Genomic DNA, 56184 nt, shown 5'->3' with positions numbered 1-56184 from the left:
TGAACGGGTGATCACCGATCCCAGGGGCCTGTCGGTGGGTCACCCCCTGGTGCGCCTGGCTGTTGCGTCGGGGCTGGCGGCTGGAGTGGGACCAGATCGACGCGCTGCTGCCGGTTGCCACCAGCCAGGGTGGCCGCGTGTTCTACCTGCGCAGCCACGATCGCAGCCTGCGCCTGTTGCCCCAGCGCATCGCACGCTTCGAGGTTTTCCTGGCGGGATTTCAGGTGCAGACCGGTCTCGATCTCTCTGCTGTGGGCCGGCTGACGCCCCCATGGACCTACCAGCTCCTGGCGATCCTCAGTGGTTTGTTGCTGGTGGGGGAGCTGGCGGTCGGGGCCGCCCTGGCCAAGGGCGGCTGGCCGGCTCAGCTGGCGCCGGCGGGTTGACCCAGGGTTGCTGAGACGGCTGGGCTGCTGCTGGCCTCCGGCAGGGTTTCGAGGCTGAAGCGGTAGCCCTGCTGGCGCACCGTTTCGATGCCGCCACCTTCCCCCAGACCCGCCTGCTCCAGCTTGCGCCGCAGGGTGAGCACCTGGGTGTCCACCGAGCGGGGGCCGCCGCTGAACGGGGGCCAGGCCATGCGCAACAACTCTTGACGGCTGCGCACCACCCCAGGGGGCATCAGCAGGGCGCAGAGCAGGGCGAATTCCCGCGGGCTGAGTTCCACCGGTTCCTCCCGCAGGGTCACCTGGCGCAGCAGCACATGCACATCCAGGGGGCCCACGCAGACCCGCTCCTGCAGGCCGCTGCCATTGCGGCGCAACAGGTTGCGGCAACGGGCCGCCAGTTCCTCGAGGCCGAAGGGCTTGCGCAGCACGTCGTCGGCGCCGGCATCGAGCAGGGCGACGATCGGCTCGGCCCCGGAGCGGGCCGTGAGCACCATCACCGGGCAACGCAACTGGCCCGCCAGGCGCAGGGCGGAGCTTTCCTCCAGCAACTCGGCACTCACCAGCAGGTCGGGGGTGAGCTCTTCACAGAGTTGCAGCGCCTCAATGGAGCTGGCCACGGCGGCGGTGAGGTGGCCGTCCTGGCGCAGCCGCTGGGCCAGCACCGTGCGCAGGGTGGGGTGGGGATCCACCACCAGCACCCGCTTGAGGGTGGGGTCGTCCACGGCGGCGGCGGTCAGGGCCGTGCCATCGGCAGGGGCCGATTGGATCGGGATGGGTTTCGGTGGCAGTTCCACACGCTCAAGCCGGCCTTTTACCTACGCTATAGAACAGTCGGTGCGTTCTCCGGTCCCAGGCGATGCCTTTCGAGCTGTCCCCCTTCCCCTTGCGCGCCAACTGCTTCCACCATGGTTTCAGAGGCTCCCTGGCCCGTTCATGACAGCCCTGCAGAACACCGACGCCATCCGCCACTTTCAGTCCCTCTGTGATGCCTGCCAGGACCTGGCCAGTCGCTACCACGGCCCCTCGGAACTGAGGCTCTACGCCGATGGTTACCTCCACGCCCTGCGGCGCACCGCCATCCTCGACCCGATTTCCCAGCGGCGGCTCGAGGAGCTGATTGATCGCTGGATCCTCGATCCCTCCAGTTTCATCGGCCCCGACGGCAGCCTCAGCAGCCTCTACGAGAGCGGCCGCAACTGACCAGTGGCGAGCTCGGAGTGGCAGCAGGCGCTGAGTGGGGCCGAGCCGTTCAGGAGGCCAGGGCCACCGCGAGCGTTTCGCGCAGTTCGCCCGAGTTGTACAGCTCGATCAGGATGTCCGAGCCGCCGAGGAACTCTCCGTTCACGTAGACCTGCGGAATCGTGGGCCACTCGGAGAACTCCTTGATCCCCTGGCGGATCTCCCCGTCGGAGAGCACGTCGAAGCTTTCGAACGGCACCGCCAGGGAATTGAGGATCTGCACCACGTTGTTGGAGAAACCGCACTGGGGCATCAGCTTGGTGCCCTTGATGAACACCACCACGGGGCTGCTGGCAATGAGCGCGTCGATGCGTTGCTGAACGGCGGGATCCATGGTTCGAGTTCAGGTGGGAAGGGAGGTTTGCAGGGCAAGGGCGTGGATGGCTTCACTGGCCAGTTCCCGGCGCAGGGCGCCGTAGACGAGCTGGTGTTGGCGCACCCTGGACAGTCCATCGAAGGCGCTGGAGACCACCTTCACCTGCAGGTGATCACCGCCACCGGTGAGGTCTTCCACCTCCACCTGGGCATCGGGCAGGGATTCGATGATCGCCGCCTTCACCTGTTCCGGTTGAACCATCGGGCGCTGGTCCGCTCACGTCGGGGGGAATCTAGAGGCGGCTCGGCTCAGCTGCCGGGAACCGCCACGCCGCCGTTGTAGGGGATGGTGGCGAAACCGATCTCGATCAGGCTCTGGTAGGCCTTGCGGCCTTCCTCACGGGAGGGGGTCATGATCTTGACCACCTCCACCAGCAGGGGAACGGCCACCTCGGGCTGGTTCTGGCGACGGAACACCGCCGCCAGCCGCAGGTTGGCCTGGGCCAGGGTTTCGAGCGACTCGAGGGCGTTCTGGTCCATTTCCCGGGGGATACGGGCATCGAGACCGCGGAACGCACCGCTGATGTCGCGGTAGGAGGTGAGCAGGCGGCGGGAGATGTCCCGGGCGAGGTCGTACTGCTTGCGGGCCTCGGCGAGGTTGCCGCTGGCGGCGGCCGCGTCGCCCTTGGCCAGAATGGCGCGGACAGCCGTGAGGTTCAAACCGCCGCCGGAACCCTCCAGCGCTTTCGGCGCTTCACCCTGGGCACGCACCGCAAGGGATGGGGCCAGTGGCACCAAGGCCGCCATCAGAACAAGGCTGAGGGCCACAACAGGCCTGCGCACGGCAGATCATCCAAGGTGGCCGAACTTTAGGGGTTGCCGAAGGGACGCCCCACCGCGGTCCGGGCCGCTTCTTCAGCTGATTGCATCCCCAGAGCCAGCCGTTCGTTCAGGTTCCGCACCGCCGAACGACCCTCTCCCTGCACCCGCAGCGCCGGCCCGAAGCAGAGGGCCCCCTGACCGCGCCAGCGGGGTGGGCTGGAGCTGTAGCCGAGGCCCACCGGCACCACCGGCACGTCGATTCCCTGGCTTTGTGCCAGCACCGCCACCCGTGCCAGGCCCTGGTGCAGCCGGATCGGTTCGTCGCTGCGGCGGATGTGCCCCTCAGGAAACATCACCACCTGTTGGCCCTGGGCCAGCAGATCCACGGCGTAGCGCAGGGGGCGGTGCCGGGGCGGCTCTGGTCGACGGGGAAGCAACCCAGCCGGGCCAGGAACCAGCCCTGGATCCCCTGCATCTCGGTGAGGGTGACCATGAAGCGGCAGTCCCGGCCGCAGGCCCGGCGGCCGGCGAAGCTGCTCAGCAGCAGGGCATCCCAGCGGGCCCGGTGGGTGGGGGCCAGCAGCACCGGTCCGCCCTGGGGCAAATGCTCCTGGCCGAGCACGGTCAGGGAGCTGAAGAAGAACGACAGCGGGCCGTCCTGGGCGAGCAGCACGGCGATGGGCGCCAGCACAGGGTTGACCCCGTTGCAGAGCCGGCGTTCCCGCTGGATCAGTGCCGTCTGCGCCGTCACCGAAGGGACTCGATCAAACCTCAAGCTAGGGGCCGTGCCCGGTCGCCCTGGGCCGTGGGCGGGCAGTTGCGGCGGCGTCCGCGTCGCCCGAGGGGTGCCAGCGGCCGCGGCTGGGCGCTCCATAGGATCGGTGGCCTTGCGGCGCAGCGACCGTGGCCAGCCTGGGCGTCAACATCGATCACATCGCCGGCGTGCGCCAGGCCCGCCGCGCCGCCGAGCCCGATCCGGTCACCCTGGCGCTGCTGGCCGAGCTCGGCGGCGCCGATGGCATCACCGTGCACCTGCGCGAAGACCGTCGACACATTCAGCTGCGCGATCTGGAGTTGTTGCGCGCCACCGTGGGCAGCCGCCTCAACCTGGAGATGGCCGCCACCGCCGAGATGGAGGCGATCGCCCTGCGGGTGCGCCCCGACATGGTCACCCTGGTGCCGGAGAAGCGCCAGGAGATCACCACCGAAGGCGGTCTGGACGTCGCCGGCCAGGAGGCGACGCTCTGTGCCCTGGTGGAGCGCCTGCAGGCGGCCGGCATCCCCGTGAGCCTGTTCATCGACCCCGAGGCCGATCAGCTGCGGGCGAGCCAGCGCAGCGGTGCCCGCTGGGTGGAGCTGCACACCGGCACCTACGCCGAGGCCGCCTGGGCGGAGCAGCCCAGGGAACTGGCACGACTGATCGAGGCCACGGTCCGCGCCCGAGAACTCGGGCTGCGGGTCAACGCCGGCCATGGGCTCACCTATCAGAACGTGGAGCCGGTGGCGGCGATCGAGGGGATCGAGGAGCTCAACATCGGTCACACGATCGTGGCCCGGGCCCTGGCGGTGGGTCTGGAGGCGGCGGTGCGGCAGATGCGGGCTCTGGTTCAGAATCCCCGCCGGGAACCATTGTTCAACGCCCCCTTTCCATGAGCGAGTCCTCCGCCCCCGTCTTTCACTTCGTGGCGGCCAGCGAAGCCTTCCTGACGGTGGAGGAACCGCTGGAGGAGGTGCTCCGGGAGCGGCAGCGCCACTACGGCGAGCAGGACAAGGCGATTGACTTCTGGCTGGTGAAGCGGCCGGCCTTTCTGGAGAGCCCGGCCCTGGCGGCGAGTGCCGCTGCCGTGCCCCGTCCGGCCGCTGCCGTGGTCTCCACCGATGCCAAGTTCATTGAATTTCTGAAGCTGCGCCTGGAATTCGTGCTCAAGGGACGTTTCACCGCCGCCTCCCTGACCGAGGCTCTGGCCAGCCTGGGCTGAGGGCGCTCGGGGACCCGCGCCCCCGGATCTGGTTCAGGCCTCAGAACAGCCCGAAGAAGCGTTTGCGGGGCCCATCGGTGCTGGCGGGATCGCTGGAGTCGGGCGGCTGGAGCTCCTGCTGGCGCTGCCGTTCCCGCTGCTGGCGGCCATCCTGCTGATAGCGCGGCACGTTGTCGCCGAGGGTCAGCAGGGCCTCTTTGTTCTTCCACCAGATCCAGTCGCGGATCGGCGGCGTCGCCAGGAGGTCCTCGCGGCTGAGTCCCAGCCCCAGCTTGTTGGAGGCATCCACCAGCACAGCGACCATGCCGTCGCCATCGCTGCAGCGGGCCAGGGCCTCGTTGGTGCGCTCGGCGCCGTTCAGCGCCTTGACCAGAAGTTGCACCCGGCGGGCAACCGGCAGCGACCGAGGGTCCATGGGCCGGACGGCATCAGCAGTCCGCAAGGTAACCGGGGACACCATCAACTGGTGTTGACGTTCATCGATGGGGGGCTGACAGATTCACCCCCTTCAGGTCAGACTCAAACCAGCATGTGCTCTGCATGACGCTCCGGCCCCATCCGCTTCGCCATTGGGTGATCGGCGACGTCCACGGATGCGCTGATTCGCTCTGCGATCTGCTGGGGCTTCTGCCCGCCACCGACCGGCTGATCCTCTGTGGTGATGTGATCAACCGCGGCCCCGAGATCGAGCGGTCGATGGAACTGGCCTGGTCGCTGGTGACCTCCGGCCGGGGGTGTGGCTGATGGGAAACCATGAGTTCAAGCTGGTTCGGGCCCTGCGCCTGGGCACCTGGAAAGCCCAGCGGGATCTGGCCGGCTGCGACACCTATCGCCACCTGGGCGAGGGCCTCTGCCGCCAGTGGCTGGAGCGGCTCGAGCAGTTGCCCCTGGCCTACTGGGGCCGCGGCTGGGTCGCCACCCACGCGGGCTTCGATCCCCACACCTGGGAGCCGGATCTGTCCGTGCGCGAGCCCTTCTGGGACCACTACGACGGGCGTTTCGGCGAGGTGATCGTGGGCCACACCCCCAGCACCCGGGTGCACCGCCGCCCCAACAACATCATCACCATCGACACCGGTGCCTGCTACGGCGGCACGCTCACCGCCTACTGCCCGGAAACCGGCGCCCAGCGCCAGGTTCACGGCCGACGCGGACCCGGCTCCCGCTGGCTGGAGCCCCGCGAGGCCCTGCTCGGCAGCCCTTGCTGATCGTCTATCGCAGCAACCGGGTGGAGTTCCTCGCCCGGCTGCTGGCCGCCCGCCTGCAACTCAGTCCCGCCGGCCCGTTTGAGCAGGCCCAGGTGGTGGTGAACACCTGGCCCACCAGCCGCTGGCTCGGGGAGCAACTGGCCCTGCACCTGGGCAGCACGGACCAGAGCGTCTCCGGCGCTGAGGCGGCCTACGCCGATGGCATCGCCGCCCATCTGCGCTTTCCCTTTCCCAGCAGCCGCCTGCGCCAGCTGGTGGAGGAGCTGCTGGGGGAGGGTGCCTGCTCCACCACCAGCCCGCCGGCGGTGGACCCCTGGCGGGCCACGGAGCTGGTCTGGCCCGTGCTGGAGCTGCTCGGTGAGCTTGTGCAGGAGCCAGAGGCCGCCCTGCTGCGCCGCTGGCTGGAACGGCGGCGAGGGGAGAGCCTCGGGTTGCCCCTGTGGCAGCTGGGCCGGGCCATCGCCGATGCCTTCGATGACTACGCCCTCTACCGCCCGGAGTTGCTGGAGCACTGGTGGCGGGGCGGGGATGGCGACGGTCTGGGCGGGGAACTGCCGGCCCAGCAGCGCTGGCAGCCGTTGCTGCTAAGGCGCCTGCGGGACCGCCTTGGCGTCGAGCCCTTCGGCCTGCGGGTGGAAGCGGGCGATTGAGCAGCTGCGCCGGGGCACCCACGCGCCCCTGGCCAGTGACCAACCGTTGCGGCTGTTCGGCCTCAGCAGCCTGGCGCCGCTGCAGGTGGAGCTGCTGCAGGCCCTCTCGGGCACGGTCGATGTGGAGCTGTACCTGCTCACCCCCTGCGGCGACCTCTGGCGCCGCTGCCGCACGCGCCGCCAGCAGCTCCAGGAGGCGGAGGCTTGGCGCACGCCGTTCACGGGCGAATGGGTGCTGGAGGCACCACGGCTGGAGGGGCTGTTCGGCCGCCTGGGGGCCGAGTTCCAGCAGTTACTGGAGGGCACCGGTGAAGCCCAGCTGGGGCAGTGGGAAGGCCGGGATCTGTTCTTCCTGCCCGCCGCCGTCAGCGCCCAGCAGGGGCGGGAGCCCAGCCTGCTGGAGCAGATCCAGCAGGATCTGGTGGGGCCGGCCGAGGGCCCTGGGTCCCCTGAGCCGGAGCGGCAGTCCGATAGGGCTCAACCCCCTGGGTGCTGGCGGCGGGCGACAGCTCCCTGGAGTTCCACCCCTGCCCGGGCCATCTGCGCCAGGTGCAGATCCTGCGCGACCGGCTGCTGCAGCTGATGGCGGCCGATCCCACGCTCGAACCGCGGGACATCCTGGTGATGACCCCCCAGGTGGAGACCTTCGCCCCCTGGTGGCCTCGGTGTTGGGCGACAGCGCCGCCACGGGTGTGGCGTTGCCCTGGCGCCTCACCGACCGCAGCCAGCAAAGCCAGGCCGGTCTGGCCACGGCCCTGCTGGGCCTGCTGCGGCTGGGTGGGGAGCGACTCACGGCCACGGCCCTGGAGGTGCTGCTCGGCAACGGGGCGCTGCTGGAGCGTTTCGGGCTCGCCGCCGTAGACGGCCCGCGGCTCACGACCCTGCTCCAGACGGCGGGCTTCCGCTGGGGGCTCGATGGCCAGGAGCGCGGCGGTGGGCGTCAGCACAGCCTCAGCTGGGCGATCGATCGAATTTTGCTGGGCCTGGTGCTGCCGGATCAGCCGGGCCTGGCCCTGGGGGATGCGGCTCCCCTGGCGGTGGCCGGCAGCCTGGAGTCCCAGGGCAGTGGCCTGCAGCTGTTGCTCAGCCTGCGCCGCTGGCTTCTGCGACTGCGCCAACCTCGCACCTCAGGGAGCTGGGGCACCCTGCTGGTGGAATTGCTCGACGATCTGTTCGGTGAGGGCGGCGAGCGGGGCTGGGAGCGCCAGGCGATCCTGGCCGCCAACGACGACTGGGTGCGCAGCGCCGGAGAGACCAGCCTGGAGCTGGGGGCGCCGGTGGTGGCGGCGGTGCTGGAGGAACGTCTCTCGGTCGACAGCGGCCGCTTCGGCCATCGCAGCGGAGCGCTGACCATCAGCGCCCTCGAGCCGATGCGGGCCATCCCCCACAAGGTGATCGTGCTGATGGGCCTCGACGCCGGCGTCTTTCCCCGCCAGAAGGAGCGCCCGGGGTTTGACCTGCTGGAGCGCCAGCGGCGCCTGGGTGACCCCAGCCCGGCGGACCAGGACCGCTACGTGCTGATCGAGGCCCTGCTCTCGGCGCGCCGCCACCTGCTGATCAGCTGGAGCAACCGCGACGAGCGCAGCGGCGAGGAGCTGATGCCGGCGACGCCGGTGCGTCAGCTGCTGGAGACGCTGGGCCAGCGCCTGGCGGGCGGGGCCTCCGCTCTCACGATCACGCACCCGGCCAACCCGCTCGATCGCGCCAACTTCCTGGCCCAGCCGCCCCGGCCCTCCCCCAGCTGCGACCGCCGCCTGCTGGACGCCCTGCGCTTGCTGGAGCAGGGAGACGCTCAGATGACCCTGCCCCTGGCCCTGCGGGAACCTCCCCCGCAGCTCAGGCGATCCCGCCGGTGACCTGCGCGATTGGTTGATGGCTCCCCAGAAGCACTGGTTGCGCCAGCTGGGGATCAACCCCGGCGAGTGGCATGAGCCGGTGGATGACCTGGAAGATCTGGAACTCAATGAGCTCCAGCGTTCGGCGCTGCTGCGGGCTCAACTGCAGGATCAGGCCCTCGCTGATCGGCGCGCGGCTGAGCCACCGGACTGGCTCGCTTTGGACCGGGGCCGGAGCCAGGTTCCGGCCGGATCGGGGGGGCTCGAGGCGGCCTTGATGGAGGGCCGCTGGCGCACCCTCGCTGAGGTGCTGGAGGGGCTGGGGACACCCCACAGCGCCACCAGCCGCTGGCAAGGTCTCAGTCTGGAACTCGATTGGCGTGGTTCCTGGCTGGTGCTCACCCACACCGCCAGGGATGGGGTGGCCCAGCGCCTCGACCTCTGGCTGAGGTTGCTGCTGGCGGCCGCCGCCGGGGAGGCGCCGGCCGCTGGGGTGCTGGTGGCCCGCCCGGGGAAGACCGAGGACACCTTCGCGGAGATCCTCCGCCTGGAGGCCCCGGAGGCCGATCAGGCCCGCCGACAGCTGGAGGCGCTCCTCGCCCTGCGCGAGCAGCTGGGGGCGCCTGCTGGCCCGTGCCCCCCAAGACCGGCTGGGCGTTCGTGGAGGCCGAGCGCAAAGCGCCGGGCAGCGGCCCGGCCGAGGCGGCCGCTGCCTGGCAGGGGAGAGGACAGTCCACAGGGGAACGGCAGACCCCTGAGCTGGCGGCCTGTTTTGGCGCCGACACCCCCATCGAGGCGCTGCTCGGCGAGCCCTTCTCGGCGGCGGCGGAGGCCCTCTACGGCCCCGTGCTGGACCATGTGATCAAGGCGAAAGCGGGCAAGGGAAAAGCGGGCAAGGAGAGAGGGCGATGAGCGCTCCGGCGGGTGTCTTCGATGCCGACGTCTTCAGCCTTGAACCCGGGGTGCGGCTGCTGGAGGCCAGCGCCGGCACCGGCAAGACCTTCGCCCTGGCGCACCTGGTGCTGCGGTTGGTGCTGGAGCGCGGCCTGCCTCTAGCTGAGCTGCTGGTGGTCACCTTCACCAACGCCGCCGCCGCCGAACTGCGCGATCGCATCGGCCGGAGGTTGCAGCAGGCGCTCACGGCGCTGGAGCCGGCGCAGCAGGCGCTGCCCACCTTTCCCGATCCAGTGTTGGAGCGCTGGTTCGCGCGTCAACCGGTCGATCGCGCCGGCCGTCGCCAGCTGATGGGCCGGCTGCTGCTGGCCCTCGATGACCTCGATCGCGCCGACATCACCACCCTGCACGGCTTCGGCCAGCGCAGCCTGCGCCGCCAGGCCCTCGAGGCCGGCCTGGCTCCCGATCTGGAGATCGATCCGGAGGCGCGCACCCTCGTGCGCCAGGTGGCCCATGACTACTGGCAGGCCCAGGTGGTGGCCCTGCCCGTGGAGCTGCTGAAGGGGGTCCTTTCCCTCGGGGTGACGCCCGGGGCGCTGGAGGATCAGCTTGCCCAGCTGGAGAGCGATCCGTCCCTGGAGCTGGATCCCCTGCCCCAGGGCCTCGATCCCAGCGAGCCCCTGGCCCCCCAGCTGGTGGCCCTCTGGGAGGAGCGCTGGAATCGTTTTCAGGCGCTGTGGGCGGAGCGGGCTGAAGGCCTCGAAGAATCCTTCAAGTCGTCTGCGGCCCAATGGAGGTCGGAAGGCGCTGATCCAAAGCCCTATGTCCCCAAGCCCACCAAGGATCGGATCGGCCTGATGACGGGCTGGCTGGAGACCCAGCCGAAGCAAGGCTCCTATGCCGCCCTGCTTGAGCAGAAAGAACTGCGCGACTACTTCCACCCCGGCCCCTTCAGCGCCGCGGCCCGCAGGGCGGGTGAAGAGGATCCCTCCCTGCCGGAGGCGCCGCTGCTGCGAGCGATCGCCGATCTGGTGGAGGGGCCGGCCGAAGCGCTGCTGCTCCATGCCGCCCATGGGGGCCGCTCGGAGCTGGCCCGCCGGCGCCAGAGCAGTGGCCGCCTGGGATATGCCCAGTTGCTGGAGGGGCTGGACCCCGGCCCGGAGGGCACCGACCACGCTGAGTTGCTGGAGGCACTGGGGCGCCGCTACCGGGTGGCCCTGGTGGATGAGTTCCAGGACACCGATCCGATCCAGTGGCGCATCCTCCAGCGCGCCTTCACCGGCCCGGAGCACCTGCTGCTGATGGTGGGCGACCCCAAACAGGCGATCTACCGCTTCCGCGGCGGCGACCTGGACACATACCGCGCTGCCCGGAAACGCGTCGATTCGATCACTGAACTGAACGAGAACTTCCGCTCCAGCGAGGCCCTGATCACCTGTCTCAATGGCCTGATGCCGCCGGCAGGGCTGATCCGGAGTGAGTTGCCTGTGCCCCAGGTGCGGGCCAACCCCGCCAAGGCCGCCAGCCATGCCCTGGAGCTGCCGCCGGGGAGTCTCCTCTGCAGCTGCTCTGGCTGGCGGGGGAATGCAGCCTGGCCGAGTCGGGAACCCTGGGGGAGATCGATGCCATCCTCCCGGCCCAGGTGGCCCAGCTGGTGCTCGATCTGCTGCGTCGCGGTCTGATCCTGCGCGAAGGCGACACCAGCCGCCCCCTCGCTCCCGCCGACATCGCCCTGCTGGTGAACAAGCACCGGGAAGCGGAGGCCCTGCGCCAGGCGCTGGAGCGCCGGGGCATCGCCAGTCGGCTGATCAGCCAGGGGAGTGTGTTCGCCAGCGACGGGGCCACCGTGCTACAGCGGTTGCTGGAGGCCCTGGCGGATCCCGGCAGGGGTTCGGCCCTGCGGCTGCTGGCGGCTTCGCCGCTGCTGGGTTGGAGCCCCGCGGAGCTGGCGGATCCTGATCCGCGCGCCCTTGATCGCCTCGGCGCCAGGGTGGGCCAGCTGGCCGCGGCCCTGGAGCGTGACGGGCTGCTGGCGGTGCTGGGCCAGCTGCTGGGCAGTGCCGAGCTGGCGGGGCTGTCCCTCGCCGGTGGCCTGCTCGCTGATCTCCAGCAGGTGGCCCGGTTGCTGCAGGAACAGATGCACCGGGAGGGCCTGGGGGCGGCCGCCGCCGCCGACTGGCTGCGGCGCCAGCGGCTGGAGCCGGTCCGCCCCGTGCCCGAAGCCCATCAGCGCTACAGCGATGCGCTGGGCTCCGCCGTGGCCGTGGTGACCATTCACAGCAGCAAGGGCCTGGAGTACCCGGTGGTGATCGCTCCCAGCCTCTGGCGGGGGCTTTCGAAGCGACCGAAGCAAGGTCTGGGGCGGCGCTGGACGCCGACGGACAGCGTCGCTCCCCGCTGGGATCTGCACCTCAACCACCAGTGGGCCGAGGGGTTGGCCGCCAGGGCCCAGGCCCGTGCCGCCGAGGTCCAGGAGCTGGAACGCCTCACTTATGTGGCCGCCACCCGGGCCCGTGACCTGTTGGTGCTGGTCTGGGCTGCCGCCGGGGAACCCGACTCCGACCCCCTGCGCAGCTGGCTGTTCGGTGAGCAGCGCTTCGGCAGCGCCCCAACTGTTGCCAGCTGGCGGGAGGGGCTGGAGCAACGGCTGGAGGCCTCGGGCCTGCCGCTCCAGTTGATCGAGCCGTTCGAGCTGCCGGCCCCAGGGGCACCCGCCGATCGCTGGCAGGCTCCGGCGCCTGAGGGGGTGCTGGAGTGCGGCCCGGTGCCCCTTCGCCCCCTCGATCGTCGCTGGGGCCGCAGCAGTTACTCCAGCTGGACCCAGGCCGCCGCCGAGGGACTTGGGCCGATCGCCCTGGAGGAGGGGCGGGAAACGGATGGGGCGGCAGAAGGGGCGCCAGAGGGGGTGACCGGGCTGGCTGCCTCCGAGGCCACGGCTGCCCCCGGAGCGCCCGAGGCCTGGCCCGATCGCGGCCCCCTGGCGGCGTTCCCCCGCGGCGCCGCCGCCGGCGATTGTCTGCACCGCATTCTTGAGCAGATCGACCATCAACAGCCCGCCGGCAGTGACGACCAGCGCCTGCTGGTGGGCCGGGAGCTGCGGCGGGCCGGCCTGCCCATCGAGCAGTTGGAGGCGGTGCTGGAGGGCCTCGACTGGCTGCGGCACACCCCCATGGGCGGCGCCCTGGGGGGCTTTGCCCTGGCCGATCTGCCGCGGAGCCTGAGCCTCAACGAACTCAGCTTCGATCTGCCCCTGGCGGTACCGCTGGGCGAGGGCCAGCGGCTCCCGCCTGGGCCCCAACGGCTGGTGCGGGCCCGCGGCCTGGCCGAGGTGTTCGCCCACCACCCCGGCGGCCGCTTCGGAGCGGCCTACGCCAGGCAGCTCGCCCAGCTGGATGTGGCCAGCCGCGGTTTTCTCACCGGTTCGATCGATCTGGTGTTCACGGCCCCTGATCCCCAGGGCCACCCCCGTTGGTGGGTGGCCGATTGGAAGAGCAACTGGCTGGGGCTGCGCGACGGCGAGAACCGTCCGCTGGCCTGCGGGCCGGCCCACTACACGGTGGCGGCGATGGAGGAGCAGATGCTTCATCACCACTACCCGCTGCAGGCGCACCTTTACCTGGTGGCCCTGCACCGCTACCTGCGCTGGCGCCTGCCGGGCTACCGGCCCGAACGCGATCTGGGCGGCTACGTCTACGTGTTCCTGCGTGGGGTGCCGGGCCCCACCGCGGCCGATCCCGTGCCGGGGATGCTGGTGGATCAGCCGCCGCTGGAGCGCACCCTGGCACTGGACCAGCTGCTGCGGGAGGGCCTGCCATGAGCCTCGCCGGCGAGGCCCCTGGCTTGGGGCCCTGGGCCAGGCCCTGGCCGAGGCGCTGCCGCGGCTGGTTGGGGCAGCCCCCGATCCGCTGGTGGCCGAGGCGATCACGGCCCTGACCCGCGCCATGGAGCGGGGTGAGTTGGCGCTCGCGTTGATGGGCCCTGCCCCGGAGGGCCTCTCGGCCGAGGCCTGGCCCGACGGCCACCGCCGGGCCCTGGCCGCCTCCCCCTGGCGCGCGATCTCCCCGAGTCTCCCCTGGTGCTGCGGGGCGACCAGCTCGCCTGGCGCCGCTGGTACGAGCTGCAGGAGCAGGTGATCGGCCGTTTGATCGAGCGGGCCAACCGCCCCTGGCCGCAGGCACCGGGGCCGGAGCTGATCGCCGCAGCCGTGGACCGGGCGGGCAGCCGTGGCGCCCTCGATCCGCGCCAGCGACAGGCGGTGGCGGCCCTGCTGGGCCATGGACTGGTGCTGCTGGGGGGCGGCCCCGGCACGGGCAAGACCAGCACCGTGGTGCAGATGCTGGCGGCGGCCCTGGAGCAGGACGCCGAGGGTCCCTTACCTGGCCTGCGTCTGCACCTGGCGGCCCCCACCGGCAAGGCGGCGGCCCGGCTCAAGGCGGCGATCGGCGAGGGCCTTGGGCGCGTGCCGGCCCCCATCGCCGCCCGGCTGGCCGAGGCACCCTGCACCACCTTGCACCGGTTGCTCGAGAGCACCGGTGACACATTCCGCCGGAACCGCCGCCATCCCCTCGCCCTTGATCTGTTGGTGGTGGATGAGCTGTCGATGGTGGATCTGCCCTTGATGCAGGCCCTGCTGGAGGCCCTGCCGGACCCGGCGCGGTTGCTGCTGGTGGGGGACCCGGCCCAGCTGCCGCCCGTGGGCCTTGGGCCAGTGCTGCTTGAACTGCACCGGCCGGGCAACCTCCGGGCCCTGGGGACCGCCGCCGTCGAACTGATCACCATCTACCGCAACAACGGGGCCCTGGCGGAGGTGGCGGCCGTCCTGCGTGGTGCGGAGCGGGGTGACCATGATCCAGTGGCGCTGAGGCGAGCCCTAGAGGGGCTTGGCGAAGGGGCCAACCTTCAATGGCAGAGCGCCGCTCCAGGGCGGCTGCCTCCGGTTCTGCGCCAGCGCCTGGAGCGCCACCTACGTCGCCTGGGCCAGTTGGCGAGCCAGCTCGAGGGTAAGGAGGCTCAAGTGGAGCCCTTGCTTGAGGAGTTGGAGGCCTGCGTGCTGCTCACCCCCGTGCGCGGGGGCCCCTGGGGCGTCGAAGCGATCCATCGCGCCCTGCTCGGTGAGCTGGCCAGCCAGCCGCCGCGGTTCTGGCCGATCGGTACGCCGCTGCTCTGCCAGCGCAACCTGCCGGAGCAGGGGCTGGCCAACGGCGATGTGGGGGTGGTGGTGGACTGGGCCGGAGAGCGTCAGGTGCTGTTCGCCGCCCCAGCGGCCCAGGGGGGCATCGGCTGATCCATCCCGATCGGCTGCCCGGTGCGGAACCGGCCCTGGCGTTGACGATCCACAAGTCCCAGGGCAGCCAGTACGGCGAGGTGTTGCTGCTGGTGCCGGAGTCGGTGCGCTGGGATCCACGGCTGCTTTACACCGGTCTGACCCGCGCCCGCGGGCGGGCCCTGCTGATCACGCCGCCAAGTCCCAGCTGGCTGGGGCTTGGCAGGTCTGCTTGATGAAGCCGCGAACACAGAGGCCTATGAAGCGCAACATGCCAACGAAAAGTGAACGGAATGGAAGTGTCTCTGGCGGCCAACCCATACTTCAATCACCGGAGGGAGGTTCACCCCAAACCCCGGTCGAGGCCAGCCTTGCTGGCGTCGTTTCCATCAGAGACCCTGCTCCAATAGTCTCCCCTGACGTGCGCCCTTGGGTTCCATCCGGAACCACCTTCTGCATCGATGACCCGGCATCTTGATGGATGTCAGCGAGGTGCCCCGAAGGTGAAATAGGGCAGCCACCTGGAACACCCGGCCCCAGGCGTCTCTGATGAAACATTTCACCCTCGCCCCCTTGATGGTCTGAAGACGAACGGGGGCTGGAGGGTGGCAACAAGGTCAGGTTCATCGATTCTTGCCGCAATCACCACACCCAGCACCGAGGGCGATTGGCGGGCTGAGCTGAACGAGGTGCCGGTGGGATTGTGATCCCAGCCTTCCGCATCAGGGTCCCAGTTGGATCCGTTCATCCCTAACCCCGCTGGGCCACGCCAACATGGCCCAGCCCGAGCGATGTCGGCGATGACGCGGGAAGAGCGCCCCTGGGGTTGGTTCGAGCCCCTGGGCGAAGGCCCTGGCTATCTGGTCAAGCGCCTGTTGATCCGCGCTGGCCAGCGCATCAGCCTGCAGCGCCACCACCACCGCGACGAGCACTGGGTGGTGGTGGCGGGCAGCGGTTGGCTGGAGCTGGACGGCAGCCGCCAGGCCTGCGCCGTGGGCAGCACGTTCCAGGTGCCGCTGGGAAGCCTGCACCGGGCCAGCGCCGCAGATGAGGATCTGCTGATCGTCGAAGTGCAGCTCGGAGCAACACTGCGGGAAGACGACATCGAGCGGGTCTCCGATGACTACGGACGCTGACGGGCGCTGGGGAGTGGTTGGTTTTCCCTCGAACCCAAGGGAGCCTCGATCGGAGCGCCTGGGCAAAGGTGAGCCCGGGTGTTAAGGTGGAATTTCACCCTTTGATTAAGGGCAAGCCGTTTTTCTTGGAATTCCCATCTTGGGATTCAGCGTGTGACTGCCGGCCTGCATTGAAGGACATCCAGGCCAAGGCCCTTTAACGAATACGTGACTAACACCCCTGCGTGCGAAAGCTTCGGCTGCACGGTTGATCTCAGCGCGGCTGAACTTCCCGCGACCACCAGCGCCGCCGAACTCGACACCACCTTGATCGGCCCGCTCGATCCAAGCGATGGCGGCGCCAACGCTGCCGCGGCGACTACAACCCTCAACACCCCAGCCAGCACCATCCCTGAAGCCTCCAGCGACAGCTCCAATGGCTTTGCCTCCTTCGGCTTTGTGCCCGAGGTGCTCCAGGCCGTCGCCAGCCTTGGCTACAAGGAGCCAACCCCGATCCAGCAAGCCGCCATCCCCGAGCTGATGCTGGGCCGTGATCTGGTGGGCCAGGCCCAGACCGGCACCGGCAAGACGGCGGCCTTCGCCCTGCCGATGCTGGCCCGCATGGATCTGCACCAACGCACCCCCAGGTGCTGGTGCTGACCCCCACCCGCGAGCTAGCCCTGCAGGTGGCCGAAGCCTTCAACAGCTTCGCCGTCAACCTGCCCCACATCCGCGTCCTGCCGATCTACGGCGGCGCTGATTTCCGCGACCAGATCGCCCGTCTCAAGCGGGGCGTGCAGGTGGTGGTGGGCACCCCTGGCCGGGTGATGGACCACATGCGCCAGGGCACCCTCGATCTGTCCGGCCTCAAGACATTGGTGCTCGATGAGGCCGATGAGATGTTGCGCATGGGCTTCATCGACGACGTCGAATGGGTGCTCACCCAGCTGCCCGAGCAGCGCCAGGTGGTGCTGTTCTCGGCCACGATGCCCTCGGAGATCCGGCGCATCTCCCAGAAGTATCTGAACGATCCAGCCGAAGTCACCATTCGCCAGAAGGGCGACGACGCCAGCCGCATCCGCCAGCGTTACCTGATGGTGAATGCGCCCCACAAGCTGGAAGCCCTCAGCCGTGTGCTCGAGGCCGAAACCAGCGAAGGCGTGATCATCTTTGCCCGCACCAAGGCGATCACCCTCACGGTGGCCGAATCCCTTGAGCAGAGCGGCTACGACGTGGCGGTGCTCAATGGCGATGTGCCCCAGACCCAGCGGGAGCGCACGATCGATCGCCTGCGCAACGGCAAGGTCGACGTGCTGGTTGCTACCGACGTGGCCGCCCGTGGGCTCGATGTCGAGCGCATCAGCCTGGTGATCAACTACGACATCCCCTTCGACAGCGAGGCCTATGTGCACCGCATTGGCCGCACCGGCCGGGCGGGCCGCAGCGGTAACGCCATCCTGTTTCTGACCCCCGTGAGCGCCGTTTCCTCGGTGGCCTCGAGCGCGCCGTCGGGCGCCCGATTGAGCCCATGGAGGTGCCCAGCAACGCCACCATCAACCAGAGCCGGCTCGATCGCCTGCGCCAGAAGTTGACCACCACCGTTCAGGAACCGAGCTCCAGCGAAGAAGAGCGGGCCCTGCTGGCGGAAATCCTGCAGCGGGTCGCCCAGGAGATCAACGCCAGCCCCGACCAACTGGCCCTGGCGGCCCTGCAACTGGCGGTGGGCCAGGGTCCCCTGCTGGTTCACGGTGATGAGAACTGGCTGCGCCAGTCCATGGCCTCCCCCGGGACCGGGACCGTCCCTCCGCCGGCGGGCTCGATCGCCGCGGCGAACGCCCGGCCCGCTCGGTGGGTGGTCGCTTCCCCCAGCGTGCTGAGGGTGGCGACGGCCCCAGCGAGGAGAACATGGACCGTTTCCGCATCGAGGTGGGCTGGCGCGATCGGGTCAAGCCCGGCAACATCGTCGGGGCCATCGCCAACGAAGCCGGATTGGCCGGCCGCTCGATCGGTCGGATTCAGATCTTCGACACCCACAGCACCATCGACCTGCCCACGGGCATGCCCGATGACGTGTTTCAGTCGCTCAAGCGCCTGAAGGTGATGAACAAGGAGCTCCAGATCACCCGTTCCCCTGTGTGAACCCCATGACACGGCCGACCCTTTCCTGGACCTTGAAGACCACCCTGGCGGTGTTTGGGGCCGGCCTGTTCGGCTCCATGCCCCTGCCGGCTGCCGCCAGCGCCACTGAGACCATCAACCAGCTCTGCCTGGCCGGTTTCTCAGCTGTGGTGAGTGCCTCCGGCAAGGAGCCCCCGGCCGGCATGGCCTCCTATGCCTGCACCTGTTTCGTGGATCAGGTGAGCCAGAACGCCAGCCTGAGCGATGCCCAGGCCACCTGCACCAAGCTCGCCAGCAGCCGCTTCAAGTTCAGCTGAGGCCCTGCAGGGCAAGGCGTCTCAGCTGGATGAAAAGCGCCTCGGCGCCTCAGGCGCAGAGGCCCGTCACATCGCCTGTGGAGAGCATCGACACCTGATCAAGGGGCATCCGCTCGATCATGGCGATCAACGTGGACTGAGAGGACTCCGACTCGGTCGCGACCAGGCTCTGGAACAGGTCGAAACGGTCCTGGGGGGCGAGTTCGCCGTCGTTGCTCCAGGCCAGACTCCAGGGAACGGGGGCAGCCATCACTCCGGGAGCACAGTGTTGAAATCCTAACAATGATTGGCTCGATTTTCGAATGCCGGCTTCGTGGTCTTTTCTCGGGGCCCCCATCCAGGCGCTCCAGACCGCTTGGGACGCCCAGCGCTGACCCTGTAAAGTTGCTGCCGATTCACAGGCTTTCAGGCTCCAATCGGCTTGCTCGGTAAGGACTTCCGACGGGCTTTCCTTGAGGAACCCCAGCATCAGCGAATCAGTTCCAGGTTCCCATCAAGGAATGACCATTTACGTAGGCAACCTCTCGTTCCAGGCTGAACAGGAGGATCTGGTCGATCTTTTCGGCCAATACGGCGAAGTCCGTCAATGCAGCCTTCCCCTCGACCGCGAAACCGGCCGCAAGCGCGGTTTCGCCTTCGTCGAGTTGGCAAGTGATGCCGAAGAGCAAAAAGCCATTGACGACCTCCAGGATGTGGAGTGGATGGGGCGGATGATCCGCGTCAACAAGGCCACCCCCGTGAGCGCACCGGAGGCGGTGGAGGCGGCGGCGGCCGTGGTGGTTACGGCGGTGGCGGCGGCGCTGGTGCCGGCGGCTACGGAGGCGGAGGAGGCGGCGGTGGCGGTGGTGGCGGCTACGGCGGTGGTGGCGGTAACCGCTGGTGAACCGCCTGGAGCCAGCAGCACCAGCTCAGCTCAGGCCATGCCACGGATGGTTCCACCTGGAGAGGAAGCTGTGCTGCTGAGGCGTCCCTAGGCGAGGCTGAGCTTCTCCTCGGTCTCGATCAGATCGGCCCGTTGATCCCGTTCCCAGTCGTGGTGGCGCAGATCGGCCCCGGGCTTGAGCAGGGCCAGTTCCCCTTCCCGGGGCTCGGGCAGGGCAGCGCGCAGGTGACGGCGGCGGATTTTGGCTGTCCAGCGATGGAAGCGATGGAACGCTCTCGATCGGGTCATGGGAACCTCCTTGGTGGAGACACTTCCGGTCTAAGGCAACCGACTGAAATCGCCAAGGCCCGCTTGGTGTGCTTTGCCACCGAAGCAGCGATGGAACTCATGGGCAGGGCGCGCAGCGTGACGCAGGCGGCACCCTGCGAACACGCCAGGTCTCTGCAGCAGCCCGCTCGCTCGGAGACACCAGGGGCCCGTCCTTCGGGGCTGGCCTTTTGAATGGCGTTCTGCAGCCGCGCCCCATGGTCCGCCGATCCGATCCCGACCCCCAGCCACGCTCGTCGCGGCCAGCGCTGAAGCGGCTGCTGATCACCCTTCGTCCCCACCGGCGCTGGGTGGCCCTGGCGGCCTCTTGTTCGGTGCTCAACAAGCTGTTCGACCTGGCGCCACCGGTGCTGATCGGCCTGGCGGTGGATGTGGTGGTCAAGCAACAGCAGTCCTGGCTGGCCCAGTTCGGCGTCGCCAGCGTGCCTGGCCAGCTGACCGTGCTGGCGGTGCTCTCGTTCGCGATCTGGAGCGCCGAGTCGCTGTTCGAATACCTCTACGGGGTGCTCTGGCGCAACCTGGCCCAGACCGTGCAGCACGAATTGCGCCTGGAGGCCTACGACCATCTGCAGCATCTGGAGATGGCCTTCTTCGAGGCGGGCAGCAGCGGTCGCCTGATGACGATCCTGGGCGACGACATCAACCAGCTCGAGCGCTTCCTCGATCACGGCGCCAACGAGATCCTGCAGCTGATCACCACCGTGCTGGCCGTGGGCGGCGCCATGGTGGTGCTCTCACCGGGGGTGGCCGGGGTGGCCTTCCTGCCGATCCCGGTGATTCTCTGGGGTTCGCTGGTGTTTCAAAAACGCCTGGCCCCCTCTACCAGGATGTGCGCGAGCGGGCCGGCGACCTCTCCAGCCGACTGGCGAACAACCTTGGCGGCATGCTCACGATCAAGAGCTTTGCCGCCGAGGACTGGGAAAAGGAACGTCTAAGGCTCGACAGTGAGGCCTACCGGCTCAGCAACCGCCGGGCGATTCGCCTCTCGGCGGCCTTCATTCCCCTGATTCGCTTTGCGGTGCTGTTCGCCTTCCTGGCGATTCTGGTGATCGGCGGGCTGCAGGCCTGGCGTGGGCTGATTGCCGTGGGCACCTACAGCTTTCTGGTCTTCATCACCCAGCGCTTGCTGTGGCCCCTCACCACCTTGGGCCGCACCCTCGATGACTACCAGCGGGCGATGGCCTCCACCAACCGGGTGCTCGACCTGCTCGAAACCCCGATCGCCATTCCCGGCGGCCAGCGCGCACTGGAGCCCCATCGGGTGGCCGGGCGCCTGGAGTTTCAGGGGGTGAATTTCGCCTACGAGGGCCGCGCGCCGTTGCTCGAAGGCTTTGATCTGCTGGTGCCCGCCGGCACCACCCTGGGGATCGTGGGGTCCACCGGTTCGGGCAAGAGCACGATCGTGAAGCTGCTGCTGCGCCTCTACGCCATCGACCGGGGTCAGATCCTGCTCGATGGGATCCCCATCGGTGAGCTGAAGCTGGCCGACCTGCGCCGCGCCATCGGCCTGGTGAGCCAGGAGGTGTTCCTGTTCCACGGCAGCGTGGCCGAGAACATCGCCTATGGCAGTTTCGGGGCCAGCCGTGCGGCGATCGAGCGGGCGGCGGAGTTGGCCGAGGCCTCGGCGTTCATTGCCGCCCTCCCCGAGGGCCTCGACACGGTGGTGGGGGAACGGGGCCAGCGCCTCTCCGGCGGCCAGCGCCAGCGCATCGCCCTGGCCCGGGCGATCCTCAAGAATCCACCGGTGCTGATCCTCGATGAGGCCACCGCCGCGGTCGACAACGAGACCGAAGCGGCGATTCAGCGCTCCCTCGATCTGATCACGGCCGAGCGCACCACCTTGGTGATCGCCCACCGCCTGAGCACGGTGCGCCACGCTGACCGGATCGTGGTAATGGAGCAGGGCCGCATCGTCGAAAGCGGTCACCATGACGACCTGCTGGCCCGGGGCGGGGCCTACACCAACCTCTGGCGGGTGCAGGCGGGGCTGCGCCAGGATGAAGCTCTGCAGCCATGACGAGCCCTGGATCGGGGGCGGGCCAGGGGAAAGGTCAGAACCCGAACTGGCTTAGGACTTAACCGGGATGGAAGAGAGGGGCCAGAGGGATGAAATAAGTTCAGATCATGAAAAGTTCTGCCTTGAAAAAGCGCAGCAGCTGGGCTCCGGTGCTGCTGGCCACGGCCGTGGGGCTCGGCGGTGGTCTGGTGCTGGCGGGCCCATTGGCGGGTTGGCTCAAGGGAGATCTGCTGACCAAGAACCAAGCCCTCGCTAACCCCTTCGCCGCCTGGACGGGCCTGGGGGATCAGGAGCTGGTGGTGCTGGGCACCGACGTGGGCGGCGGCAACACCGATGTGATGTACCTGGTGAAGGTGCACAACGGGGTCACCAGCCTCACCCAGGTGCCCCGGGACACCTACATCGACTCCAATGGTTTCGGGCCGCTCAAGGCGAACGCCCTCTACAGCCTCGGGGGAACGGAGGCGGTGAAGCGGGAACTCTCCCGCCAGGTGGGCCGGCCGATCGAGCACCACATGGTGGTGAACCTCTCGGCGATTCGCCGCCTCGGCGACCAACTCGGGGGGCTGGAGGTGAATGTGCCCAAGCGCATGTACTACACCGACAACAGCCAGGGGCTCTACATCGATCTCAAGCCGGGTCTGCAGACCCTCAAGGGGCGCGATCTCGAGGGTTTCATTCGCTTCCGTCACGATGAGGAGGGCGACATCGGCCGCCTTGAACGTCAGAAGTTGCTGCTCAATGCCCTGTTCAGCAAGCTCATCCGGCCGGAGAACCTGCTGCAGCTCCCCAGCCTGATCGGCTCGGCCGGCAAGGACCTCAAAACCGATCTCGGGCCGATGGAAATCGGCGGCCTGGTCACCTCCATGGCCACCACCCATCTGGACACCAAGCGCCTGGGAGGGCGGCCCTTCGATCGTGACGGCATCAGCTACTGGGAAGCGGATTGGCCCAAGGCAGAAAGCGCTCCTGAGGCCGCCAGCGGCGGTTCCGGTGGCGATGGCTCCAATCGCTACAAGTTCTTGTTCTGATCGGCGTAGCTCGCGGGCACCAGCACCAGGAACAGCAGCCACCAGAGCAGTACCGCCAAGCTGAGCGGAGCGGTGATCCACCAGCGCTGCAGCAACAGCCAGCTGCCGAGCATCGCCACCACGCCGGTGAGCAGGATCGACCAGGGCTGGCACCACCAGGGTTTGAGTTGCCAGAAGGAAGCAGATTCACCTGGGCTGGCTGCCGCGGTCGGTTCGACGCTCATCGCTCAGGGCTGACTGGAGCCATTCTCGGTGACGTAGAGGGTGATCAGGGCCAGCCCCAGCGCCGCCGCCGCCAGGATCGGCGTGGAGGCCGCCACGGTGACGCCGAGGGCGGCGGTGAACCAGATCGAGGCGGCGCTGGTGAGTCCGCGCACCTGCACGTTGCCGGCCCGGTCGCTGCGGGGCTCCACCAGGATCTCGCCGGCGCCCAGGAAGCCCACGCCGGTGGCCACCCCTGGATCGCATGGCTGCGGGCCTGCAGATCGTGTCCGGCAGCCAGCACCATCAGGCAGGCGCTCAGCCCCACCAGCGCATGCACACGCAGGCGGTTGGTGCGGTGGGTGGGGGTGTGGGCGCGGTTGAGCCCCACGGCCAGGCCGCAGGCCACCGCCAGGCCCATGCGCAGCAGGGCGTCCAGTTCGGTGCTCATCGGCATGGCTTCACGGGCTCAGGGTGCCTTGGGCGAACGGTATGAGCTCCCCATCTTCGTGAGCGCTGCGACCTTGAACGGCAGGGGATCGCCATACCCTTGATCCAAATAGCCCAGCTGTCAGCGGGTCAGGGTGGTCAGGGCCTGGGTGTCGCCGCCGAGGGCCGCGGCCAACAGGGGCGCCAGGGGCGGCACCAGTGCAAAGGGGCCGCTGAAGCCGCTGAACACCCACAGCCCCGGGCTGCCTGGGATGGGTTCCACCAAGGGCCGCCCCGAGGCGGTGGAAGCTCACGGGCACCTGCAGGAAGCGAGCCGGCAGGGCGGCCAGAGCGGGCCAATACCGGGCCAGCTCAGCGCGCAGGGCGGCCTCCAGCGGTGTGGGCTCCGGAGGCTCCCCAGCCCACCGCCCGGCCGCACCAGGGTGGTCTGCCCCAGCAACAGGCCTTCGCCCCGGGGGCCAGGCCCGCATCCACCACCCATTCCTCGGCCGTGAGCGTGGGGGCGCGGGCTTCCAGGGCCTGGCGCTGGCCCACCAGGGGCATCACGATCGCGTCGGTTTCTGGGCCTGAGGCGCCGTGCCAGGGGAGCGCCGCCGCCGGCGGCAATCGATCGGCCTGCAGCACCCCGGCCCAGCTCACCAGCAGCCTGCCGGCCAGGGCTGGCCAGAGCGCCAGGTTGCCCGCCCCCGCCGCCAGCACGACCTGATCGGCGTTCAGGCTGCCTGCTTCGCGGGGTGCAGGTCCTGCCAGCGTCACCTCCCAGCCGCCGCCGGCCTTGGGCCGCAGGCCCGTGGCCCGGCCGCTGTGCGTTGTCACCCCCGCCCGCTCCAGGGCCGCCGGCAGGGCGCGGGCGAAGTGCTCGCCATCGAGCCGGGCGTAGGGGTGCCGCTCCAGGCTGCCGCCCGGGCCATGGAGCAGCAGTGCGCAGGGGCACCAGCCCAGGGGGCCGTGGCGCCGCTCCAGGGCCTGCCAACAGTCCGGGGCGGTGGCCATCAGCGCTCCAATCGGCCCTGGGGGGCCTGCCCACCAGGGCACACCGCCATAACTCAGGTCCGTCGCCCAGGGGCCCGGGCCGCTCAGAACGGTCACGGCGGCGCCGCGCTCGGCCAGGGCCAGGGCCAGCAGGCCGCCGGCCAGGCCGCCACCGATCACGAGCACGTCCGCCAAGGCTCAGCTGGTGAGGTTGAACGAGCCGATCACCTGCTCGAACAGCCCCTCGACCTTGCCCCAACGCAGCTCGTTGGTGCTGGTGGACAGGGTGTAGAGGCGGCCACGGTCGGCCACCACCGTGGCCAGCTCGTGGCGCTGGCGGTCGCTCAGCTGCACCGTGTATTCCAGGTCGTAGAAGGTGCGGCCCTCCTGCTGCCGCTCCCGGGCGTTCACCAGCTCGGCGCTGCGGTCACTGCCCGCCGGGGCGATCGCCGTGCTGATCAGGCGCTCACCCACCGCCCGGGCGCCGGCCTCGGCTGCCGCCTCGATGGCGGGGGTCACCGGGGCCACCAGCAGACTCAGGGTCTCGTCGGTGTGGATCAGGTCGTGGAAGACCACCTGGGGGCCGCCACTCACCTGAACCCGGGTCCAACCGGTGGGGTAGAGGAAGGCATAGCGGCCATCGGGGCTGCGGTAGGCATTCAGCCCCGCCGCCGAGGCGCTGCAGCCCACCAGCACCAGGGCCAGCAGCAGGGGCAGCAGCCAACCCGAGAGCCGGGCCCGAAGCTCGCCGGGCAGGTGATGACGGAAAGGGTCCATGGCGATCAGGGGCGGCAGGGCTTTCGCCATTCTCCAGCCCGGGTGCGATGGGTGACCGCAGGGCCCGGCCCGCCCAGCATGGGGTTTCCATCAACGCAGCGCCACCGATGACCGCCAGCCCAGTCACCCCAGGCCCTCGCCCCCAGCTGCGCAGGAGCTGGGCCCAGATCCAGCGCGAAAAGCAGCAGCGATGGTTTTACCGCTTGCTGGATCGCTCGTTCGGTTTCCGACTGCTGGTGGCCGTCGGCTCGGCGATCCTGCTACTCGGCGCCGTCAATCGCTGGGAGCAGTGCCGGGATCACGGCGTCAGCGCGGCCTGCGTCCTGCGCGATGCCGGCGGCATCATCAGCGTCAGCAACATGGAATCGCTGAGCATCGTCACCGCGGCTTTCCTCTATGTGCTGGAGGGCAGCAAGCGGCGTCAGCGTGAGAACCAGGAGGCCCTGGAGGTGATCCTCACCTTCCAGCAGGCCGGCGCCAAGCTCAGCTATGCCCGCAACAGTGCCCTGGAGCGGCTCAGCGAGGGCGGCCTCTGGCTGGATGGTCTCGACCTGAGCCGCACCCACCTGGATGACCTTCAGGCGGCCGGCGGCCGCTGGCGGGAGGTGAACCTGAGCCGCGCCAGCCTGCGCCATGCCTGCTTTGAGGATGCCGATCTGCGTGGCGCCGACCTCAGCGAGGCCGACCTCAGCCACGCCAACCTGCGCCATGCCGACCTGCGGGGAGCGAGCCTCCGCGGCGCTGACCTGAGCGAGGCGGACCTGCGGGGCGCCGCTCTCACTGGAGCCAGCACCGAAGGAGCTCGGCTCAGTGGCACCCGGCTCGAAGGGGCGGCCCTCGGGGACCACGCCCTGGGCTGAGCGCCTAGATTCCGCCCAGTTGCCCCAGGCTCCTGAGCGGCTTCACCCGGCCCCTGGCCCGCCTGATCGACCAGTTCGAGCGACTTCCCGGGATCGGGCCGCGCACGGCCCAGCGGCTGGCCCTGCACGTGCTGCGCCAGCCGGAGGAGCAGATCCGCAGCTTTGCCGATGCCCTGATGGCGGCCCGCACCCAGGTGGGCCAGTGCCAGCGTTGCTTCCACCTTTCGGCCGAATCCCTCTGCGAGATCTGCCGCAATGAGGAGCGCCGCACAGGGGTGCTCTGCGTGGTGGCCGATTCCCGCGACCTGCTCGCCCTGGAGCGCACGCGTGAGTTCAAGGGCGGCTACCACGTGCTTGGCGGCCTGATCTCACCGATGGATGGGGTGGGCCCGGAGTTGTTGCACGTGACCCCATTGGTGGAGCGCGTCGATCGCGATGGCATCAGCGAGGTGATCCTGGCCCTCACCCCCAGCGTCGAAGGCGACACCACCAGCCTCTATCTGGCGCGGCTGCTGCGGCCCTTCACCCTGGTGAGCCGCATCGCCTACGGCCTGCCGGTGGGCGGCGAACTGGAGTTCGCCGACGAGGTCACCCTGGCCCGGGCCCTGGAGGGGCGCCGGCGCATGGATGAGTAGCTCCCTTCCCGAACCAGCCATGGCCCCACGCTCCTCCCGCTACAGCACCATCCCCCCGGCCGAGCGGCTGCCGGAGTGGCTGCGCCAGCCGATCGGCAACGCCTCCCAGCTGGAGAAGGTGCAGGGGATCGTCAAGGGCCAGCGGCTGCACACCATCTGCGAGGAGGGCCGCTGCCCCAACCGCGCTGAGTGCTACGCCGCCGGGACGGCCACCTTTCTGCTGGGGGGACCGATCTGCACGCGCAGCTGCGCCTTCTGCCAGGTGGACAAGGGACAGGCGCCGGCGCCCTTCGATGCCGGCGAGGCCGAGCGCGTGGCCGAGGCGGTGGAGCAGATGGGGCTGCGTTACGTGGTGCTCACCGCCGTCGCCCGCGATGATCTCGCTGACCATGGCGCCGGCCTGTTCACCGCCACCATGGCGGCGATCCGCCGCCGCAACCCGCTGGTGGCGATCGAAGTGCTCACCCCCGATTTCTGGGGGGCACCGGAGCGAGGCGGAGGGGTTGGCGGCCCAACGGCAACGGCTGGGAGCGGTGTTGGCCGCAAGGCCGGTGTGCTTCAACCACAATCTGGAAACCGTGCGCCGGCTGCAGGGAGAGGTGCGCCGCGGCGCCACCTACGCGCGTTCCCTTGGGCTGCTGGCGGCGGCCCGGGAGCTGACGCCGCAGATTCCGACCAAATCGGGGCTGATGCTGGGGCTGGGGGAGACCTTTGCGGAGCTGGTGGAGGCCCTGGAGGATCTGCGCGCCGTGGATTGCCAGCGCCTCACCCTCGGCCAGTACCTGCGGCCCTCGCTGGCCCACCTGCCAGTGCAGTGCTACTGGGAACCCGCCGACTTCGAGCGGCTGGGGGCGATCGCCCGGGAGCTGGGCTTCGCCCAGGTGCGCAGTGGCCCGCTGGTGCGCAGCAGTTACCACGCCGGAGCAGAGTCCTGAGATGGGCGTTCAACTGGCGAGCTTTGCCACCCTCAACGTCGCGATCGTGGTGCTGGCGGCGGGCCAATGGCTCAACCGGCGCGTGGCCTTGCTCTCGGCGTACAACATCCCCGAGCCCGTGAGCAGCGGTCTGCTGGTGTGTGTGCTGCTGGCGCTGGTGCATGGGATCTGGGGGCTGGAGGTGAGTTTCAACCTCGCCACCCGCGATTTCCTGCTGCTCTATTTCTTTGCCGCCATCGGCCTCAATGCCGACTTCGGCACCCTGCGCTCGGGCGGTCGTCCGTTGGCGCTGCTGGTGGCCCTCACCACCGGCTACATGATCCTGCAGAACCTCACGGGCCTCGGCGTGGCCAGCCTGCTGGGGCTCAATCCCCTGGTGGGGCTGCTGGGGGGCTCTGTGTCGCTGCTGGGGGGCACGGCACGGCCATCGCCTGGGCGCCCCGCTTCGCTGAATCCCACGGCATCCCCAACGCGCTGGAGATTGCGATCGCCTGCGCCACCCTCGGTTTGGTGCTGGCCTCGCTGATGGGCGGTCCGATCGCCAAGATCCTGATCGGGCGCCACAGGCTTGAACCCCGGGGCAGCGCCAGGGAAGAAAAGGAGCGCCAGGGGGACGCGGGCGCCCAGGCCCGTGGCATCGACGGCTTTTCCTTCCTGCAGACCTTGTTCTGGCTGAATATGAGCCTGGCGGTAGGCGAGCTGATTTACGAGTTGCTGCAGGCCGCCGGCAGCAACCTGCCGCGCTTCGTCTGTTGCCTGTTCGGGGCGATCCTGATCACCAACACCGTGCCGCGCCTGGCCCCGACCATCCCCTGGCCAGCGCAATCAGCATCGCTGGCCCTGGTCAGCGAGGTGGCGCTCGGGATCTTCCTGACGATGTCGCTGATGAGCCTGCAGCTGTGGACCATCGCCGAGCTGGCGGGTCCGATCCTGGCGATTCTGGTGGCCCAGTTCGTGGTGGCCTTTCTGTTCGCCCTGTTCGTGGTGTTTCAGCTGATGGGCCGCGACTACGAGGCGGCGGTGATCTGCTCGGGGTTCGGCGGCGTCGCGTTGGGGGCCACCCCGACGGCGATCGCCAACATGACGGCGGTGGCGAAGCGCTACGGCGCCGCCCAACTGGCCTTCATCGTCGTGCCACTGGTGTCGGGCTTTTTCGTCGACATCATCAACGCGGTCGTGATCCAGCGGTTCTTGAACCTGTTCGGCTGACGGCCTGTTGAGCTGGCCATGACGACATGCCAACGGGTCTTGCCGCTGGAGGTTTCCAGGGCCAGGCTGAACCCAGGCTCCGGCGTCATTCAGCTGCCTGCTGGCGCTGGAAGGCCTTGGGCGGCAACGGTTCATGGGAACCGGCAGGTCCTGAAGATTCGACGGTGAGCCGGCCATGGTGCAGCAGGGGAAGGTTCAGGGGGAACCGGCACCGCCACCGCCACTGGAACGGGTGCCGGAACCCTGATCGCCCTGCTCCCGGGCCTGAACCAATGGAAGCTCTACCGGCCGGAGTGGTGGCGGGGCGATCTGCTGGCCGGCCTCACCGTGGCGGCCTACCTGATTCCCCAGTGCATGGCCTATGCGGAGCTGGCCGGTGTGGCGCCGGTGGCCGGTCTGTGGGCGATTTTGCCGCCGATGCTCCTCTATGCCCTGATCGGTTCCTCGCCTCAGCTCTCGGTGGGTCCGGAATCGACCACGGCCGTGATGACGGCGGCGGCGATCGCGCCGATCGCCGGGGGATCCACTGGCCTATGCCAGCCTCGCCAGCCTGCTGGCCCTGGCCGTGGGCCTGATCTGCCTGGTGGGAGCCTGGACCCGGCTCGGGTTTCTCGCCGATCTGCTCTCCAAGCCGATTCTGGTGGGCTACATGGCCGGGGTGGCGGTGATCATGATCACCGGTCAGATCGGCAAGATCAGCGGCGTCAGCCTGGCGGCCGAGTCGCTGCTCGGTCAGCTGCGGGAACTGGCCGGTCGGGCCGGTGAGATCCATCTGCCCACCCTGGCCCTGGCCTTCGCGGTGCTGGCGTTTCTGCTGCTGGTCCAGCGCCGCTTCCCCACGGCCCCCGGACCGCTGCTGGCGGTGCTGTTGGCGGTGGCGGTGGTGTCGGTCCTGCATCTCGATCAGCGGGGCGTCGCCGTGATCGGAGCGATCCCCGCCGGGTTGCCGAGCTTCGCTCTGCCGGCCGCCGCTTCCTCGCTGCAGCTGAAGTACCTGGGGGCGACCGCCCTGGGCATCGCGCTGGTGGGCTACTCCGACAACGTGCTCACCGCCCGGGCTTTCGCGGCCCGTGGTGGCTACCGCATCGACGCCAACCAGGAGCTGCTGGCGCTCGGGGTGGTGAACGTGGGCAATGGACTGATGCAGGGCTTCCCGGTCAGCAGCAGCGGCAGCCGCACCGCCATCGGTGATTCCCTCGGCAGCCGCTCCCAGTTGTTCTCGCTGGTGGCCTTCGCGGTGGTGCTGCTGGTGCTGCTGTTCCTGCGACCGGTGCTGGCCCTGTTCCCCAAGGCGGCCCTCGGCGCGATCGTGATCTATGCGGCCCTGCGCCTGATCGACCTTCCCGAATTCCAGCGGATGCGGCGGTTCAGGAAGAGCGAGTTCCACCTGGCGCTGGTCACCCTGGCCGGGGTTCTGCTCACCGACATCCTGGTGGGCGTCGGCCTGGCGGTCGCCCTGTCGGTGATCGAACTGTTCGCCCGCCTGGTGCGCCCCAACGATGCGGTTCTCGGCGCGGTGCCCCAGATGGAGGGGCTCCATGACGTGTCCGATTGGGAAGGGGCCACCACCATCCCCGGATTGGTGCTCTACCGCTACGACGCGCCGCTCTGTTTCGCGAACGCCGAGGACTTCCGTCGCCGTGCCCTGGCGGCGATCGCCGCCGAGCCGGTGCCGGTGCGCTGGTTCGTCCTCAACGCCGAAGCGATCGTGGAGATCGACATCACCGCCGCGGACATGTTGCAGGAGCTGCGGGAGCAACTGGCCGATGCGGGCATCGTCTTCGCCCTGGCCCGGGCCAAGCAGGATCTGCTCCAGCAGCTCGGCCGAGCGGGGGTGGCCGAGAAGATCGGCGCGGACCGCTGCTTCCCCACCCTCCCGACAGCCGTCGCCGCCTTCCGGGCCCGGTTCCCCGAGCTGATTGCCAAATGAGCCTCTCCGATCGCTTCATTCGCAACCCCGTCCTGACCACGGTCTGCTCCCTGGTGATCGTGATCCTGGGTGCGATCGCCCTGCCGATGTTGCCGCTGGAGAAGCTGCCCCAGCTGGCGCCCACTCAGATTCAGGTCACGGCCTCGAACATCGGCGCCGATGCCCGCACCACCGTGGACACGGTGACGAATCCACTGGAGGAGGAGATCAACGGCGTCGAGGCGATGAAGTACATGTCCTCGAACACCTCTTCCGATGGCATCGCCAACATCGTGGTGTCGTTTCCGGTGGCGATCGATCGAAACATCGCCCAGGTGAATGTGCAGAACCGGGTGAACCAGGCCACCCCTGGCTTGCCGGATGTCGTCAAGCAGACGGGGGTGACCGTGGAGGCCGCCTCCCCCAGCCTGCTGCTGGCCTATGGCTTCTATGCCGACAAGGACGCCCAGGGACAGCCGCTTTACGACACGTTCTTCATCAGCAACTACATCGATCGCACGCTTCTCAACGAGATCAAGCGCATCCCGGGGATCGGCCAGGCCAAGCTGATCGGAGAGCGCAAGCTCGCCCTTCGGATCTGGCTTGATCCGATCAAGATGGCGGCCCAGAACCTCACCCCCTCGATGTGGAGCGGGCGCTGAAGGAGCAGAACATCCAGTCGGGCGCCGGCAGAATCGGCCAGGAGCCGATCGACCCCAAGCAGCAATTCGCCATTCCGCTCAAGGCTGAAAGCCGGTTCACGAGCGTGGCCGATGCGGAAAATCTGGTCGTGAGTGTCGGCCCGAACGGGGAGACCGCCAAACTTCGGGATCTCGGTCGCGTTGAGCTGGGTGCCGAGAACTACGACCTGAGCACCACCCTGGGTGGCCGGCCTTCCGCCGGTCTGGCGCTTTATCAGCTTCCAGGCGCCAACGCCCTGGACACCGGGAATCGGGTCAAGGCCCTGGTGGAGCGTCTGTCCGCCGATTTCCCCAGGGCCTGCGCTACGAGATCCCCTACGACTCCACCCTGTTTGTGACCACATCCCTGAAGGATGTGACCTCCAATCTGTTCCAGGCGATCGTGATGGCGGTGCTCACGATCCTGCTCTTCCTCCAGGACTGGCGCTCGACGATCGTGCCGGCGTTGGCGATGCCGGTGGCGATGATCGGCGCCATGGGTGTGTTGCTGGGCTTCGGCTTCAGCATCAACCAACTCACGATGTTCGGCATCATCCTGGCGATCGGTACGGTCACCGATGATGCGGTGGTGATCGTGCAGTCGATCAAGGACAAGCTCGGCCAGGGGATGCGGCCGATGCAGGCGGCGCTCGATGCCATGAACGAACTGGCCACGCCCTCGATCACGGCGGCGCTGGTGCAGCTGGCCGTGTTCATTCCGGTCTGCTTCTTCCCGGGCACCACAGGGATCGTCTATCGCCAGTTCGCGATCACCCTTTCGGCGGCGATCGTGTTCTCCACCTTCAACGCCCTCACGTTCTCGCCCACGATCGCGGCCTTGTTCCTGCGGCCTGAAGGGACGCCACCCGGTGCGATCGACAAGCTGATCAACGGCGGCCTGGGCTGGATCTTCCGGCCGTTCAATCGCGCGTTTGCAGCCCTGTTCGCCTGGTATGGACGCACCATCGGCACGCTGGTGCGCTTCCGCCATGTCGTCGTGACGGTGTTCGTGGTGGGGCTGGTGGCCACGGTGCTGATGCTCAAGATCGTGCCCACCGGCTTCATACCGGAGGAGGACCAGGGGTTGATGATCCTCCTGGGCGAGTCTCCGCCTTCCGCCTCCCTCAGCTACACCCAGAAGCAGGTGGAGCAGGTGAATGGGATCCTCGCGGAGTTCACCGACATTGAGAGCTATCTGGGTGCCGCCGGTTTCGGACTGGAAGGCAACAGCTACAACAAATACCTGTTCTTTATCAGGCTCAAGGCCTGGGATCAACGTCCAGCGCAGGATCAATCCGTGTTCAGCCTGCTTGAGCGCCTCAATCAGCGGCTCAAGAAGGAGATCACCGGTTCAAGGGCGTTTGCTGCCAATGTGCCTCCCGTCGACGGGGTGGGGGCCACCGGTGGCTTTGATTTCCAGCTGCAGAACCGCGCTGGACTACCGACCGAGGCCCTGCTCAAGAACCTCAACACGATGATTGCCGCTGCTCGGGAGCGGCCCGAGCTCCAGGGGGTCACCACCACCTTCACGCCGGGCGTGGAGCAGATTTCGATCCGGGTGAATCGGGATCTGCTCAAATCACTCGATGTGGACATCAACGAGGTGTTCGGCACGCTCCAGGCCTATCTCGGTGGCCGCTACGTGAATGACTTCGTGTTCGAGCAGAACCAGTACCGGGTGTATGTGCAGGCCGACGGCACCTTCCGCGACCAGCCTGATGCCATCTCCTCGTTCTTTGTGCGCTCCCGAAAGGGTGGCCTTGTGCAGCTCAAGGACGTGGTGGTGACGGAACGCTTCTCGGCCCCACCCACGATCACCCGCTACAACGTCTACGAGGCGATCAAGATCCAGGGAGGTCCAGCCCCTGGCTACAGCTCCGGCCAGGCGTTGGCGGCCATGGAGGAGGTGGCCGCCAAGGTGCTGGATCCAGGTTTTGGCTACGAGTGGAGTGGCCTGTCGCTGGAGGAACGCTCGGCCGGCGGCGCCACCGGTGCGATCTTCGCGCTGGCCTTCGTGTTGGTGTTCCTGGTGATGGCCGCCCAGTACGGGAGCTACGTGGATCCCACGATCATCCTGCTCACGGTGCCGCTGGCTACGCTGGGGGCGATGGTGGCGATCTGGTGCCGCGCCAATTGGTTGCAGGCCGGCAGCAGCTGGCCGGTGATCAGCAACGACATCTTTGCCCAGGTGGGTCTGTTGATGCTGATCGGCATGGCCAGCAAGAACGCCATCTTGATCGTCGAGCAGGCCAACGAATACCTGCGGCTGGGCATGAGCCTGAGCGAAGCCGGCATCGCCGCCGCCAAGGCCCGTTTCCAACCGATCGTGATGACCGCGGCCTCAGGTCTGGTGGGCTACATCCCGCTGATGACCGCCTCCGGCGCCGGCTCGATCAGCCGCTGGTCGATCGGCACGGTGAGCTTCGGCGGTTATCTGGTGGCCACCGTGCTCAGCCTGGGGGTGGCGCCGGTGCTGTTTGTGGTGATCAAGGGCCTCGAGCGGCAGTATCTGTTGCGCACGCCCCCCACACCGGAGAAAGGGTGAGCCATGGCCAGCGGTAACGGCACCATCAACGGGAGGCTGGTGGTGTTCGCGGCGCTGATGACGGCAGTCCTCGGAGCCCTGTTCGGTTTCACCCTGCGCTACCTGGGCCAGCCCGATCTGGGCCAGCCACGTTTTGAGAGCGCCTTCTACCAGGATTTGTACCACTGGTTCCCTCTGATCGGCGCCGGCCTGGGGGCGGTCTTCGGCGCCGGCTTCGCGGTGGTCAGCCAGACGGCGCGGGCGCGGCAACGGGCGTCGTCGCGTCGTCGAAGCCGGCGGTGATCAGCCGTGCCATGAAGATGTTGCCGATCTTCATGCCGTAGGGGGTGCTCCACCAGCGCCGCGGCAGGGCACCCTCGGGCAGATCAGTGGCATCGGCCTCCGGCGCTGCCGGGGATTCAGCCTCGGCCTCCGCTGCGTCATCGGGATCGGCAAGCAGGCCGTTCGGGTCCCAGCCCACCCGCCCGCAGAAGGCCCGAAAGCGTGCCCCATCCTGGGCGATCAGCGTCTCGAGGCTGCCCCCCAGGGAGCGGTAGATCCGCAGCTGGGCGCTGAAGCCGTAGTGGCTGCCGCTGGCGTCGCGCCAGAGCCGGTCGATGATCTGCAGGGGTGTGCCGGGGCAGGCTTCGATCGCCTCGGGCGTGATCTCGTCCACCGTGCTGCCGAGGTAGTCGTAGAGAACCCGCGTCGTTTCCCGGTCGGCAGCGTTGAAGCGGCCCTGGGCCAGCAGTTCCCTCAGCTTGGCGAAGCGCACCACGTCGGAGACAACGCTCAGACAGGCCTCGTGTTCCCGCAACTGGGCCTCGGTGGTCTCCAGCCGCCGGCTGAGAGCCGCCAGGGCGGCCTCCAGTGCGGCGACCCGCTGCTCGCCAGGGTCGGTCATGGGTGAAGAGGGCTCGTGCTGCCCATGGTGCGCACTCCATCCTGCGTGCTCAGGGAGGCCGTGGACCACCAGCGGGAATCAGGGCTCATGGCGCGGGGGTGGTGGGGAAATCCAGCACCGAGAAGAACAGGGGGAACTGATTGGCGCGGGGCGCTGGGGTGGGCAACAGCGTCTGGTTCCAGGCCCCTTTGAAGCCATAGAAGGCGTCGGCCTGTGCTTCTGGGATCTGACCCGCCAGCTGGAACTGGTCGATCACGTAGGGCAGGCCATCGGAGCCCAGGCTGGGCCCACGCATCAGGTGGAAATGCAGGTGGGGCGCCGAGGAATTGCCGCTGTTGCCCAACAGGCCCAGGGGCTGGCCGCGCCTGACCCGCTCGCCGGCGCGCACCCGCACCGATCCGGGCTGCAGGTGGGCGTAGACGGCGTAGGCCTCAGGGCCCACCTGCAGGATCACGTGGTTGCCGAGCACCGTGGCCAAGGACACCGCGCTGGGGGCCGGCAGGTTGGGGGGCACCTGCTCCGGCAGGTCGTTGCGGACATCGACGACGGTGCCATCGGCCACGGCGATCACCTCGGCGCCGAAGGAGGGGTAGCTGCCCACCTTGCTGAGGTCGCCGTTGGCGAGGCGCCCCTGGCCATCGAGACGCATCCAGTCGATGGCGAAGCGCTGGGCGAAGGCGAGCCGGCCATCGATCGGCAATCCCGTGCTGCGGTGGCCCACATCGGAGCGGCAGCAGCCGTTGATCGCCACCCAGCCCTTTCCGCCCAGGGGTGGTCCGAGCACGAACAGTTGGGGTTCGATGGCGATCGGCGCGGCGTCGTAGCTGACGGGGCCCGCCTTCCCCGGAGCCGGGCCGGTGGAACCACTGACCTTCAGCCGGTGTAGGAGCCGGGCGGGCAAGGGACCGCCGGGTGGAAGGCTGAGATTGATCAGCACCAGCCGGGCCTGGTCGAAGGGGATCACGGGATCGGCGGCGGCGCTGTTGCCCAGAGTGCGCAGGCGCGGGAGCAGCTCAGGCCCCGTGAAGCTGGCCAGCACGCGCTCGGGGCGCGTCCCATCGCGCACCTCGAGGGACTCCAGGCGGGCGGGGCTGCGCGTGGCATTGAGCAGCTCGAGTTCGTAGACCAGATGCCGTTGCCCATCCACCCCTGGCACCGCCGGGGCCAGGGGGTGAGGGCGCGAGCGACCACGGGGGTCCACAGGGGGAGCCTGGGTTGCTTCAGCCACCGCGCCCCGACTGGTGGGTCTGATGATGGTCGGCAGCGGGATGGCAATCGGGGGGGCATCGGCTGAGCCCAGATCGGGGCAGGCCCCAGCGCGAGCAACCCCCCGAGGGCCGCGAGGGTCAGGGGCGCGCCGACGGACGTGCCATGGCGACAGCAGCAGGCAGGAACCAACCTAGGGAAGGCCGCTGAACGGCAGGTTCAGGCAGGCCTGGATCGTCGCCCCTAGATGGCTGTGGCCTCGGATCGCTCCTGGGCCGCCAGGCGCCGCCCGCAGCGCCCCAGGCCATCGCGGCAGTCGCCCTCCATCAGCAGCCCCGAGCCGCCCCAGATCAGCCGTGGCCCCAGGTCCAGCACCCCCGCCCCCAGCTCCCGCAGGGGCGCAAAGCCCAGCCCCCGGAAGTAACGCACCAGGCGCAGGTGCTGGCGTGCGTCGTCGCGGATCGCCAGCAGACGGGCGCGGCGGCAGGGGCTGGCCTCCAGGGCCCAGGCGAAGGTGGCGGCCCAGATCAGTGGTCCCACCCCGGCGGTGTCGTGGCCCTGCACCCGCATCGTGTCCAGGTGCAGCCCGCGGGCGGTGGGCAGGGCCCAGCCCTTCAGCTCCCCCAGCAACAGGGGTGCCTGAGCGGGCCTGGGCCTGGCCACCACCACCCGCAGACCCCGCAGGGCCGCGGGCCCCGTGGGGCGCATTCGCAGCAGCAGCCCCCGGGCGGCGGCCATGGCCTCGATCGACTCCAGGGTGAGCGGAGCTCCAACGACAGCGGCCTCGATCATGGGTAGGACTCCACGGCCACCACCGCGTCGATCGGCAGAGGGCCGTGGATGTGGGGAAACAGCTCGACGCCGCCTGGGGCCGCCTCCAGGGCCAGGGGCACCGCCAGGCGGGCCGGGTCGATCACCAGTTGCAGCAGCTCGGGGGCATCGACATAGAAGCGGGCGTGGGTGGCCGCCAGCTGGTGCTCGAAGCTGGCGTGGATGAACCCCACCTGCTCCAGCGAGAGGCCGCGGGTGGAGCGTTCGTAGACGCCGGCGCGTTCGGCGGCTCGCCACTCCTCGGCCAGGGCCAGGTGATGGATCAAGCGCCCCTTGGGGAACAGCCGCGGCGACTCACCTGGAGCCCAGGGCGGCTCCCGCTCCATCACCACCGCCAGCTCGGGGCTGGCCAGAAAGCGTCCCAGCCAGGTGTGAAGGGGGCCAGATCGGGGAGGCGATCGAACCAGCCGGCATCGGCCTGGCGGAACTGGCGCACGAAGGGCAGCAGGGCGATGTCGGCCAGGGAGGGGCGCCCCCCAGAAGCCAGCCCCCCAACTCCAGCCGGGCGTTCCAATCGCGCAGGATGTCCAGGGTGGCCTGGCGGTGGGCCAGGGGATCGGCGCCGGCGAAGCGATGGGCGTACTTGTAGCGATCCAGATGGACCTTGAACGTTCCATCGTTGGCATCGATCAGGGCGGCGATCTGTGCCCGTTCGTTTGCGGCGGCCGGGCCGTCGCCGGCGCGGCGCCAGTCGCCGGGATCGTGCTGGCCCAGGGCCCAGGCCATCACCGCCAGGCTCTCCTCGATCACCTCGCCAGTGGGGAGCACCAGCACCGGCACGGTGCCCTTGGGGAGGCCGCGAGCATCTCGGCGGGCTTGGCCTTCAGCTCCAGCTCCCGCAACTCCACCAGCAACCCAGCGGCTTCGATCGCCAGCCGAGCTCGGATGGCGTAGGGGCAGCGCCGAAAGCTGTAGAGGATCGGCAAGCATGGGCTCACCAGGGGCGCCCGTCCTTGTGGCTGAACCGCCAAGCTCCCTCCACCAGCTCTGCCGTCAGATCGTCGTCGGGGTAGCTGGCGCCGTCGCCGGGGCTGCGGTCGCCGATCTCCAGCAGCACCACATCCACCGCCGTACGGTTGACCAGATGGTGGGCGTTGCCATCGCCGGCGGCAAAGCCCGCCGCCAGCCCCGGGGCAAGTTCCCGCTCGCCGTGATTGGTGATCAAGGTGGGGTGGCCCTCCAGCACGTAGACGAATTCGTCCTGCTGGCTGTGGGCATGGCGCAGGGCGGTGCGGGCACCCGGCGCCAGCCGCGTCTGGTTGACGCCGAAATTCCGCAGCCCAAAGCTCTCCCCCAGCACCCGTTTCTCCCGGCCCGTCATCAGGGCAGCGAATGGGGCGGGGTAGTGGCTGCCCCGGGGGCGTGGCGGCGCCGCAGCGGCCCAGAGGGCCCTGGGCCCCAGGTCGGGCTCCAGCCAGCTACGGCGCGCCTCGATCGATTCCAGGCGCCCGCGGCTGTAGGCGGCCAGGGGCCAGTCGCGCTTCGCCAGGGGGAAGCGAGCAGGGCGGCCAGGGAATCGGCCAGGGGCCAGCCGGGGTGGCGGGCGATGTGGCCACCCACCCCGCGCAGGAAATGGACCGTGAGCGTTTCGTGGTAGCCGGAGTGATCGCTGTTGGCGGTGCCGGTGGCTTCGTTGTAGGCGCGGATGCGGGTGCGCAGGTGTTCGAGAGCAGCGTTGAACGGGCGCTGCTCCAGGGTCTTGAGGGCCACCACCAGGTGGGCTTCGTGGGTCCAGCGGGCCCGGGGCAGGGTGCCGGCTTCGAAGGCCACCACCAATGCCTCAATCTCCGCCGCAGTGGAGGGCAACTCCAAGCTGCTCTCGGGGTGCCAGTGCTGCAGGGAGGGCTCGGCCATGGCGATCAGTTCGCGGGGCTGACGCCAAGGCTCACGCGCACGGGCATGGCGGGGCCCTTGGGCTGGAAGCTGCGCTGGGGCTCGACGCGCTCCAGGGTCAGGGCCTGGCCCTGGAGCACCAGCCGGCTTGTCATCGCTGGGGTTTGAAGCGGAGGCTGGCTCAGCACCACCTGCCGGAGCGGTTGGCCCGGGGCCTCGCGCACCCCCAGCGTCGCCGCCACGTAGCCCGCCCAGACGCATTGCACACCCTTGGGGCAGCGGTGATCCTGCACCGACTCCAACCTGACGGTGGCGGTCGTGCCCGGCACGGCCACGGTCTGGCCCAGGCCCAGCAGCAGCAGGATCAGGGCCGTCGTGCTCATGGCTCCACCCGGGCGCTGCGCTGCCTCTTCCTCTCCAGCTGTCGCTGGCGCTCGGCAAACCGCTGGCGATCGCTGTGGCTGAAGCGGCTGAGGCAATGGCGGCAGCTCACCCCCACCACGTAGCTCTCCAGGGCGCGATCCTCCGGGCCCAGGGGCAGCCCGCAGGCATGGCATTGGCTGTGGGTGCCGGGCTGGAGACGGTGGTTGAGGGCCACACGCCGATCGAACACGTAGCACTCGCCGTGCCAGCGGCTGCGGGCTTCGGGGGTGTCTTGCAGGTAGCGCAGGATGCCGCCCTGCAGCTGGTGCACCCCTCAAAACCCTGCTGGCGCAGGTAGGTGGTGGCCTTCTCGCAGCGGATGCCGCCGGTGCAGAAGAGCGCCAGGCGCTCGGGCTGGCGCTCGGCCACCAGGGGGCGTAGCTCCTGCTCCACCCAGGCGGGAAAGTCGCGGAAGCTTTCGGTGCCGGGATCGATCGCCCCGTCGAAACTGCCGATCGCCACCTCATAGGCGTTGCGGGTGTCGATCACCAAGGTGGTGGGATCGTCGATCAGCTCATTCCAGGCTTCCGGCGGCACGTTGGTGCCCGCGCCCTGGGCTGGGTCGAGCCCCTCGATGCCGAGGGTCACGATCTCGCGCTTCAGGCGCACCTTGAGCCGCTGGAAGCTGGCCACGGTGCTCCAGCTGGTCTTCAGCTCCAGCTCCGCCAGGCCGGTGCCCGATCGGAGTGCTCTCAGCAGGGCCTCCACCGCCTCCGGCTCACCGCTGATCGTGCCGTTCACCCCCTCTGGGGCCAACAGCACCGTGCCGAGCACGCCTTTGGCGCGGCCCAGCTGCTGCAGCTGCTCGCGCAGGGCCGACAGGACTCCAGCGTTCAGGGCACCGAAGCGGTAGAAGGCCGTCACCTGCTGGGCCGCTGGCGCTGCGCTCAACAGGGGAGCGGCCTCAGCCAGGGGGCACCTCCAGGGTCTTCACCCCCGCAGCGGCCAGCAGTTCCCGATCGGCTTCCACGGCGGGGTTGCTGGTGGTGAGCAGGGTGTCGCCGTAGAAGATCGAATCGGCCCCCGCCAACAGGCACAGCAGCTGGGCCTCCCGGTTCATCTGCTCGCGCCCGGCGCTGAGTCGCACGCGGCTGAAGGGCATCAGGATCCGGGCGGTGGCGACCATGCGCACCAGATCGAGGGGATCAAAGGAGGCCTGATCCTCCAGGGGGTGCCCTCCACCGCCACCAGGCCGTTGATCGGCACGCTCTCGGGGTGGGGATCCAGATTTGAGAGCACCTGCAGCAGGCCGGCGCGGTCCCGCACCGATTCCCCCAGGCCGATGATGCCGCCGCAGCAGAGGTCAATGCCGGCGGCGCGCACGCGGCCCAGGGTTTCGAGCCGCTCCTGGTAGCTGCGCGTGCTGATGATCTGCCCGTAGTGCTCGGGGCTGGTGTCGAGGTTGTGGTTGTAAGCGGTGAGACCGGCTTCGGCCAACCGCGCCGCCTGGGTGTCGGTGAGCATGCCGGCGGTGACGCAGGCCTCCAGCCCCAGCTCCCGCACCCCCGCACCATCGCCAGCATCGCCTCGAAGGGGGCGCCATCGCGGATGTCGCGCCAGGCCCAGCCCATGCAGAAGCGGTGGGCGCCGGCATCTTTGGCCGCCTGGGCCCGTTCCAGCACGGGTTCCACCGCCAATGTGGGCCGTGCGCCCACGTCGGCGCTGTGGTGCATCGACTGGGGGCAGTAGGAGCAGTCTTCTTCGCAGCCGCCGGTCTTGACGCTCAGCAGGGAGGCCAGCTGCACGTGGTAGCCAGGGTTGGCGGCCCGGTGCACCTGCTGGGCCTCGAACAGCAGATCCATCAGCGGCCGTTGCAGCAGCGCCAGGATCTCGGCGACGCTCCAGTCGTGGCGCAGGCTGACCGCGGCGGGGCTGGCGATGGAAGTGGCGATCAAGGCTGGCGCTCTAGGGGCAGGGGTCGACGCCGCCGAAACGGCGCTGGCGGCCCTGGTAGTCCAGCAGGGCGGCCACCAGGGCGTCCTGGCCGAAATCGGGCCAGAGCACGTCGGTGACGTGGAGCTCGGCGTAGGCCAGTTGCCAGAGCAGGAAGTTGCTGATGCGGAATTCGCCGCTGGTGCGGATCAGCAGATCGGGGTCGGCCTCGCCGGCGGTGTGCAGCCCGGCGGCGAAGGTTTCTTCATCAATGGCGGCGGGATCGAGTTCGCCCCGGGCCACCTGCTCCGCCAGCCGGCGGGCGGCCTGCACCAGCTCGCGGCGGCCGCCGTAGTTGGTGCAGACATTGAAGTGAATGCCGGTGTTCGCCGCGGTGCGGGCGGTGGCGTCGGCGATCAGCTCCTGCAAGCCCGTGGGCAGCTGGTGCAGATCCCCAAGAAAGCGGATGCGCACCTGCTCCTGCTCGAGCGCCTCGATTTCCCGAGCCAGCACCCGCTCGAACAGCGTCATCAGGAAGCTCACCTCCTCTCCGGGCCGGTTCCAGTTTTCGGTGGAGAAGGCATAGGCGGTGAGCGCCCCGATGCCCCAGTCGCTGCAGAGCCGCAGGGTGCGCTTGAGCGCCTGCACCCCTTCCCGGTGGCCCAGCACCCGCGGCAGCCCCCGTTGGCGGGCCCAGCGGCCGTTGCCATCCATGATCACGGCCACGTGGGCGGGCAGCCGCGTTGGATCCAGAACGCTGGGCAGCACCAGCTGGGCCGGGAGCTCGGTCGTCGCTCCTTTGGCCGAAAACGGTTCGGTGGTCGCCAGGGAGCGACTCATTCGCGGGGTTCCGGCTTCTCCGGCGTCAGGCTACGACCCCCGGGAAGGGCCGCCAGCGGTGCCGGGGGACTCACTGTTTTGGCGGGGGCCTTGGTCTCGCCTTTGGGGGGGTTTGGTGGCCGCCTTGGCCGGGCCTTTGGCGCTGGTGGCGGCGGCCAGGGCGGCGCTGAGCAGCTCCTGAAGCCGGCTGCTGGTGATCGGCCGCTCCAGCCGCCCCTGACTGGCCAGCGAAAGGGTGCCTGTCTCCTCGGAGACCACCACGCAGAGGCAGCGGTCAAAGCGCTCGGTGAGCCCCAGGGCCGCCAGGTGGCGGGTGCCGTAGCGGTTCTCACCCTGGCGCGAGAGCGGCAGGATCACGCCGGCCGATTCGATGCGGTTGTCCTTCAGCAGCACCGCCCCGTCGTGCAGGGGGTGTCACCGGCGAAGAGGTTGAGCAGCAGATCCACCGACAGCTGGGCATCGAGGCTGATGCCGGGATTGAGGAAGTCTTCCGGGCGAAGGTCGCTGCCGAGATCGAGCACGATCAGGGCACCCCGGCGCGCTTTCGAGAGTCGGCCCGCCGCATCGGCCAGCAGGGCGGCGGTGCCGGCGCCCATGGATTGGGCGCTGTTGCTGCCGAACAGCACATCGAGCCGACCGGTGCCCAGCAACTCCATGAGCCGACGCAGCTCCCCCTGCCAGAGGATTGCCAGGGCCAGGCTGCAGGCCAGCACCACCGCATCCACCAGCTTGCTGGTGAGCGGGAGGTTGGCGTAGCGCTGCACGAACCAGGCCAGGGCCACCAGAAAGAGATAGCCGCGCAGCAGCCAGAGGGTGCGGGGTTCGTTGACCCGCGACAGCAACAGAATCCCCAGGGCGGAGGCGAACAGAAGATCCAGCAGCAGCAGGCGCGCGTCCCAGAGGTGCTGCCAGATCACGTTTGCGGCCCCCTCCTGCGTGGGCTCAGGTTACCGGCGAGAACCGTTCGGGCAGGAGGTCGTAGCGCAGCAGTTCCTCTGGCTGTTCACGGCGCTGGACCAGCTCCGCCAGACCGCCCCCCACCAGCACCGTCGCCGGTCGGGGGATGCGGTTGTAGTTGGAGGCCATCGAGGCGTTGTAGGCGCCGGTGGCGAAGACCACCAGCACATCGCCCGGAGCCGCGGGTGGCAGGGCCAGATCCTTGAGGAGCACGTCGCCCGATTCGCAGTGCTTGCCCGCCAGGGTCACGGTTTCGCTGGCCTCGGCCTGGGGCCGGTCGGCCAACACGGCGGTGTAGGCCGACTGGTAGGTGATCGGACGCGGGTTGTCGCTCATGCCCCCATCCACCGACAGGTAGGTACGCAGGCCCGCGATCTCCTTGCGGCTGCCCAGCTCGTAGAGGGTGACGCCCGCCGTGGCCACCAGGGAGCGTCCCGGTTCGCACAGCAGCCGGGGCAACTCCAGCTGGCGTTCGCGGCAGGCCGCCGCCACCGCTTCGGCCACGGTGCGCACCCACTCTTGGATCGACGGGGGTCATCGGAGCTCACGTAGCGGATGCCCAGGCCGCCGCCCACGTTCAGGTCCGTGCAGGGGTGGCCGAGGGAGCGGGCCAGGGCGAGGGCATCGGCCATCACCCCGGCCAGGTCCTGGTGGGGCTGAAGCTCGAAGATCTGGGAGCCGATGTGGGCGTGAAGCCCCCGCAGGCGAGCCCAGGAACAACCCGCCAGGTGACGCAGCACCGGCTCCAGCTGGTCGGGATCGAAGCCGAACTTGCTGTCGAGGTGGCCGGTGCGGATGTACTCGTGGGTGTGGCACTCGATGCCGGGGGTGAAGCGCAGCAACAGCGGCACCGGCTCTTCGGGGCTTGCACCGAAGGCGGGGGCCAACCCAGTGAGAAGTTCGATGTCGCGCCAGTTGTCGAGTACCACGGTGACACCGTGAACCAGCGCCAGGGCCAGCTCCGCTTCCGATTTGTTGTTGCCATGAAAGACGATGCGCTCGGCGGGCATGCCCCCTCCAGGGCCGTGAGCAGCTCGCCGGCGGAGACGGCATCGAGCCCCAGTCCCTCGGAGGCCACCAGGGCGCTGATCGCCAGGCTGCTGTTGGCCTTGGAGGCGTAGAGGGCCAGCGACGGGCCGGGGTAATGCTCGAGCAGGGCTTCGCGGTAGGCGCGGCAGGTGGCCCGCAGGCTGGCCTCATCGAGCACGTAGAGCGGTGTGCCGTAGCGGCGGGCCAGCACCGAGAGGGCCACACCGCCCACCTCCAGGCGACCTTCGGCGTCAAGCTGGGTGGTGATCGGGGTGAGGTTGCGGTTGGGGCTGAGCAGGTCTCGGCCGGCCTCATAGGGGCGGCCCCCGGCCTGGGTGGCGCTCAAGGTCACGATTTGAGTGGTCACGGCTTCACCGGCATGCTCCTGTTCGCTGGCGACAGTCGTTTCACCCGGTACTGCCGTGGTCATGGGGTGGGCTCCGCAGCGAAGACTGAATTCGAACCAATCTACGAACGACCGGCGGACCCGATGGTGAGCGGTGAACGTCCCCGTGCCCCCCTGGGCCACAGCAGCGGCCATCCCATGGCACACCAGGCGGCCCGCCCCAGCCTGAGGCTCCCTTGAGCGCCGCAGGCCCAACGGGGACCGGCGGCCCCTGGAGGTTCGAACGGGCGAGCTTGGGGAGACCCACCTGTTCGCCTGCCGTGCCCTCGATCGGTCCGCCCTGGGCGGCTTCTGGAGCGAGGGCCAGTGGGCCACGGAACTGGCCGATCCGCGCCGGCCCTGCCTGGGGCTCTGGCAGCAGGACTCCCTGGTGGCGGCGGCCTGCGGCTGGCTGATCGTCGATGAGCTGCACATCACCCTGGTGGCGGTGGATCCCGCCCAGCGGCGCCGCGGGCTGGGCCGGCGGGTGCTTGAGGTGCTGCTGGGGCGCGCCCAGGCCCTGGGGGCGGAGCGCGCCACTTTGGAGGTGGCCGCTGACAACGCCGCCGCCGTGGGGCTTTACGGGTCGCTGGGATTTCACACCGCTGGCCGACGTTGCCATTACTACCGCGATGGCCGGGATGCTCTGATCCAATGGCGCCAGCTGGGGCCAAGGGCCGTCTGAAACCGACGGTTCGACAGGTACGGATTGCCGACCATTGTTGTTGCAATCACCCCCCATATTTCCGGGTGATTCGTTGTTGTTTTCGCTTGGGTCGCTCTAGGCGTGGCAAGGGTTCTGGCCATTCCGATCGGGAGCTGCGCAGGCCCACGACAATCCTGATAGGTTGGGGTCACCTGCATTTGGCACCGCACATGTTCGAGCGGTTTACCGAGAAGGCCATCAAGGTGATCATGCTGGCCCAAGAGGAGGCCCGCCGCCTGGGTCACAACTTCGTGGGCACCGAGCAAATCCTGCTGGGCCTGATCGGCGAAGGCACCGGTGTGGCCGCCAAGGTGCTCAAGTCGATGGGGGTCAACCTCAAGGATGCCCGCGTCGAAGTGGAGAAGATTATCGGCCGCGGCTCCGGCTTCGTGGCCGTGGAGATCCCCTTCACGCCCCGGGCCAAGCGTGTGCTGGAGCTCTCCCTCGAGGAGGCCCGCCAGCTGGGCCATAACTACATCGGCACCGAGCACCTGCTGCTGGGGCTGATCCGTGAGGGTGAGGGCGTCGCCGCCCGGGTGCTGGAAAACCTCGGCGTTGACCTGGCCAAGGTGCGCACCCAGGTGATCCGCATGCTCGGCGAGACCGCTGAGGTCACCTCCGGTGGCGGTGGCGGCAAGGGCTCCACCAAGACCCCCACCCTTGATGAATTCGGCAGCAACCTCACCCAGCTGGCGGCTGACGCCAAGCTCGATCCCGTGGTGGGCCGCCACAACGAGATCGACCGGGTGATCCAGATCCTGGGCCGCCGCACCAAGAACAATCCCGTGCTGATCGGCGAACCCGGCGTCGGCAAAACCGCCATTGCTGAGGGGCTGGCCCAGCGCATCCACCTGGGCGAGGTGCCCGACATCCTCGAAGACAAGCGCGTCCTGACCCTTGATATCGGCCTGCTCGTGGCCGGCACCAAATACCGGGGCGAGTTCGAGGAGCGCCTCAAGAAGATCATGGAGGAGATCCGCAGCGCCGGAAATGTGATCCTCGTGATTGACGAGGTGCACACTCTGATCGGTGCCGGCGCCGCCGAGGGGGCGATCGACGCCGCCAACATCCTCAAGCCCGCCCTGGCCCGGGGTGAGCTGCAGTGCATCGGCGCCACCACGCTGGATGAATACCGCAAGCACATCGAGCGGGATGCGGCCCTGGAGCGTCGCTTCCAACCGGTGATGGTGGGCGAACCCACGGTGGCGGACACGATCGAGATTCTGCGCGGTCTGCGTGAGCGCTATGAGCAGCACCACCGGCTCAAGATCAGCGACGAGGCCGTTGTCGCCGCCGCCACCCTGGGCGATCGTTACATCTCCGACCGCTTCCTGCCGGACAAGGCGATCGATCTGATCGATGAGGCCGGCAGCCGTGTGCGCCTGCTCAACTCCAAGCTGCCCCCGGCCGCCAAGGAGCTCGACAAGCAGCTGAGGGCGGTGCAGAAGCAGAAGGAAACCTCCGTCCGCGAGCAGGACTACATCAAGGCCGGCGAGCTGCGTGACAAAGAGGTGGAGCTGCGTGAGCAGATCCGCTCGATCCTTCAGGCCCGCCGTGATGAGGAGCCCAGCGGCTCCGCCGCTCCCGTGCTCGAAGGGGAAGCCACCACTTCCATTTCCGCCGACGTCGCTCCTGCGGGTGATGCGGGCAGCGCCTTCGGCGGAGCGAGCATCGATTCCGACGGCGACCGTATTCCTGTGGTCACTGAGGAAGACATCGCCCATATCGTCGCCTCCTGGACCGGTGTGCCCGTCCAGAAGCTCACCGAGAGCGAATCGGTGAAGCTGCTGAACATGGAGGAGACCCTCCACCAGCGGTTGATCGGTCAGGACGAGGCGGTCAAGGCGGTGTCGAAGGCGATCCGGCGGGCACGGGTGGGGCTCAAGAACCCCAACCGGCCGATCGCCAGTTTCATCTTCTCCGGCCCCACCGGCGTGGGCAAAACCGAGCTCACCAAGGCTCTGGCCGCCTACTTCTTCGGCAGCGAAGAGTCGATGATCCGGCTCGACATGTCGGAGTTCATGGAGCGCCACACGGTCAGCAAGCTGATCGGCTCGCCTCCGGGCTACGTGGGCTTCAACGAAGGCGGCCAGCTCACCGAGGCAGTCCGGCGCCGGCCCTACACCGTGGTGCTGTTCGATGAAATCGAGAAGGCCCACCCGGATGTGTTCAACCTGCTGCTGCAGCTCCTGGAAGATGGTCGCCTGACCGACTCCAAGGGCCGCACGGTGGACTTCAAGAACACCTTGATCATCATGACTTCCAACATCGGCTCGAAGGTGATCGAGAAGGGTGGTGGCGGCCTGGGTTTCGAATTCTCCGGCGCTGGCGTCGAAGACACGAACTACAACCGCATCCGCTCGCTGGTGAACGAGGAGCTCAAGCAGTACTTCCGCCCAGAGTTCCTCAACCGGCTCGATGAGATCATCGTCTTCCGCCAGCTCAGCCGCGACGAAGTGAAGCTGATCGCCGAGATCATGCTGCGGGAGGTGTTCGCGCGCATGCAGGAGAAGGGCATCACCCTTTCCGTCACCGAGGCGTTCAAGGAGCGCCTGGTGGAGGAGGGCTACAACCCCAGCTATGGGGCCCGCCCCCTGCGCCGCGCCGTGATGCGCCTGCTGGAAGACAGCCTGGCCGAGGAGTTCCTCACCGGGCGCCTCAAGGATGGCGACTCCGCCCTGGTGGATGTCAATGAGGAGAAGCAGGTGGTGATCCGCCACCAGACCATCACCGCGCCGCTGCCGGAGCTGGCAGGGGCGAGTGCCTGAGGGGCCGGGCGCTTAGCGCCTCTGATTCAGAAGATTTGGGGGGCCGATGGGCCCCCTTTTTCATGGAATGGTGTTGTCAATCGTGCGCAAATTACGACCATCCTTCCGAGCGGCCGAATGCAATTGAGCCCAGCCAACAAGCCGCGATGGGCACTTTCTCCTACGGCGATCGATCACTCAACCCACGAGGGCTCTACTCCTTTACGCAGGCATAAAAAACTCCCCGTAGCAACGTGATCAGCCACCCACTTTTCCATTGCTGGCAACGAGGTCAAATCCTGAAGGATTGCACATACCATGGCGGCTCATCTCGGAGGCTGGCCATGCTCCACCGGATCCTTGCGGCACCAGGCAGGGCGTCGGGACTGCGGCTTGGCCTGATCGCGGCGACAGGGATCGCTTCCCTCAGTGCTTGCTTCCAAGCCCAGGCCATGCCGCTTCTGGGGCCAACCGTGTTGGCCCAGGCGGCGCCGGCGATGGCGGAGAACCTGCCGCCCCAAGTACGCGAGTGGATTGACCAAGCGAAGGCATTGGAAGACAAGGGTTCCTACCAGGAGGCCTTGCTGCTACAGGAGAAGGTGCTGCAGTGGGCCAGGGCCAACCTGGGGGGCGTCACCCTCTCGTCGCGACCAGCCTCCATCGCCTGGGGTTTTTGAACAGCGCACTGGGTCGCCTCGTCGAAGCCTTGCCACCCGCGGAAGAAGCTGTGAGGATTCGCCGCGAGCTGGCGGTCGGCAACCCCGCATTCCGCGGCGATTTAGCCAACAGCCTCAACAACCTAGTCATTTTTTACATGGATTTGGGCAGCTACGCCGAAGCCTTGCGGCCCGCGGAAGAAGCGGTGAAGAACTACCGCGAGCTTGCGACCAGCAACCCTTCCTTTCGTCGCGGTCTTGCTGACAACCTCTCCAACCTGGGCACGGGTTACAAAGAGCTTGGCCGTAGCGCCGAAGCCCTGCCGCCCAGCGAAGAAGCGGTGAAGATCTACCGCGAGCTTGCGGCCAGCAACCCTACCTTACGCGGTGATCTGGCCAGCGGCCTCAACAACCTTGGCGTTAGTTACCAGGACCTGGGCCGCTCCGCCGAAGCCCTGCCTCCCACGGAAGAGGCGGTAAAGATCCGCCGTGAGCGGGCGGCCAGCAACCCGGCTTTCCGTGGCGATCTAGCCACCACCATCAACAACCTGGGCAACATCTACAGCGCGCTGGGCCGCCGCGCCGAAGCCCTGCCGCTCACCGAAGAAGCGGTGAAGATTCGCCGCGAGCTGGCAGACAGCAAACCGGCCTCCCGCGGTGATCTGGCGGCCAGCCTCAACAGTCTGGGCAACCGTTACAGCGAACTGGGCCGCCGCGCCGAAGCCCTGCCGCCCACGGAAGAAGCGGTGAAGATTCGCCGCGAATTGGCGGCCAGCAATCCAGCCTTCCGCGATGATCTGGCCGGCAGCCTTGACAACCTGGCCTTGCGTTATGGAGAGCTCGGCCGCCGCGCCGAAGCCCTGCCGCCCAATCAAGAAGCGGTGAGGATCTTCAGCGAGCTGGCGGCCAACAACTCTTCTTTTCGCGTCAATCTGGCGAATAGCCTCAGCAACCAGGGCACCTTTCTTGCCGACCTAGGCCGCTTCGCCGAAGCTGTGCCGCCCAATGAAGCCGCAGTGAAGATTCGCCGCGAGCTGGCGCTCAGTAATCCTGCTTTCCGCGGTGATCTGGCCATGAGCCTGAATAACCTTGGAAATATTTACAGCGTGCTGGGTCGACGGGCCGAAGCCATGCCACTCACGGAAGAATCGTTGCCAATCCTCCGCGAGTTGGCGACCACCAACCCGGCCTTCCGTGGTGATCTGGCCAGCAGCCTCAGCAACATCGGCATGCGTTACAGAGAGCTGGGTCGCCCTTCCGACGCCCAGCCGCCCATGGAAGAAGCATTGAAGATCCGTCGCTTGCTGGCGGCCAGCAACCCGGCCTTCCTACCGGATGTTGTGAAGTCATCATTCATCCTGGCTCTTTACTTCCTCGATCAGCAACAGGCCATCAAGGCTGAACCCCTGCTGCGCGAAGCGTTGGGCAGCCAGGTGCTGTTTCTGCAAGGCCAATTGCCCTTGCTGGCGGAGGTGCAACGCCAGCCCCTGTTGCAGACCTTCGGAGAGGGTTGGTTGGTGAATTACTCGGTGGCCGGCAGCGGCGGTGGCGGTGCTGAGGTGGCCCTGTTTACCCGGCTGAACCGCCACGGTCTGTTGCAGGACATCGAACGGCGCCAGGCGCTGCTGGCCCGCGCGCCCGGGCCCCAGCGCGCGCTCAGTGAACAGCTCAAGGCGCTGACGGCGCGGCTGAGCGATGCCTCCTTGGGTCAGCCTGAGCGGTTGGCGCTGCAGAAGGAGCGCGATCAACTGGAACAACAGCTCTACCGCCAGCTGCCCGCCCTAAAGCCGAGGCTGGTGGAGCCCCAGGATGTGGCCCGCGCACTTCCAGCAGATGGTGTGCTGGTGGAGTTTCAGCGTTATCGCCCCTCTTTCGCCAGCGAGTATCGCCTCTCTCCTGCCAACCAATCAAGCGACAAGCGCTCAGGAGACCCCCGCTACTTAGCGCTGGTGCTCGTCCCCGATGGCGGGATCAGCTCGGTGGATCTGGGACCTGCCAGTGCCATTGATCCGCTGATCCAGCAAGCCCTGAAGGAATCGGAGCGCGGTGAACTTTCCGTCAGTCCGTTGTGGGAGCAGGTGAGCGCGAAGGTCTTTGGGCCCCTGCTCAAGCCACTCAGCGGCCGCAGAACGTGGTTCGTTTCACCCGATGGTGAACTCAACCGCCTTCCCTTTGCGGCGCTGCCGGCCCCGGCGGCTTCTGGGCCGGCCAAGCCAGGCGCCAGTGGCGCTTCCAATCTCCGGCTGGTGCAGACCATCCAGCTGCACGTGATCACGAGCGGCCGTGAGCTGCTGCCGTCACCGGCTGCCGCCGCCGGTGGCACCCCCTGGTGTTGGCCGCACCGGCGTTTGGTGCCGGCTGGAGCCCGCTGCCGGCGAGCGCCGAGGAGGGGGAGGTGATTGCCCAGGGGTTGAAGGGTTTGGGTGTGAAACCGCTCATGGGGGCGGCGGCCACCACAGGCGCCTTGCTGCAGGCGCGGGGGCCCAAGGTGCTGCACCTGGCCAGCCATGGCTATTTCTCAGAAGGTGCCAGTGGTTGCGACCCACTGCTCAACAGCGGCATCGTGCTTGCCGGCGCCGATGCCAGCCGCCTGCCGAACAAGGCCTGCGGCGGCGTCCCGTCCGCCCCTGGGGACCAGGCCGCCCAGGCCGGCCGCTCGGCCAACGCGGCCGCTGCTGCCGACGACGGCTATCTGACGGCCAAGGAAGCCTCCGGGTTGCAACTCGATGGCACCGAGCTTGTGGTGCTCTCGGCCTGCAACACGGCCTCGGGCACCCTGCAGAGCGGCGAGGGCGTGTATGGGCTGCAGCGTGCGCTGACGGTGGCGGGTGCCCGCTCCACCTTGCTGTCGCTGTGGAAGGTGGATGATGCGGCCACTCGGGAGTTCATGAAGCGCTACTACGAACTGCTGCATAAGGGAGTGGGTCGTATGGAGGCGCTGGTGCAGGTGCAGGAGGAGTTCCGGAGTCATCCCAAGCAGAAAGATTGGGGCGACCATAAATACTGGGCGGCCTGGCAACTCACGGGCGATGGGGGGCCGGTGCCTGGGTTGTAGTGAGCGGACACTTGAGCAGCACGGATCGGTGTCCTGGCGAATGACGGCAAATCGTGAACTGCTGCCTATCCTGTCCCGTAGGGCAGATTGTCAGGTAAGGCAGATCCATGCAGATTTCCTTCCCATGAGGTTCCGCACCGCTGCCTGTTTAGTCCTGGCGGGCCTTCTGGGAGCGACACCCTGGCCCAGCCACGCCGCAGTTGGCGGTGATCTGGAGGCCGCCGTGCAGACCATCACCCGGAAACTGCAGCAAGCTTGGGCCTCGGACCCCGGCACGGCCAGCCTCCCCTTCCCCAGCATCGAGGTACTACCGGCCGGAAAGCGGGCGCTGGCGGCATGCCCAGCTGGTGCTCCCGTTGCCAGTGCCAACAGCAGTGGGATCTACTGCCCAGGCAGTCAAAAGGTGCTGCTCGATCGCAGCTGGCTGGAGACGGATTTCAAGAATTACGGCCAATGGGGGATCGCTTATTGGATTGCAACCGCCCTCGGCCAGATGATCGGCAGCCAGCAGAATGGCACCACCACGCTGCCCATGCCGGCCGCCAACCTGGAGGCCAATTGCTTCGGCGGGGTGCTGATCGGGGCGGCCGAAGGCCTCCAACCCGGTAGGGAGGAGAAGCTCCTCAGCCCAGCACTGAAGGCCTATGGCGCCACGGAAGCCGGCAGTATGGGGTCAAGGAGTCAGCGGGCCTATGCCCTGCTTACGGGCTTAGGTGCCACGGACGCCACCTGCTCCACTAACGCCATGGCCGCCCTGGCCCTCAACCAGGTGCCCGATCCCCCAAGGCTCGAACAGATCCGTCAACTGGGGGAGGATCGTGGAAGTAACAGCTTGTTGGCTGTTCTCAGCAGTCAGTGCCGCCGCTTGGCCAATGCCTCCTGTCCTAGGCGGATCGGTAGGATGAAGCCATAGCTTTCAGGCCAGCCGCTATCTGGAACGAAGGCTTCATGGGCCTGACCTGATGACAGACGAACTTCCGCAGGCCGATGGACCCAATCACGATGGCGAACCAGTCAAGGCGGCCCACGAGGTAGAACGAAAGGGGATGCCTGGTACCAGGGCCGATGCAGGATTCATCCGCATCCCCCTGTGGATGAGGTCGACGGCGCCCCACCAGTGGATCCAGTCCGGAGGTCTCTTGATTGCCGCTGCCTGGGGGGTCTACACCTTCATCTACAAAGACATTTGGCTGCCCTCCCAAGCGCCAGCGCACATCAACTTGGAGATCACGCTTACCCCAGTTGAAACCGGCAATTCAGTATCAGTTCAGCAGACAAGGCCTTTCGAGCCGAATGAAAGGCTGGCGAGCAACCTTGGCCAAGACAGCAAGGCACTGATTCCCACCAACGCTCCTCAAGCAGAGGGAGGCGATGAGGTAATGACCGTTCAGGTGAGCGCCACCAACCCGAGCAGTCGCAAGCTTTATCTGCTCAGTAATTATTGGCAGCTCTTCGGAATCCACCGCAGGCCAGTTCAAGGTAAGGACAGCTTCATTACCAGGGGCGATTTGGCTTTGCGGGCGATTGAATTGGAGCATGCCGAACGTGGAGTCAGCAAAGAGCTTGGGCCAACTCTCGCCGTGGGACGACTCTTCGATGATGACACGATTAACCCTGGGGAGACGATCAAGCGTTCGATGTTGGTGAGGATTCCTCCAGGCTATGAAGCAGTCCAGATGAACGTGGCAGTGCCGGTGCTGACCCAGGCCCCAGATCGCCAACTCCTAAGCGGCAAGCGGTTGGAATGGAGCTTGAATTCAAACGAAGGCATTGATCCAATGCTCTGCCGTCCGTCTTATTCGGATGATCCAGTCAACTTAGATAGTAGGGGTGAGAACTGCAAAATTGCCGACCCCCTGGAAGTCGATCGTGGCTTGAAAAGCTTTGATCAGTTCATGCGAGTTTTCTCGGCCAGCGAGCAGGTAGCTCGGTAGTTCATGCTTGAGTACGCCAAATAGAATGGACATGTTTGACCTTGGATTCTGGGACTAAGGGGAATCGGGGAAGTGATGTTGGATCAGCATCGTGGGCGCTCCACTACCCACGATCTTGATGGAGAAGATGGAGCGCGTCTTGGTTGTGTTCCAAACAGCACCTCACCTGCTTGTAAGCTTAGGAGCTAGCCGGACCCAGTAATCGAATGGATCGTTCAGGCGAAGGTATTGGAAGAAAAGGCCTTAGGTCAGGATGTCTGCTGCTGCAGGTCAAGGTGCTGGAGTGGGCCAAGGCTAACTTGGTGGGATTGACCCACTGTTTGATTGCTTGCCTCGATCGCTTCGGAGTCGAACAGCCAACTGGGTCGCCGCACCGATTCACCATCTATGCCTTGCAGGGAGCCCTTTGGTGTTGGCTCTAGTGATGGTAAGCGTCGTTCGCCTTGTTTCGAACGATTGATTTAGGGATTGACCAACTACAGGGCGTGCTGAAGCAAGAGCTTCAACGTTGACTGCATGAAGGCGAAGAACTGGCCATCGTCAAGTCTTAATTGGATGGTTGATTGCATCTTTGCTCTTTGCTCTTGCCGCTGATCTCAGGCTTCTGTGGCTGGATGCAGAATAAGTCAGCGATCCCGTGCTCAATTTTCCTTTGAACGCCATCCACTCGTACCCTTTGCCTCTGATATGACAGCATCACCAATAAAACACCGATGGCTCAATTCAGAAGTGCTCTTATAGGGTCTTGTAATAGTGATTTGATCAGCGACAAGCCTTCAGTTGCTGTCATTGATGCAGAAATCCCGAAAGTATGCACATACCATGGTTTTCGTCACCTCAGGCTGGTCATGGTCCACTCGATCTCCTCGGCGCTCGGCAAGCTTTCGTGCATGCTGCTGGGCCTGTTGGCGGCTGCAGGTGCCTCTCCCCCCAGTGATGGCGCCCTTGCTGCTCCGCTCCCACGCCAAACCTTGTTGGCCCAGGCGGCGCCGGCAATGGCGGAGAACCTGCCGCCCCAAGTGCGCGAGTGGATCGACCAAGCGAAGGCATTGGAAGTAAAGGGCCGGTTCCAGGAGTCCTTGCTGCTTTACTTCAAGGTACTGCAGTGGGAGAGGGCTAACCTGGGGGATAGAAACCCCGCTGTGGCCTGGAGGTTAGTACGAATAGGGGTGTTGAATATAGAGGTGGGTCGCCCCAAGGTAGCCCTGGCTCAATTTGATGAAGCGGTGAGAATCTTCCGCTATCTGGCTGCAAGTGAACCGGCTTTCCGTCCCAACCTCGCCTTCAGCCTCGAGCAATTGGGCCTCAGTAGCTTCGAGTTGGGCGCCTTCGCGGAGGCCCTGTCGCCCATCGAGGAAGCGGTGAAGATCAACCGCGAGCTGCCTGCCAGCAACCCAAATGACCGCGGCAGACTTGCGTCTAGCCTGAGCAGCCTTGGCAGAAGTTTTGCACGGCTGGGCCGCCTTGCTCAGGCCCTACCGCCTAGGGAAGAAGCGATGAAGATCTACCGCGAGCTTGCGGCAATTGACCCGTTCTTCCGCTCAGAACTGGCTATGAGCCTTACCAACCTGGGAAGCAATTACAGTATGTTGGGCCGATTCTCCGAGGCACTCCCTCCCTCGGAAGAGGCTGTTAAATTGTATCGTGAGTATGTGGCGAGCAATTCGGTCTACCGCGGAACCTTGGCAGGCAGCATCACCCACCTAATCATTGTTTACAACTCCCTGGGGCGTCACTCCGAAGTCCTGCCGCTCATGGAGGAAGTTTTGAAGATTAGCCGTGAGTTGGTTCTTGCTGACAGCAGCCCGGCCTACCGCCGCGACCTGTCCGTCAGCCTCAACAACCTGAGTCAGGGTTACAGCGATCGGGGCCGTCGCGCCGAGAGCTTGTCGCTCACCGAAGAAGCGGTGAAGATTGACCGCGAGCTGGTTCTTGATGGCAGTAACCCAACCTCACGTGGCAATCTGGCCGGCAGCCTCAAAAGACTTGGCTTCCAATTGGCCATGCTGAACCGCGCTGCCGAAGCCCAGCCGCCCATGGAAGAAGCGGTAAAGATTTACCGCGAGTTGACTTTCAGCAATTCTGCCTTGCTCGTTTCTTTGGCTGATTCCTCATTACAGCTGGCTGGTTTTTACCTCGATCAGCAACAGGCCATCAAGGCTGAACCCCTGCTGCGCGAAGCGTTGGGCAGCCAGGTGCTGTTTCTGCAAGGCCAATTGCCCTTGCTGGCGGAGGCGCAACGCCAGCCCCTGTTGCAGACCTTCGGAGAGGGTTGGTTGGTGAATTACTCGGTGGCCGGCAGCGGCGGTGGCGGTGCTGAGGTGGCCCTGTTTACCCGGCTGAACCGCCACGGTCTGTTGCAGGACATCGAACGGCGCCAGGCGCTGCTGGCCCGCGCGCCCGGGCCCCAGCGCGCGCTCAGTGAACAGCTCAAGGGGCTGACGGCGCGGCTGAGCGATGCCTCCTTGGGTCAGCCTGAGCGGTTGGCGCTGCAGAAGGAGCGCGATCAACTGGAACAACAGCTCTACCGCCAGCTGCCCGCCCTAAAGCCGAGGCTGGTGGAGCCCCAGGATGTGGCCCGCGCACTTCCAGCAGATGGTGTGCTGGTGGAGTTTCAGCGTTATCGCCCCTCTTTCGCCAGCGAGTATCGCCTCTCTCCTGCCAACCAATCAAGCGACAAGCGCTCAGGAGACCCCCGCTACTTAGCGCTGGTGCTCGTCCCCGATGGCGGGATCAGCTCGGTGGATCTGGGACCTGCCAGTGCCATTGATCCGCTGATCCAGCAAGCCCTGAAGGAATCGGAGCGCGGTGAACTTTCCGTCAGTCCGTTGTGGGAGCAGGTGAGCGCGAAGGTCTTTGGGCCCCTGCTCAAGCCACTCAGCGGCCGCAGAACGTGGTTCGTTTCACCCGATGGTGAACTCAACCGCCTTCCCTTTGCGGCGCTGCCGGCCCCGGCGGCTTCTGGGCCGGCCAAGCCAGGCGCCAGTGGCGCTTCCAATCTCCGGCTGGTGCAGACCATCCAGCTGCACGTGATCACGAGCGGCCGTGAGCTGCTGCCGTCACCGGCTGCCGCCGCCGGTGGCACCCCCTGGTGTTGGCCGCACCGGCGTTTGGTGCCGGCTGGAGCCCGCTGCCGGCGAGCGCCGAGGAGGGGGAGGTGATTGCCCAGGGGTTGAAGGGTTTGGGTGTGAAACCGCTCATGGGGGCGGCGGCCACCACAGGCGCCTTGCTGCAGGCGCGGGGGCCCAAGGTGCT

The 56184-nt window shown here is 67.6% G+C and carries 54 protein-coding genes and 12 pseudogenes (1 of these 66 only partly in view); 39 read left to right on the top strand and 27 right to left on the bottom strand.

Features of this window, described 5'->3' with window-relative positions:
• Positions 1-62: 62 nt before the first annotated feature.
• A complete protein-coding gene (locus tag AAF143_RS10350) occupies positions 63-386 on the top strand; it encodes a hypothetical protein (RefSeq protein WP_414026986.1) in 324 nt (107 codons plus the stop codon).
• Here AAF143_RS10350 and AAF143_RS10345 read toward each other — a convergent pair.
• Complete coding sequence (locus tag AAF143_RS10345) at positions 365-1123, bottom strand: response regulator transcription factor (RefSeq protein ID WP_261359083.1); 759 nt, start codon at positions 1121-1123, stop codon at positions 365-367. The two genes, AAF143_RS10350 and AAF143_RS10345, sit on opposite strands and share 22 nt — an antisense overlap.
• 196 nt (positions 1124-1319) lie before the next feature.
• Between AAF143_RS10345 and AAF143_RS10340 the strand changes: the two genes are divergently transcribed.
• Positions 1320-1586 carry a DUF6761 family protein gene (locus AAF143_RS10340; RefSeq protein ID WP_255010556.1) on the top strand — a complete coding sequence of 89 codons (267 nt, stop codon included), beginning with the start codon at positions 1320-1322 and terminating at the stop codon, positions 1584-1586.
• Between the two features lie 49 nt (positions 1587-1635).
• On the opposite strand, the gene grxD is transcribed toward AAF143_RS10340, so the two are convergent.
• From grxD to AAF143_RS10320, 4 genes and pseudogenes are all read right to left on the bottom strand, one after another.
• Positions 1636-1959 carry a Grx4 family monothiol glutaredoxin gene (gene grxD, locus AAF143_RS10335; RefSeq protein ID WP_255010554.1) on the bottom strand — a complete coding sequence of 108 codons (324 nt, stop codon included), beginning with the start codon at positions 1957-1959 and terminating at the stop codon, positions 1636-1638.
• 9 nt (positions 1960-1968) lie between these two features.
• Positions 1969-2202: a BolA family protein gene (locus AAF143_RS10330; RefSeq protein WP_255010553.1), complete on the bottom strand. Its 234-nt coding sequence runs from the start codon at positions 2200-2202 to the stop codon at positions 1969-1971.
• A 47-nt stretch (positions 2203-2249) separates the two neighbouring features.
• Entirely contained in the window at positions 2250-2783 is a 534-nt protein-coding gene (locus AAF143_RS10325; RefSeq protein ID WP_409995669.1) for a hypothetical protein, read from the bottom strand.
• Between the two features lie 26 nt (positions 2784-2809).
• Positions 2810-3636: pseudogene (locus AAF143_RS10320) on the bottom strand (lysophospholipid acyltransferase family protein).
• Positions 3637-3665: 29 nt separating this feature from the next.
• Here AAF143_RS10320 and AAF143_RS10315 point away from each other — a divergent pair.
• Positions 3666-4415 (top strand): pyridoxine 5'-phosphate synthase, encoded by a 750-nt coding sequence (locus AAF143_RS10315; RefSeq protein ID WP_255010550.1) that lies wholly within the window; start codon positions 3666-3668, stop codon positions 4413-4415.
• A complete protein-coding gene (locus AAF143_RS10310) occupies positions 4412-4741 on the top strand; it encodes an MgPME-cyclase complex family protein (RefSeq protein ID WP_255010548.1) in 330 nt (109 codons plus the stop codon). The genes AAF143_RS10315 and AAF143_RS10310 overlap by 4 nt, the downstream gene beginning before the upstream one ends.
• A gap of 40 nt (positions 4742-4781) precedes the next feature.
• On the opposite strand, the gene AAF143_RS10305 is transcribed toward AAF143_RS10310, so the two are convergent.
• Positions 4782-5156, bottom strand: a complete 375-nt coding sequence (locus tag AAF143_RS10305) for a hypothetical protein (protein WP_255010547.1) — start codon at positions 5154-5156, stop codon at positions 4782-4784.
• A 158-nt stretch (positions 5157-5314) separates the two neighbouring features.
• Here AAF143_RS10305 and AAF143_RS10300 point away from each other — a divergent pair, with 158 nt between their 5' ends.
• The 14 genes and pseudogenes from AAF143_RS10300 (at position 5315) to AAF143_RS10235 (ending at position 18141) form a co-directional block, all read left to right on the top strand.
• Positions 5315-5485: a metallophosphoesterase gene (locus AAF143_RS10300; protein WP_414026985.1), complete on the top strand. Its 171-nt coding sequence runs from the start codon at positions 5315-5317 to the stop codon at positions 5483-5485.
• The gene (locus AAF143_RS10295; protein ID WP_414026984.1) at positions 5485-5949 is read left to right on the top strand and encodes a serine/threonine protein phosphatase; all 465 of its coding nucleotides are present in this window, start codon (positions 5485-5487) and stop codon (positions 5947-5949) included. Before AAF143_RS10300 ends, AAF143_RS10295 begins: the two co-directional genes overlap by 1 nt.
• Positions 5943-6599, top strand: a complete 657-nt coding sequence (locus AAF143_RS10290) for an exodeoxyribonuclease V subunit gamma (protein WP_414026983.1) — start codon at positions 5943-5945, stop codon at positions 6597-6599. Before AAF143_RS10295 ends, AAF143_RS10290 begins: the two co-directional genes overlap by 7 nt.
• Positions 6556-7182, top strand: coding sequence for an exodeoxyribonuclease V subunit gamma (locus tag AAF143_RS10285; RefSeq protein ID WP_414026982.1), 627 nt, complete (start codon positions 6556-6558; stop codon positions 7180-7182). Before AAF143_RS10290 ends, AAF143_RS10285 begins: the two co-directional genes overlap by 44 nt.
• Positions 7183-7255: 73 nt before the next feature.
• Positions 7256-8455: a hypothetical protein gene (locus tag AAF143_RS10280; protein ID WP_414026981.1), complete on the top strand. Its 1200-nt coding sequence runs from the start codon at positions 7256-7258 to the stop codon at positions 8453-8455.
• A 16-nt stretch (positions 8456-8471) separates the two neighbouring features.
• Positions 8472-9296 carry a hypothetical protein gene (locus tag AAF143_RS10275; RefSeq protein ID WP_414026980.1) on the top strand — a complete coding sequence of 275 codons (825 nt, stop codon included), beginning with the start codon at positions 8472-8474 and terminating at the stop codon, positions 9294-9296.
• Between the two features lie 46 nt (positions 9297-9342).
• Positions 9343-11010 (top strand): UvrD-helicase domain-containing protein, encoded by a 1668-nt coding sequence (locus AAF143_RS10270; protein WP_414026979.1) that lies wholly within the window; start codon positions 9343-9345, stop codon positions 11008-11010.
• On the top strand, positions 10971-13145 hold the full coding sequence (locus tag AAF143_RS10265) for a 3'-5' exonuclease (protein WP_414026978.1): 2175 nt from the start codon (positions 10971-10973) through the stop codon (positions 13143-13145). Before AAF143_RS10270 ends, AAF143_RS10265 begins: the two co-directional genes overlap by 40 nt.
• 91 nt (positions 13146-13236) lie before the next feature.
• Positions 13237-13461: a hypothetical protein gene (locus AAF143_RS10260; protein ID WP_414026977.1), complete on the top strand. Its 225-nt coding sequence runs from the start codon at positions 13237-13239 to the stop codon at positions 13459-13461.
• Positions 13404-14612, top strand: coding sequence for an AAA family ATPase (locus tag AAF143_RS10255; protein WP_414026976.1), 1209 nt, complete (start codon positions 13404-13406; stop codon positions 14610-14612). The genes AAF143_RS10260 and AAF143_RS10255 overlap by 58 nt, the downstream gene beginning before the upstream one ends.
• Positions 14613-14653: 41 nt before the next feature.
• The gene (locus AAF143_RS10250; RefSeq protein ID WP_414026975.1) at positions 14654-14827 is read left to right on the top strand and encodes a C-terminal helicase domain-containing protein; all 174 of its coding nucleotides are present in this window, start codon (positions 14654-14656) and stop codon (positions 14825-14827) included.
• 564 nt (positions 14828-15391) lie between these two features.
• Positions 15392-15727: a phosphomannose isomerase type II C-terminal cupin domain gene (locus AAF143_RS10245; RefSeq protein ID WP_255010537.1), complete on the top strand. Its 336-nt coding sequence runs from the start codon at positions 15392-15394 to the stop codon at positions 15725-15727.
• 207 nt (positions 15728-15934) lie between these two features.
• Positions 15935-17845, top strand: a pseudogene (locus tag AAF143_RS10240) (DEAD/DEAH box helicase).
• Between the two features lie 5 nt (positions 17846-17850).
• Positions 17851-18141, top strand: coding sequence for a hypothetical protein (locus tag AAF143_RS10235; protein ID WP_255010512.1), 291 nt, complete (start codon positions 17851-17853; stop codon positions 18139-18141).
• Positions 18142-18190: 49 nt separating this feature from the next.
• Here the strand turns inward: AAF143_RS10235 and AAF143_RS10230 are convergent, their stop codons facing one another.
• Positions 18191-18391: a hypothetical protein gene (locus AAF143_RS10230; protein ID WP_255010506.1), complete on the bottom strand. Its 201-nt coding sequence runs from the start codon at positions 18389-18391 to the stop codon at positions 18191-18193.
• Positions 18392-18641: 250 nt separating this feature from the next.
• On the opposite strand from AAF143_RS10230, the gene AAF143_RS10225 reads away from it, so the two are divergent.
• Positions 18642-19115 (top strand): RNA recognition motif domain-containing protein, encoded by a 474-nt coding sequence (locus tag AAF143_RS10225; RefSeq protein ID WP_414026974.1) that lies wholly within the window; start codon positions 18642-18644, stop codon positions 19113-19115.
• Here AAF143_RS10225 and AAF143_RS10220 read toward each other — a convergent pair.
• Positions 19112-19312 carry a hypothetical protein gene (locus tag AAF143_RS10220; RefSeq protein ID WP_255010501.1) on the bottom strand — a complete coding sequence of 67 codons (201 nt, stop codon included), beginning with the start codon at positions 19310-19312 and terminating at the stop codon, positions 19112-19114. The genes AAF143_RS10225 and AAF143_RS10220 overlap by 4 nt on opposite strands.
• Positions 19313-19548: 236 nt before the next feature.
• Here AAF143_RS10220 and AAF143_RS10215 point away from each other — a divergent pair.
• Positions 19549-21368, top strand: a pseudogene (locus AAF143_RS10215) (ABC transporter ATP-binding protein).
• Between the two features lie 107 nt (positions 21369-21475).
• Positions 21476-22399 carry an LCP family protein gene (locus tag AAF143_RS10210; protein ID WP_409995668.1) on the top strand — a complete coding sequence of 308 codons (924 nt, stop codon included), beginning with the start codon at positions 21476-21478 and terminating at the stop codon, positions 22397-22399.
• On the opposite strand, the gene AAF143_RS10205 is transcribed toward AAF143_RS10210, so the two are convergent.
• The 5 genes from AAF143_RS10205 to psbP form a co-directional block, all read right to left on the bottom strand.
• Positions 22381-22623, bottom strand: a complete 243-nt coding sequence (locus AAF143_RS10205) for a DUF6737 family protein (protein ID WP_255010495.1) — start codon at positions 22621-22623, stop codon at positions 22381-22383. The genes AAF143_RS10210 and AAF143_RS10205 overlap by 19 nt on opposite strands.
• Before the next feature lie 3 nt (positions 22624-22626).
• Positions 22627-22854 carry an MgtC/SapB family protein gene (locus AAF143_RS10200; RefSeq protein WP_414026973.1) on the bottom strand — a complete coding sequence of 76 codons (228 nt, stop codon included), beginning with the start codon at positions 22852-22854 and terminating at the stop codon, positions 22627-22629.
• A 317-nt stretch (positions 22855-23171) separates the two neighbouring features.
• A complete protein-coding gene (locus AAF143_RS10195) occupies positions 23172-23312 on the bottom strand; it encodes a hypothetical protein (protein WP_414026972.1) in 141 nt (46 codons plus the stop codon).
• An 89-nt stretch (positions 23313-23401) separates the two neighbouring features.
• The gene (locus tag AAF143_RS10190; RefSeq protein ID WP_414027050.1) at positions 23402-24208 is read right to left on the bottom strand and encodes an FAD-dependent oxidoreductase; all 807 of its coding nucleotides are present in this window, start codon (positions 24206-24208) and stop codon (positions 23402-23404) included.
• Positions 24209-24220: 12 nt separating this feature from the next.
• Positions 24221-24799, bottom strand: coding sequence for a photosystem II reaction center PsbP (psbP, locus tag AAF143_RS10185; RefSeq protein WP_255010577.1), 579 nt, complete (start codon positions 24797-24799; stop codon positions 24221-24223).
• Positions 24800-24906: 107 nt separating this feature from the next.
• On the opposite strand from psbP, the gene AAF143_RS10180 reads away from it, so the two are divergent.
• The 8 genes and pseudogenes from AAF143_RS10180 to AAF143_RS10145 all read left to right on the top strand — a co-directional run bounded on the left by AAF143_RS10180 (position 24907) and on the right by AAF143_RS10145 (position 33854).
• On the top strand, positions 24907-25659 hold the full coding sequence (locus AAF143_RS10180; RefSeq protein ID WP_255010491.1) for a pentapeptide repeat-containing protein: 753 nt from the start codon (positions 24907-24909) through the stop codon (positions 25657-25659).
• 62 nt (positions 25660-25721) lie between these two features.
• Positions 25722-26294, top strand: a complete 573-nt coding sequence (gene recR, locus AAF143_RS10175; protein ID WP_409995672.1) for a recombination mediator RecR — start codon at positions 25722-25724, stop codon at positions 26292-26294.
• Positions 26295-26313: 19 nt separating this feature from the next.
• Positions 26314-27229 (top strand): annotated as a pseudogene (gene lipA, locus AAF143_RS10170) (lipoyl synthase).
• 1 nt (position 27230) lies between these two features.
• Positions 27231-28438: pseudogene (gene gltS / locus AAF143_RS10165) on the top strand (sodium/glutamate symporter).
• A 354-nt stretch (positions 28439-28792) separates the two neighbouring features.
• Positions 28793-28894, top strand: a pseudogene (locus AAF143_RS10160) (SulP family inorganic anion transporter); the annotation flags it as partial.
• A 109-nt stretch (positions 28895-29003) separates the two neighbouring features.
• The gene (locus AAF143_RS10155) at positions 29004-30368 is read left to right on the top strand and encodes a SulP family inorganic anion transporter (protein WP_414026971.1); all 1365 of its coding nucleotides are present in this window, start codon (positions 29004-29006) and stop codon (positions 30366-30368) included.
• Positions 30365-33572, top strand: a pseudogene (locus AAF143_RS10150) (efflux RND transporter permease subunit). Before AAF143_RS10155 ends, AAF143_RS10150 begins: the two are co-directional and overlap by 4 nt.
• Positions 33573-33575: 3 nt before the next feature.
• A complete protein-coding gene (locus AAF143_RS10145) occupies positions 33576-33854 on the top strand; it encodes a hypothetical protein (protein ID WP_255010481.1) in 279 nt (92 codons plus the stop codon).
• Here AAF143_RS10145 and AAF143_RS10140 read toward each other — a convergent pair.
• The 14 genes and pseudogenes from AAF143_RS10140 to lysA form a co-directional block, all read right to left on the bottom strand.
• Positions 33796-34455 (bottom strand): GUN4 domain-containing protein, encoded by a 660-nt coding sequence (locus tag AAF143_RS10140; RefSeq protein WP_255010474.1) that lies wholly within the window; start codon positions 34453-34455, stop codon positions 33796-33798. The genes AAF143_RS10145 and AAF143_RS10140 overlap by 59 nt on opposite strands.
• A gap of 85 nt (positions 34456-34540) precedes the next feature.
• Positions 34541-35683 (bottom strand): M23 family metallopeptidase, encoded by a 1143-nt coding sequence (locus tag AAF143_RS10135; RefSeq protein WP_414026970.1) that lies wholly within the window; start codon positions 35681-35683, stop codon positions 34541-34543.
• 221 nt (positions 35684-35904) lie between these two features.
• Complete coding sequence (locus AAF143_RS10130) at positions 35905-36453, bottom strand: hypothetical protein (protein ID WP_255010467.1); 549 nt, start codon at positions 36451-36453, stop codon at positions 35905-35907.
• The gene (locus AAF143_RS10125; protein WP_414026969.1) at positions 36450-36818 is read right to left on the bottom strand and encodes a DUF952 domain-containing protein; all 369 of its coding nucleotides are present in this window, start codon (positions 36816-36818) and stop codon (positions 36450-36452) included. Before AAF143_RS10125 ends, AAF143_RS10130 begins: the two co-directional genes overlap by 4 nt.
• A complete protein-coding gene (locus tag AAF143_RS10120; protein ID WP_414026968.1) occupies positions 36787-37272 on the bottom strand; it encodes a hypothetical protein in 486 nt (161 codons plus the stop codon). Before AAF143_RS10120 ends, AAF143_RS10125 begins: the two co-directional genes overlap by 32 nt.
• Positions 37239-37418, bottom strand: a complete 180-nt coding sequence (locus AAF143_RS10115; RefSeq protein WP_414026967.1) for a glutathione S-transferase N-terminal domain-containing protein — start codon at positions 37416-37418, stop codon at positions 37239-37241. The genes AAF143_RS10120 and AAF143_RS10115 overlap by 34 nt, the downstream gene beginning before the upstream one ends.
• Before the next feature lie 8 nt (positions 37419-37426).
• Entirely contained in the window at positions 37427-37813 is a 387-nt protein-coding gene (locus AAF143_RS10110; protein ID WP_255010575.1) for a cupin domain-containing protein, read from the bottom strand.
• Positions 37813-38346: a hypothetical protein gene (locus AAF143_RS10105; RefSeq protein ID WP_414026966.1), complete on the bottom strand. Its 534-nt coding sequence runs from the start codon at positions 38344-38346 to the stop codon at positions 37813-37815. The genes AAF143_RS10110 and AAF143_RS10105 overlap by 1 nt, the downstream gene beginning before the upstream one ends.
• A gap of 5 nt (positions 38347-38351) precedes the next feature.
• A complete protein-coding gene (locus AAF143_RS10100) occupies positions 38352-38708 on the bottom strand; it encodes a hypothetical protein (protein WP_255010461.1) in 357 nt (118 codons plus the stop codon).
• A pseudogene (locus AAF143_RS10095) lies at positions 38705-39642 on the bottom strand (rhodanese-related sulfurtransferase). The gene AAF143_RS10100 and the pseudogene AAF143_RS10095 overlap by 4 nt, the downstream one beginning before the upstream one ends.
• 10 nt (positions 39643-39652) lie before the next feature.
• Positions 39653-40550: pseudogene (gene bioB, locus AAF143_RS10090) on the bottom strand (biotin synthase BioB).
• 103 nt (positions 40551-40653) lie between these two features.
• Entirely contained in the window at positions 40654-41460 is an 807-nt protein-coding gene (locus AAF143_RS10085) for an isoprenyl transferase (RefSeq protein ID WP_255010457.1), read from the bottom strand.
• Positions 41461-41490: 30 nt separating this feature from the next.
• Positions 41491-42377 (bottom strand): annotated as a pseudogene (locus AAF143_RS10080) (diadenylate cyclase).
• Positions 42378-42402: 25 nt separating this feature from the next.
• A pseudogene (gene lysA / locus AAF143_RS10075) lies at positions 42403-43792 on the bottom strand (diaminopimelate decarboxylase).
• A gap of 271 nt (positions 43793-44063) precedes the next feature.
• Here lysA and AAF143_RS10070 point away from each other — a divergent pair.
• From AAF143_RS10070 to AAF143_RS10025, 10 genes and pseudogenes are all read left to right on the top strand, one after another.
• Positions 44064-44516 (top strand): GNAT family N-acetyltransferase, encoded by a 453-nt coding sequence (locus AAF143_RS10070; protein ID WP_255010574.1) that lies wholly within the window; start codon positions 44064-44066, stop codon positions 44514-44516.
• Between the two features lie 191 nt (positions 44517-44707).
• Positions 44708-47305: an ATP-dependent Clp protease ATP-binding subunit gene (locus AAF143_RS10065; protein ID WP_255010452.1), complete on the top strand. Its 2598-nt coding sequence runs from the start codon at positions 44708-44710 to the stop codon at positions 47303-47305.
• Between the two features lie 431 nt (positions 47306-47736).
• Positions 47737-47961 carry a hypothetical protein gene (locus AAF143_RS10060; protein WP_414026965.1) on the top strand — a complete coding sequence of 75 codons (225 nt, stop codon included), beginning with the start codon at positions 47737-47739 and terminating at the stop codon, positions 47959-47961.
• The gene (locus tag AAF143_RS10055; protein ID WP_414026964.1) at positions 47892-50339 is read left to right on the top strand and encodes a tetratricopeptide repeat protein; all 2448 of its coding nucleotides are present in this window, start codon (positions 47892-47894) and stop codon (positions 50337-50339) included. Before AAF143_RS10060 ends, AAF143_RS10055 begins: the two co-directional genes overlap by 70 nt.
• Positions 50273-50995 carry a CHAT domain-containing protein gene (locus AAF143_RS10050; RefSeq protein WP_414026961.1) on the top strand — a complete coding sequence of 241 codons (723 nt, stop codon included), beginning with the start codon at positions 50273-50275 and terminating at the stop codon, positions 50993-50995. The genes AAF143_RS10055 and AAF143_RS10050 overlap by 67 nt, the downstream gene beginning before the upstream one ends.
• Before the next feature lie 124 nt (positions 50996-51119).
• Positions 51120-51908, top strand: a complete 789-nt coding sequence (locus tag AAF143_RS10045) for a hypothetical protein (RefSeq protein WP_414026963.1) — start codon at positions 51120-51122, stop codon at positions 51906-51908.
• 226 nt (positions 51909-52134) lie between these two features.
• On the top strand, positions 52135-52929 hold the full coding sequence (locus tag AAF143_RS10040) for a hypothetical protein (RefSeq protein WP_414026962.1): 795 nt from the start codon (positions 52135-52137) through the stop codon (positions 52927-52929).
• Positions 52930-53642: 713 nt separating this feature from the next.
• A pseudogene (locus AAF143_RS10035) lies at positions 53643-54566 on the top strand (tetratricopeptide repeat protein); the annotation flags it as partial.
• A 147-nt stretch (positions 54567-54713) separates the two neighbouring features.
• The gene (locus tag AAF143_RS10030; RefSeq protein WP_414027049.1) at positions 54714-56090 is read left to right on the top strand and encodes a tetratricopeptide repeat protein; all 1377 of its coding nucleotides are present in this window, start codon (positions 54714-54716) and stop codon (positions 56088-56090) included.
• Positions 56024-56184 carry the 5' portion of a CHAT domain-containing protein gene (locus AAF143_RS10025; protein WP_414026961.1) on the top strand. The gene runs 562 nt beyond the window's last position, so 161 of the gene's 723 nt are visible here — the first part of the coding sequence; the start codon lies at positions 56024-56026; the stop codon falls past the right edge of the window. The genes AAF143_RS10030 and AAF143_RS10025 overlap by 67 nt, the downstream gene beginning before the upstream one ends.

Origin of the sequence: Cyanobium sp. ATX-6F1 (genome assembly GCF_047395825.1) — a bacterium.
Taxonomy (GTDB): domain Bacteria; phylum Cyanobacteriota; class Cyanobacteriia; order PCC-6307; family Cyanobiaceae; genus ATX-6F1.
Note: the sequence above shows the minus strand (reverse complement) of the source record. Positions and strands in the feature narration are given on the sequence as shown.

Bases quoted from the DNA above. Each gene is read 5' to 3' on its own strand.
- AAF143_RS10340 (WP_255010556.1), top strand. From the start codon at position 1,320: ATGACAGCCCTGCAGAACACCGACGCCATCCGCCACTTTCAGTCCCTC.
- grxD (WP_255010554.1), bottom strand. From the start codon at position 1,959: ATGGATCCCGCCGTTCAGCAACGCATCGACGCGCTCATTGCCAGCAGC.
- AAF143_RS10330 (WP_255010553.1), bottom strand. From the start codon at position 2,202: ATGGTTCAACCGGAACAGGTGAAGGCGGCGATCATCGAATCCCTGCCC.
- AAF143_RS10310 (WP_255010548.1), top strand. From the start codon at position 4,412: ATGAGCGAGTCCTCCGCCCCCGTCTTTCACTTCGTGGCGGCCAGCGAA.
- AAF143_RS10305 (WP_255010547.1), bottom strand. From the start codon at position 5,156: ATGGACCCTCGGTCGCTGCCGGTTGCCCGCCGGGTGCAACTTCTGGTC.
- AAF143_RS10295 (WP_414026984.1), top strand. From the start codon at position 5,485: ATGGGAAACCATGAGTTCAAGCTGGTTCGGGCCCTGCGCCTGGGCACC.
- AAF143_RS10275 (WP_414026980.1), top strand. From the start codon at position 8,472: ATGGCTCCCCAGAAGCACTGGTTGCGCCAGCTGGGGATCAACCCCGGC.
- AAF143_RS10270 (WP_414026979.1), top strand. From the start codon at position 9,343: ATGAGCGCTCCGGCGGGTGTCTTCGATGCCGACGTCTTCAGCCTTGAA.
- AAF143_RS10245 (WP_255010537.1), top strand. From the start codon at position 15,392: ATGACGCGGGAAGAGCGCCCCTGGGGTTGGTTCGAGCCCCTGGGCGAA.
- AAF143_RS10235 (WP_255010512.1), top strand. From the start codon at position 17,851: ATGACACGGCCGACCCTTTCCTGGACCTTGAAGACCACCCTGGCGGTG.
- AAF143_RS10230 (WP_255010506.1), bottom strand. From the start codon at position 18,391: ATGGCTGCCCCCGTTCCCTGGAGTCTGGCCTGGAGCAACGACGGCGAA.
- AAF143_RS10225 (WP_414026974.1), top strand. From the start codon at position 18,642: ATGACCATTTACGTAGGCAACCTCTCGTTCCAGGCTGAACAGGAGGAT.
- AAF143_RS10220 (WP_255010501.1), bottom strand. From the start codon at position 19,312: ATGACCCGATCGAGAGCGTTCCATCGCTTCCATCGCTGGACAGCCAAA.
- AAF143_RS10210 (WP_409995668.1), top strand. From the start codon at position 21,476: ATGAAAAGTTCTGCCTTGAAAAAGCGCAGCAGCTGGGCTCCGGTGCTG.
- AAF143_RS10205 (WP_255010495.1), bottom strand. From the start codon at position 22,623: ATGAGCGTCGAACCGACCGCGGCAGCCAGCCCAGGTGAATCTGCTTCC.
- psbP (WP_255010577.1), bottom strand. From the start codon at position 24,799: ATGGACCCTTTCCGTCATCACCTGCCCGGCGAGCTTCGGGCCCGGCTC.
- AAF143_RS10180 (WP_255010491.1), top strand. From the start codon at position 24,907: ATGACCGCCAGCCCAGTCACCCCAGGCCCTCGCCCCCAGCTGCGCAGG.
- AAF143_RS10145 (WP_255010481.1), top strand. From the start codon at position 33,576: ATGGCCAGCGGTAACGGCACCATCAACGGGAGGCTGGTGGTGTTCGCG.
- AAF143_RS10140 (WP_255010474.1), bottom strand. From the start codon at position 34,455: ATGACCGACCCTGGCGAGCAGCGGGTCGCCGCACTGGAGGCCGCCCTG.
- AAF143_RS10130 (WP_255010467.1), bottom strand. From the start codon at position 36,453: ATGATCGAGGCCGCTGTCGTTGGAGCTCCGCTCACCCTGGAGTCGATC.
- AAF143_RS10125 (WP_414026969.1), bottom strand. From the start codon at position 36,818: ATGGAGCGGGAGCCGCCCTGGGCTCCAGGTGAGTCGCCGCGGCTGTTC.
- AAF143_RS10110 (WP_255010575.1), bottom strand. From the start codon at position 37,813: ATGACGGGCCGGGAGAAACGGGTGCTGGGGGAGAGCTTTGGGCTGCGG.
- AAF143_RS10105 (WP_414026966.1), bottom strand. From the start codon at position 38,346: ATGGCCGAGCCCTCCCTGCAGCACTGGCACCCCGAGAGCAGCTTGGAG.
- AAF143_RS10100 (WP_255010461.1), bottom strand. From the start codon at position 38,708: ATGAGCACGACGGCCCTGATCCTGCTGCTGCTGGGCCTGGGCCAGACC.
- AAF143_RS10085 (WP_255010457.1), bottom strand. From the start codon at position 41,460: ATGAGTCGCTCCCTGGCGACCACCGAACCGTTTTCGGCCAAAGGAGCG.
- AAF143_RS10065 (WP_255010452.1), top strand. From the start codon at position 44,708: ATGTTCGAGCGGTTTACCGAGAAGGCCATCAAGGTGATCATGCTGGCC.
- AAF143_RS10060 (WP_414026965.1), top strand. From the start codon at position 47,737: ATGCCGCTTCTGGGGCCAACCGTGTTGGCCCAGGCGGCGCCGGCGATG.
- AAF143_RS10045 (WP_414026963.1), top strand. From the start codon at position 51,120: ATGAGGTTCCGCACCGCTGCCTGTTTAGTCCTGGCGGGCCTTCTGGGA.